This window comes from Enterococcus sp. AZ095a (genome assembly GCF_050546735.1).
In the GTDB taxonomy this organism is placed as follows: Bacteria; Bacillota; Bacilli; order Lactobacillales; family Enterococcaceae; genus Enterococcus_D; species Enterococcus_D entomosocium.
In genome coordinates this window covers 1,470,687-1,528,357 of the sequence record NZ_CP172953.1, presented here as the reverse complement: position 1 = coordinate 1,528,357, position 57,671 = coordinate 1,470,687, and the positions used below count along the sequence as shown (strand labels likewise).

At 43.3% G+C, this 57,671-nt stretch carries 53 protein-coding genes, 1 tRNA gene and 1 riboswitch (2 of these 55 cut by a window edge); of the genes, 15 read left to right on the top strand and 39 right to left on the bottom strand.

Annotated features, from left to right (window positions below):
- From purM to purC, 6 genes are all read right to left on the bottom strand, one after another.
- Window positions 1-161, bottom strand: the 5' end (the start) of a protein-coding gene (gene purM / locus IGJ26_RS07095) for a phosphoribosylformylglycinamidine cyclo-ligase (RefSeq protein WP_086372830.1). 886 nt of this gene lie to the left of the window's left edge; 161 of the gene's 1,047 nt are visible here — the first part of the coding sequence; the start codon lies at window positions 159-161; its stop codon lies off the left edge, out of view.
- Between the two features lie 124 nt (window positions 162-285).
- Window positions 286-1,710, bottom strand: a complete 1,425-nt coding sequence (gene purF, locus IGJ26_RS07090) for an amidophosphoribosyltransferase (RefSeq protein WP_086372829.1) — start codon at window positions 1,708-1,710, stop codon at window positions 286-288.
- Window positions 1,695-3,923 (bottom strand): phosphoribosylformylglycinamidine synthase subunit PurL, encoded by a 2,229-nt coding sequence (purL, locus tag IGJ26_RS07085; RefSeq protein ID WP_430599974.1) that lies wholly within the window; start codon window positions 3,921-3,923, stop codon window positions 1,695-1,697. Before purL ends, purF begins: the two co-directional genes overlap by 16 nt.
- On the bottom strand, window positions 3,916-4,593 hold the full coding sequence (purQ, locus tag IGJ26_RS07080; protein WP_086317288.1) for a phosphoribosylformylglycinamidine synthase subunit PurQ: 678 nt from the start codon (window positions 4,591-4,593) through the stop codon (window positions 3,916-3,918). Before purQ ends, purL begins: the two co-directional genes overlap by 8 nt.
- Complete coding sequence (gene purS, locus IGJ26_RS07075) at window positions 4,590-4,862, bottom strand: phosphoribosylformylglycinamidine synthase subunit PurS (RefSeq protein ID WP_005230018.1); 273 nt, start codon at window positions 4,860-4,862, stop codon at window positions 4,590-4,592. Before purS ends, purQ begins: the two co-directional genes overlap by 4 nt.
- Window positions 4,853-5,578 carry a phosphoribosylaminoimidazolesuccinocarboxamide synthase gene (gene purC, locus IGJ26_RS07070; protein ID WP_086317286.1) on the bottom strand — a complete coding sequence of 242 codons (726 nt, stop codon included), beginning with the start codon at window positions 5,576-5,578 and terminating at the stop codon, window positions 4,853-4,855. The genes purS and purC overlap by 10 nt, the downstream gene beginning before the upstream one ends.
- Window positions 5,579-5,792: 214 nt before the next feature.
- Between purC and IGJ26_RS07065 the strand changes: the two genes are divergently transcribed.
- The 3 genes from IGJ26_RS07065 to IGJ26_RS07055 all read left to right on the top strand — a co-directional run bounded on the left by IGJ26_RS07065 (window position 5,793) and on the right by IGJ26_RS07055 (window position 8,984).
- Window positions 5,793-6,227 carry a hypothetical protein gene (locus tag IGJ26_RS07065; protein WP_081118538.1) on the top strand — a complete coding sequence of 145 codons (435 nt, stop codon included), beginning with the start codon at window positions 5,793-5,795 and terminating at the stop codon, window positions 6,225-6,227.
- 101 nt (window positions 6,228-6,328) lie between these two features.
- Window positions 6,329-6,934, top strand: a complete 606-nt coding sequence (locus tag IGJ26_RS07060) for a DUF1054 domain-containing protein (RefSeq protein WP_086317284.1) — start codon at window positions 6,329-6,331, stop codon at window positions 6,932-6,934.
- A 1-nt stretch (window position 6,935) separates the two neighbouring features.
- Window positions 6,936-8,984, top strand: coding sequence for a penicillin-binding transpeptidase domain-containing protein (locus tag IGJ26_RS07055; RefSeq protein WP_016620874.1), 2,049 nt, complete (start codon window positions 6,936-6,938; stop codon window positions 8,982-8,984).
- A gap of 45 nt (window positions 8,985-9,029) precedes the next feature.
- On the opposite strand, the gene purB is transcribed toward IGJ26_RS07055, so the two are convergent.
- The 9 genes from purB to IGJ26_RS07010 form a co-directional block, all read right to left on the bottom strand.
- Window positions 9,030-10,328: an adenylosuccinate lyase gene (gene purB, locus IGJ26_RS07050; RefSeq protein WP_430599973.1), complete on the bottom strand. Its 1,299-nt coding sequence runs from the start codon at window positions 10,326-10,328 to the stop codon at window positions 9,030-9,032.
- A gap of 13 nt (window positions 10,329-10,341) precedes the next feature.
- Window positions 10,342-11,460, bottom strand: a complete 1,119-nt coding sequence (gene purK / locus IGJ26_RS07045; protein ID WP_172634721.1) for a 5-(carboxyamino)imidazole ribonucleotide synthase — start codon at window positions 11,458-11,460, stop codon at window positions 10,342-10,344.
- Window positions 11,453-11,941 (bottom strand): 5-(carboxyamino)imidazole ribonucleotide mutase, encoded by a 489-nt coding sequence (purE, locus tag IGJ26_RS07040; protein ID WP_016620876.1) that lies wholly within the window; start codon window positions 11,939-11,941, stop codon window positions 11,453-11,455. The genes purK and purE overlap by 8 nt, the downstream gene beginning before the upstream one ends.
- A gap of 331 nt (window positions 11,942-12,272) precedes the next feature.
- A complete protein-coding gene (locus IGJ26_RS07035; RefSeq protein WP_016613324.1) occupies window positions 12,273-13,577 on the bottom strand; it encodes a nucleobase:cation symporter-2 family protein in 1,305 nt (434 codons plus the stop codon).
- Window positions 13,577-14,158: a xanthine phosphoribosyltransferase gene (locus IGJ26_RS07030; protein ID WP_016613323.1), complete on the bottom strand. Its 582-nt coding sequence runs from the start codon at window positions 14,156-14,158 to the stop codon at window positions 13,577-13,579. Before IGJ26_RS07030 ends, IGJ26_RS07035 begins: the two co-directional genes overlap by 1 nt.
- Window positions 14,159-14,234: 76 nt before the next feature.
- Window positions 14,235-14,332, bottom strand: a riboswitch (purine riboswitch).
- Window positions 14,333-14,414: 82 nt separating this feature from the next.
- The gene (locus IGJ26_RS07025; protein WP_008381475.1) at window positions 14,415-15,092 is read right to left on the bottom strand and encodes a hydrolase; all 678 of its coding nucleotides are present in this window, start codon (window positions 15,090-15,092) and stop codon (window positions 14,415-14,417) included.
- A gap of 20 nt (window positions 15,093-15,112) precedes the next feature.
- Window positions 15,113-15,718 carry a glycoside hydrolase family 73 protein gene (locus IGJ26_RS07020; protein WP_005236425.1) on the bottom strand — a complete coding sequence of 202 codons (606 nt, stop codon included), beginning with the start codon at window positions 15,716-15,718 and terminating at the stop codon, window positions 15,113-15,115.
- Window positions 15,715-16,725 carry a M15 family metallopeptidase gene (locus IGJ26_RS07015; RefSeq protein ID WP_194199498.1) on the bottom strand — a complete coding sequence of 337 codons (1,011 nt, stop codon included), beginning with the start codon at window positions 16,723-16,725 and terminating at the stop codon, window positions 15,715-15,717. Before IGJ26_RS07015 ends, IGJ26_RS07020 begins: the two co-directional genes overlap by 4 nt.
- Before the next feature lie 32 nt (window positions 16,726-16,757).
- Window positions 16,758-17,261 (bottom strand): hypothetical protein, encoded by a 504-nt coding sequence (locus IGJ26_RS07010; protein WP_061054010.1) that lies wholly within the window; start codon window positions 17,259-17,261, stop codon window positions 16,758-16,760.
- A gap of 123 nt (window positions 17,262-17,384) precedes the next feature.
- On the opposite strand from IGJ26_RS07010, the gene IGJ26_RS07005 reads away from it, so the two are divergent.
- A complete protein-coding gene (locus IGJ26_RS07005; RefSeq protein WP_016613320.1) occupies window positions 17,385-18,341 on the top strand; it encodes a Gfo/Idh/MocA family protein in 957 nt (318 codons plus the stop codon).
- A gap of 33 nt (window positions 18,342-18,374) precedes the next feature.
- Here the strand turns inward: IGJ26_RS07005 and IGJ26_RS07000 are convergent, their stop codons facing one another.
- Complete coding sequence (locus IGJ26_RS07000) at window positions 18,375-19,337, bottom strand: aromatic acid exporter family protein (RefSeq protein WP_086317276.1); 963 nt, start codon at window positions 19,335-19,337, stop codon at window positions 18,375-18,377.
- A 98-nt stretch (window positions 19,338-19,435) separates the two neighbouring features.
- Between IGJ26_RS07000 and IGJ26_RS06995 the strand changes: the two genes are divergently transcribed.
- The gene (locus tag IGJ26_RS06995) at window positions 19,436-20,035 is read left to right on the top strand and encodes an FUSC family protein (protein ID WP_005231932.1); all 600 of its coding nucleotides are present in this window, start codon (window positions 19,436-19,438) and stop codon (window positions 20,033-20,035) included.
- Between the two features lie 44 nt (window positions 20,036-20,079).
- On the opposite strand, the gene IGJ26_RS06990 is transcribed toward IGJ26_RS06995, so the two are convergent.
- The 5 genes from IGJ26_RS06990 to IGJ26_RS06970 all read right to left on the bottom strand — a co-directional run bounded on the left by IGJ26_RS06990 (window position 20,080) and on the right by IGJ26_RS06970 (window position 27,386).
- Window positions 20,080-23,502 (bottom strand): ABC transporter permease, encoded by a 3,423-nt coding sequence (locus IGJ26_RS06990; RefSeq protein ID WP_061054008.1) that lies wholly within the window; start codon window positions 23,500-23,502, stop codon window positions 20,080-20,082.
- Entirely contained in the window at window positions 23,503-24,204 is a 702-nt protein-coding gene (locus IGJ26_RS06985) for an ABC transporter ATP-binding protein (RefSeq protein WP_008381485.1), read from the bottom strand.
- Between the two features lie 160 nt (window positions 24,205-24,364).
- Complete coding sequence (locus IGJ26_RS06980) at window positions 24,365-25,204, bottom strand: SDR family oxidoreductase (RefSeq protein ID WP_008381487.1); 840 nt, start codon at window positions 25,202-25,204, stop codon at window positions 24,365-24,367.
- Between the two features lie 122 nt (window positions 25,205-25,326).
- A complete protein-coding gene (nagA, locus tag IGJ26_RS06975; RefSeq protein ID WP_005236444.1) occupies window positions 25,327-26,472 on the bottom strand; it encodes an N-acetylglucosamine-6-phosphate deacetylase in 1,146 nt (381 codons plus the stop codon).
- A 68-nt stretch (window positions 26,473-26,540) separates the two neighbouring features.
- A complete protein-coding gene (locus IGJ26_RS06970; RefSeq protein WP_008381491.1) occupies window positions 26,541-27,386 on the bottom strand; it encodes a helix-turn-helix domain-containing protein in 846 nt (281 codons plus the stop codon).
- Between the two features lie 160 nt (window positions 27,387-27,546).
- Here IGJ26_RS06970 and IGJ26_RS06965 point away from each other — a divergent pair, with 160 nt between their 5' ends.
- Window positions 27,547-27,726 carry a hypothetical protein gene (locus IGJ26_RS06965; RefSeq protein ID WP_005236448.1) on the top strand — a complete coding sequence of 60 codons (180 nt, stop codon included), beginning with the start codon at window positions 27,547-27,549 and terminating at the stop codon, window positions 27,724-27,726.
- A gap of 55 nt (window positions 27,727-27,781) precedes the next feature.
- Here IGJ26_RS06965 and IGJ26_RS06960 read toward each other — a convergent pair whose 3' ends face one another.
- The 4 genes from IGJ26_RS06960 to IGJ26_RS06945 all read right to left on the bottom strand — a co-directional run bounded on the left by IGJ26_RS06960 (window position 27,782) and on the right by IGJ26_RS06945 (window position 32,377).
- On the bottom strand, window positions 27,782-28,999 hold the full coding sequence (locus IGJ26_RS06960) for a pyridoxal phosphate-dependent aminotransferase (RefSeq protein ID WP_005236450.1): 1,218 nt from the start codon (window positions 28,997-28,999) through the stop codon (window positions 27,782-27,784).
- A 168-nt stretch (window positions 29,000-29,167) separates the two neighbouring features.
- Entirely contained in the window at window positions 29,168-30,043 is an 876-nt protein-coding gene (locus IGJ26_RS06955) for an ABC transporter ATP-binding protein (protein WP_194199477.1), read from the bottom strand.
- Between the two features lie 10 nt (window positions 30,044-30,053).
- Window positions 30,054-31,268 (bottom strand): ABC transporter permease subunit, encoded by a 1,215-nt coding sequence (locus IGJ26_RS06950; RefSeq protein WP_005236453.1) that lies wholly within the window; start codon window positions 31,266-31,268, stop codon window positions 30,054-30,056.
- Window positions 31,265-32,377, bottom strand: coding sequence for a hypothetical protein (locus tag IGJ26_RS06945; RefSeq protein WP_194199476.1), 1,113 nt, complete (start codon window positions 32,375-32,377; stop codon window positions 31,265-31,267). Before IGJ26_RS06945 ends, IGJ26_RS06950 begins: the two co-directional genes overlap by 4 nt.
- 196 nt (window positions 32,378-32,573) lie before the next feature.
- Between IGJ26_RS06945 and IGJ26_RS06940 the strand changes: the two genes are divergently transcribed.
- From IGJ26_RS06940 to IGJ26_RS06930, 3 genes are all read left to right on the top strand, one after another.
- A tRNA-Leu gene (locus tag IGJ26_RS06940) sits at window positions 32,574-32,656 on the top strand.
- A gap of 404 nt (window positions 32,657-33,060) precedes the next feature.
- On the top strand, window positions 33,061-34,287 hold the full coding sequence (locus IGJ26_RS06935; RefSeq protein ID WP_121261103.1) for an Ltp family lipoprotein: 1,227 nt from the start codon (window positions 33,061-33,063) through the stop codon (window positions 34,285-34,287).
- A 200-nt stretch (window positions 34,288-34,487) separates the two neighbouring features.
- On the top strand, window positions 34,488-35,759 hold the full coding sequence (locus IGJ26_RS06930; RefSeq protein ID WP_086317259.1) for a hypothetical protein: 1,272 nt from the start codon (window positions 34,488-34,490) through the stop codon (window positions 35,757-35,759).
- A 92-nt stretch (window positions 35,760-35,851) separates the two neighbouring features.
- Here IGJ26_RS06930 and IGJ26_RS06925 read toward each other — a convergent pair whose 3' ends face one another.
- The 12 genes from IGJ26_RS06925 to IGJ26_RS06870 all read right to left on the bottom strand — a co-directional run bounded on the left by IGJ26_RS06925 (window position 35,852) and on the right by IGJ26_RS06870 (window position 47,721).
- Complete coding sequence (locus IGJ26_RS06925) at window positions 35,852-36,079, bottom strand: hypothetical protein (RefSeq protein ID WP_005229963.1); 228 nt, start codon at window positions 36,077-36,079, stop codon at window positions 35,852-35,854.
- A 64-nt stretch (window positions 36,080-36,143) separates the two neighbouring features.
- The gene (locus IGJ26_RS06920; protein ID WP_005236471.1) at window positions 36,144-37,016 is read right to left on the bottom strand and encodes a VOC family protein; all 873 of its coding nucleotides are present in this window, start codon (window positions 37,014-37,016) and stop codon (window positions 36,144-36,146) included.
- A 165-nt stretch (window positions 37,017-37,181) separates the two neighbouring features.
- Window positions 37,182-38,015 (bottom strand): sugar phosphate isomerase/epimerase family protein, encoded by an 834-nt coding sequence (locus IGJ26_RS06915; protein WP_194199474.1) that lies wholly within the window; start codon window positions 38,013-38,015, stop codon window positions 37,182-37,184.
- A gap of 149 nt (window positions 38,016-38,164) precedes the next feature.
- Complete coding sequence (locus IGJ26_RS06910; RefSeq protein ID WP_016613309.1) at window positions 38,165-39,658, bottom strand: extracellular solute-binding protein; 1,494 nt, start codon at window positions 39,656-39,658, stop codon at window positions 38,165-38,167.
- A gap of 3 nt (window positions 39,659-39,661) precedes the next feature.
- Window positions 39,662-41,254 carry a glycoside hydrolase family 43 protein gene (locus tag IGJ26_RS06905; RefSeq protein WP_121261097.1) on the bottom strand — a complete coding sequence of 531 codons (1,593 nt, stop codon included), beginning with the start codon at window positions 41,252-41,254 and terminating at the stop codon, window positions 39,662-39,664.
- The gene (locus IGJ26_RS06900) at window positions 41,251-41,697 is read right to left on the bottom strand and encodes a DUF4064 domain-containing protein (RefSeq protein WP_121261095.1); all 447 of its coding nucleotides are present in this window, start codon (window positions 41,695-41,697) and stop codon (window positions 41,251-41,253) included. The genes IGJ26_RS06905 and IGJ26_RS06900 overlap by 4 nt, the downstream gene beginning before the upstream one ends.
- Complete coding sequence (locus IGJ26_RS06895) at window positions 41,694-42,611, bottom strand: pectinesterase family protein (protein ID WP_086299535.1); 918 nt, start codon at window positions 42,609-42,611, stop codon at window positions 41,694-41,696. The genes IGJ26_RS06900 and IGJ26_RS06895 overlap by 4 nt, the downstream gene beginning before the upstream one ends.
- Entirely contained in the window at window positions 42,572-43,462 is an 891-nt protein-coding gene (locus tag IGJ26_RS06890; RefSeq protein WP_194199473.1) for a prolyl oligopeptidase family serine peptidase, read from the bottom strand. Before IGJ26_RS06890 ends, IGJ26_RS06895 begins: the two co-directional genes overlap by 40 nt.
- Entirely contained in the window at window positions 43,459-44,775 is a 1,317-nt protein-coding gene (locus tag IGJ26_RS06885; protein WP_008381518.1) for a glycoside hydrolase family 28 protein, read from the bottom strand. The genes IGJ26_RS06890 and IGJ26_RS06885 overlap by 4 nt, the downstream gene beginning before the upstream one ends.
- Window positions 44,772-45,893: a glycoside hydrolase family 88/105 protein gene (locus tag IGJ26_RS06880; RefSeq protein ID WP_005236487.1), complete on the bottom strand. Its 1,122-nt coding sequence runs from the start codon at window positions 45,891-45,893 to the stop codon at window positions 44,772-44,774. The genes IGJ26_RS06885 and IGJ26_RS06880 overlap by 4 nt, the downstream gene beginning before the upstream one ends.
- A 166-nt stretch (window positions 45,894-46,059) precedes the next feature.
- A complete protein-coding gene (locus IGJ26_RS06875; protein ID WP_005236490.1) occupies window positions 46,060-46,737 on the bottom strand; it encodes a YesL family protein in 678 nt (225 codons plus the stop codon).
- Between the two features lie 15 nt (window positions 46,738-46,752).
- On the bottom strand, window positions 46,753-47,721 hold the full coding sequence (locus IGJ26_RS06870; RefSeq protein WP_008381525.1) for an ABC transporter permease: 969 nt from the start codon (window positions 47,719-47,721) through the stop codon (window positions 46,753-46,755).
- 259 nt (window positions 47,722-47,980) lie between these two features.
- Here IGJ26_RS06870 and IGJ26_RS06865 point away from each other — a divergent pair, with 259 nt between their 5' ends.
- Entirely contained in the window at window positions 47,981-48,868 is an 888-nt protein-coding gene (locus IGJ26_RS06865; RefSeq protein WP_008381527.1) for a carbohydrate ABC transporter permease, read from the top strand.
- A gap of 62 nt (window positions 48,869-48,930) precedes the next feature.
- On the opposite strand, the gene IGJ26_RS06860 is transcribed toward IGJ26_RS06865, so the two are convergent.
- Complete coding sequence (locus tag IGJ26_RS06860) at window positions 48,931-51,144, bottom strand: AraC family transcriptional regulator (RefSeq protein WP_429969926.1); 2,214 nt, start codon at window positions 51,142-51,144, stop codon at window positions 48,931-48,933.
- Window positions 51,145-51,306: 162 nt separating this feature from the next.
- Between IGJ26_RS06860 and IGJ26_RS06855 the strand changes: the two genes are divergently transcribed.
- From IGJ26_RS06855 to IGJ26_RS06835, 5 genes are all read left to right on the top strand, one after another.
- Entirely contained in the window at window positions 51,307-52,287 is a 981-nt protein-coding gene (locus IGJ26_RS06855) for a LacI family DNA-binding transcriptional regulator (protein WP_086338117.1), read from the top strand.
- Window positions 52,288-52,357: 70 nt separating this feature from the next.
- A complete protein-coding gene (locus IGJ26_RS06850) occupies window positions 52,358-53,761 on the top strand; it encodes a tagaturonate reductase (protein ID WP_430599972.1) in 1,404 nt (467 codons plus the stop codon).
- A 12-nt stretch (window positions 53,762-53,773) separates the two neighbouring features.
- On the top strand, window positions 53,774-55,285 hold the full coding sequence (locus IGJ26_RS06845; RefSeq protein ID WP_430599971.1) for a UxaA family hydrolase: 1,512 nt from the start codon (window positions 53,774-53,776) through the stop codon (window positions 55,283-55,285).
- A 20-nt stretch (window positions 55,286-55,305) separates the two neighbouring features.
- A complete protein-coding gene (gene uxaC, locus IGJ26_RS06840) occupies window positions 55,306-56,694 on the top strand; it encodes a glucuronate isomerase (RefSeq protein ID WP_429947537.1) in 1,389 nt (462 codons plus the stop codon).
- Window positions 56,695-56,704: 10 nt separating this feature from the next.
- Window positions 56,705-57,376: a rhamnogalacturonan acetylesterase gene (locus IGJ26_RS06835; RefSeq protein WP_429947536.1), complete on the top strand. Its 672-nt coding sequence runs from the start codon at window positions 56,705-56,707 to the stop codon at window positions 57,374-57,376.
- A 258-nt stretch (window positions 57,377-57,634) separates the two neighbouring features.
- Here the strand turns inward: IGJ26_RS06835 and IGJ26_RS06830 are convergent, their stop codons facing one another.
- Window positions 57,635-57,671, bottom strand: the final stretch of a protein-coding gene (locus IGJ26_RS06830) for a gluconate 5-dehydrogenase (RefSeq protein WP_005229917.1). The gene runs 770 nt beyond the window's last position; only the last 37 of its 807 coding nucleotides appear in the window; its start codon lies beyond the right edge, outside the window; the stop codon is at window positions 57,635-57,637.

Here is a 57,671-nt window from a genome sequence, read left to right as displayed (position 1 = left end):
TCTTTTAATTGGTACGATGATAAGTCAAAACAGCCACCAAAGCCCCCGATTGCCCCCATCACGCCTAGCCGTTCTGTTCGTTTCACATGCTTTTTGATCCGTTCGACTACTTCATAACCGGCTTCGACATCGACACCGGCTTTTGCATATGCATTTGCCACGTTCGTTCCTCCTCAATCATTCATCCGCTTTTCTTCATTCAGCTCATTCGTCGTTAACGCAAGTAAACCAGCTGCCCTTCACTGCTTCGTTTGAAAAGCCATTCTTGCCTACTATTTATTCAGCTTATTCAGCTAAAGACGCGAGATAGTTTTCTTCATAATCATACAAAGGGGTTGGATAATCGCCATTGAAATAGGCCATACACAATCCTGAGTAAGGTGCGTCGAAATCTAAACCGATCGCTTCGATCAACCCGTCTTCACTTAAAAAGGCCAAAGAATCTGCTTCGATTTTTTCACAAATCTCAGCTTCCGTATATTTGGCTGCGATCAATTCTTTTCTCGTTTGAATGTCGATCCCGTAAAAACATGGATAGCGCAAAGGCGGCGAACCGATACGCACATGAACTTCTTTGGCACCTGCCTCTTTTAGCAGTTGCACGATACGGCGGCTGGTGGTTCCTCGGACGATCGAATCGTCGACTAGAATCACTCGTTTGCCTTCGACTACACCACGAACAGCTGAGAGCTTCATTCGCACGCCTTGCTCTCTTAACTCCTGTGTCGGTTGAATAAACGTTCGTGCAATGTATTGATTTTTTACTAAGCCCAATTCATAAGGAATACCTGAAGCTTCTGCGTACCCGCTGGCAGCAGATAAGGATGAATTCGGTACACCAATGACCATATCCGCTTCGATCGGCGCCTCTTTTGCCAAGCGACGGCCCATATTTTTACGGGCACGATGAACATTGACGCCAGCGATGTTGGAATCAGGACGGGCAAAATAAATAAACTCCATCGAACAAATCGCCGGTTGTACTTCTTGGGTATACTGCTCGATTTGAATGCCTGCATCATCAATGATCACGACTTCGCCCGGTCGGACATCACGAATAAATTCCGCACCGATGACTTCCAACGCACAGGTTTCTGAAGCCACCACATAAGCACCATTGACCATTTTCCCGATTGACAATGGACGAAAGCCATTGGGGTCTAGTGCTGCGATCATGGCATTTTCCGTCAGTAAAAGGTACGCAAATCCACCTTTAACTTGATTTAATGCCTCCTTGACCCGATCCATAAAAAGCGGTTCTTCGCTGCGACGGATCAAGTGCATGAGAATCTCTGTATCGGAATTCGAGTGGAAAATCGCACCAGCCTTTTCTAAGGATTTCCGTAGACTTTTCGCATTCGTCAAGTTGCCGTTATGAGCTAAGCCAATCTGCTGATCAAAAAATTTGAATAAAAATGGTTGAATATTATCAACGCTACCATTACCAGCAGTTGCGTAACGAACGTGACCAATGGCAGCATCTCCTGTCAGACGCTGGAGGACACGTTCATCCGAAAACACTTCCGCTAGCAACCCTAAATCACGGTGACCATTGAGTTTTCCCGCATCATTCGTGACGATCCCAGCACCTTCTTGGCCGCGATGTTGCAAACTGTGTAGTCCGAAGTAGGTGACACGAGCGGCATCTGGATGACCCCAAACACCAAAAACCCCACATTCCTCGTTGAGGCTCTTTACTTCATTAAACATGGAATGGCTTCCTCCCATTTCAATTTCGCCTCAGTAAGGGGCATCTCGATCGTATCATCTTGTGCTTGCATGCGAATCTGGCCATCAGCAGTCACTTCCCCGATCGCTATTGCAGCAGCACCTACCAGTGCTTCAAAAGCTGCTTGCTTATCAGGTGCGACTGAAAGCACAAAACGGGATTGGGTTTCTGAAAACAATTGTGCTGCTGGCAATGACACGGTCACATTTAGACCACAGCCCTTGTCAAAAGCGGATTCGGCTAAAGCGATCGCTAAACCACCTTCGGCACAGTCGTGGGCACTTTGAACAAGACCTGCTTGGATCGCTGCGGTAACCAAATGTTGGTTCGTTTTTTCTGTTTCAAGATCAAAGGACATTAAACGCCCAGCGATCTTTCCTGTCTGCAGTTTTTGCAATTCAGACCCATTGAAATCAGCATGGGTTTCCCCTAGGACATAGATCACATCCCCTGCTGCTTGGAAATGCTGCGTCGTGATATGCGCCAGCTCTTCGATCAATCCGACCATCCCAATTACAGGCGTTGGATAGACCGATTGTCCGTCCGTTTCGTTGTATAAGGAGACGTTCCCAGAGATTACTGGTGTCTCTAGTACACGACAAGCTTCTGAGATCCCGTCAGCAGCCGTAGATAACTCCCAGAATCCTTCTGGTTTATCTGGCGAGCCGAAGTTAAGGCAGTCAGTGATCGCCAATGGACGCCCACCGGAAGCGACGATATTTCGAGCAGCTTCTGCAACTGCGATCTGTCCGCCGACTTCAGGATCTAAGTAAAGGTAACGAGCATTACAGTCAGTCGTCATCGCCAAGGCTTTATTGGTTCCCTTGATTCGTAAAACGGCCGCATCACTGCCGGGTCCTACCACGGTATTGGTACGAACTTGCGAATCGTAGGTTTCAAAAATCGAGCGTTTCGAAGCGATCGTCGGCTGCTGCAGCAGATCCGCAAATACAGACGTTGCTGAATGAATCACTGGAACAAAGTCCGGTGTTTCCTTAAACACTTTGATCCGTGCTGGTTCTGCCATCTCTTTGTAGTAAGTCGGTGCATCTTCAGCTAAAGCATCCACTGGTAAATTAGCGACTTCCTGTCCATGATGGAACAAACGATAGTTGCCATCATCCGTCACTTCACCGATCACGACTGCTTCTAGATCGTATTTCTTAAAGAGGGCTTCCACTTCAGCTTCATGCCCTTTTTTGACACAGATCAGCATCCGCTCTTGGGATTCTGACAACATCATTTCATAAGGCGTCATATTGGTTTCTCGTTGTGGAACATCATCTAACGTTAAACGCAACCCTGATCCGGCTTTTGATGCCATCTCGGCACTAGAAGAAACCAATCCAGCAGCACCCATATCTTGAATTCCGACTAAAATGTCCGAATGATCCACGATCAATTCCAAACAAGCTTCCAACAAAAGTTTTTCCATAAAAGGATCACCGACTTGTACGGCGGAACGTTGTTGTTCTTCTCCTTCGACAAATTCTTCCGATGCAAAAGTCGCCCCGTGTATCCCGTCGCGTCCTGTTTTTGCGCCGACATACATGATGGTGTTTCCAACACCTTTGGCTTGCCCTTTTTGAATATCCTTGTGAGCAATGATCCCTACACACATGGCATTGACTAATGGATTGCCTTCATAACAAGGATCAAATGCCACTTCACCACCGACGGTCGGAATCCCAATACAGTTGCCATAGCCACTGATCCCAGCAACGACTTCTTCCAAAAGATATTTCGTTCTTGGATTATCTAACTCACCAAATCGTAAGGAGTCTAAAACAGCAATCGGTCTTGCTCCCATACTGAAGATGTCGCGGATGATTCCACCAACACCAGTTGCTGCTCCTTCATAAGGTTCCACCGCAGAAGGATGATTATGGCTTTCCGCTTTAAATACGACAGCTAGATCATCGCCGATATCCACGATACCCGCACCTTCTCCCGGACCTTGCAGTACTTGCGGCCCATCTGTCGGGAATTTCCGCAAAACAGGTTTGGAATTTTTGTAAGAACAATGTTCACTCCACATCACTGAAAAGAGTCCAGTTTCGGTATAGTTTGGTAAACGTCCCAAAATATCTTCTGAGATCATCCGATATTCTTCTTGGGTCAATCCCCATTGCTCGTATAATTTCGTGTCTTTGATTTCTTGTGGTGTAGGTTCTTTTACGATCATTTTATCCATTTACCGGCACCTTCCCAAAATTTTTCAATAATGAAGCAAAAAACTTCTTGCCATCTTCTGAGCCTAATAAACTTTCCATCGCTCGTTCTGGATGAGGCATCATGCCTAGGACATTGCCTGCTTTGTTGCAGATACCAGCGATATTGTGTAGACTGCCGTTGACGTTATCTTCATAACGGAAAACGATTTGATTGTTGGCAACCAATTCCTGATAAGTCGTTTCATCACAATAATAATTGCCCTCACCATGAGCGACAGGAAGCGTAATGACTTGATCCGTTTCATATTCAGAAGTAAAAGCTGTTCGATTATTCACTTGCAGACGGACCGGCTTGCAAATAAAATGCAATGATTCATTTCTTTGTAAAACCCCTGGTAACAAGCCCGCTTCCGTTAAAATTTGAAACCCATTGCAGGTACCAAAGACAGGTTTGCCTTCATTTGCCAAACGAATGACCTCTGACATGATCGTAGAAAAACGGGCAATCGCTCCGCATCTTAAGTAATCACCATAAGAAAATCCTCCTGGAAGCAAAACACCGTCAAAACCGGCTAAGCTTTCTGCATCATGGCGCACATATTCTGCTTCTACCCCCATGATATCTTTGATTGCCCACATCAAATCAACATCACAATTTGATCCAGGAAAGACGATCACTGCAAATTTCATAGGGCTGCTTCCTCCATTTGAACTATTTCATAACGGTAGGTTTCCATATTGACGTTTGCTAAAAGTTTGTCACAGATCGCTTCAATCTCCTCTGCTACTGCTGCTTGTGTTTGATTGTTGGAAGGTGTCACTTTGATTTCAAAGTATTTCCCGATGCGAATATCACTGACATCTTGATATCCTAAGCGATGAACAGCTCCTTTGACGGCTTCTCCTTGAGGGTCCAAAACAGATTCCTTATAAGTGACGTAAACTTTGACTAAATACATGTTGAATTCTCCTTTTCTAAACGATTTAAAACTTCTTCATAAACAGGAACGATGTCCCCTAAATCACGACGATAGACATCTTTATCAAGATGTTCATTTGTACCCATATCCCATAAGCGGCAAGTATCTGGTGAGATCTCATCAGCCAGGAGCAACTCGCCCTTCTTGGTTTTGCCGATCTCGATTTTAAAATCGATCAGTTGAATCTGGATACTTGCAAAGATTTCCAGTAACGCAGCGTTGACTTGTAGTGCCAGTTTTTTGATCAGGTCCAGTTCCTCTTTTGTGGCAAGACCCAAATAGAACACATGATCGTCATTGATAAACGGATCATCTAAGCGATCCTCTTTGTAGTAAAACTCCACGATCGGCTTTGGCAGTTTGGTTCCTTCTTCGATGCCCAAGCGCTTTGAAAAACTACCAGCAGCCGTATTGCGAACAACGACTTCTAAAGGAATCATGGTGACAGCTCGAATTAATTGTTCGTGTTTAGACACTAATTGAAGAAAGTGACTTGGGACATTTTTATCAGCTAAACGCTGAAAAAGATGCGCAGTGATCTGATTGTTTAGGGCACCCTTCCCTGCGACTGCATCTTTCTTTAAACCGTTCAGCGCAGTTGCTTGGTCCAGATAAAGGACTCTCAACACATCTTCTTCGTTGGTTTTAAACAATTTCTTGGCTTTTCCTTCATAAAGAAGCACTTCTAATTCCATAATCCACCTCAGTTAAGTATTATTTTTCACATAGCGATGACACACATCTTTATTTGTTTATTATTCTAACAACGCTGAAAAAGCGGGTCAACGATTATCTGTACATTTACACATTAATAAACACGAATGTTCGCCTTTTATCCCGTCAAGCAAGTTTACCTCTCCCGTTTGACTGGCGAAGGGTTTTATAAAGCGTTTACAACATTCTATTTTCATGCTATATTTAGGTCGTATTGTAGCTACATTCAAGGAGGAGTACTATATGTGGTCGCTAAAGAATCGTGCTGAACTTTTTTTAGCTCATTTATCAGACAAAGAAAAACAACAGCTCCATAACGAATTATTGGCCGTGCAGCAAATCCTTTCCATCAACCAACAAACAAGTTTCTATGTATTCAGTCCCTTCAAAAAAGGGGCACGTCCTCACTATGCGGAAGAACAAAAAAGAGTCTTACAATTTCAAAATGGCCGCAATGACGAATTGATCATTCACCAGATTCATCGTCAAAGCTTATTTAAACATACGTATTCTTTCCGTATTTATTTTAACTTAGAAGAAATGGATTTTTCTTTCTTGGATGATCTTCTGCATCTTTTGAAGGAACAAAGCCTTGCCCCTACCTTTAACTTAAGTCCCGCTGCGAATTAGCTAGTGATCACTAAATAAAAAAAAGATAAAAAAAACAAAAGCCCGAAATTTTACGGGCTTTTTTTGTTATACTGTTTTCAGACAAAAGAAAGGACACGATTATGCTATTTACAAAACAGTCATTTGATGTTTTTGCTTTAGAAACATTAGAAGAAAGAATGGAAAAAATCCGTTCAGAGATCCAGCCAATTTTCCAAACCATCGGCGAGGCAGCGATCCCATTATTTGAAGAAAGCTGTCACGAACCTTTTTATTTGCATATTGCTCAGCATCGGCGTAGAACCGTCTACCCTCCTGCCGAAACGTGGGCGGGGATCGGCCCTAACAAGCGTGGTTATAAAATGGATGCCCACTTTCAAATTGGGATCAATCAAGCGTATGTCTTTGTTTGGCTCAGTGTGATCGATCAACCGAAAAATCAAGCAACGATCGCGGAATCTTGGCTGGCTCAAAAAGAATTATTTGATCAATTGCCAGCAGACTTTACGCTATCTCCTGATCATACCAAGTATGACCACTCTCCAATCGCTAAATGGCCAACCTACTTAGAACGATTACAGAAAGTCAAAAAAAGTGAACTTCAGATTGGCAAGATTTTTCCGAAAAAAATGATCGAAGACGTTGAGATGGCGGATATTTTAGCAGTTTATCAAACGCTGTTGCCGCTTTATCACGCCCGTTTGTCGGCACTAAAGGAGGAACAATAATATGTCAGAAAACCGGCGCTCTCGCAAAGAAAAACCAGCGAAAAAACCTAAGCGTTTCGTCTGGCTGGCACTCCCTGCCGCCTTATTAGTACTTGGTGGCGGTTATTATGGCTATACAGTCTATCAAAATCGACAAGAAGAAGCAGCAGCAAAAAAAGTCCTCAATTCCTTTATCGGTGCTATATCTGATCAGAAGTACAGCAATCTATCTGCTTTACTGACCGAAGAAAGTTTGGAATCAAACGGCTTTACCGCAGACGAAGTCTCAGCAAAATACGAAGCGATTTTCACTGGTATCGGTGCCGAATCATTTAAAGCTTCAGGAATTGAGGTAACGCCCGATGATAAGGATTCCGATCAATTCAATTTCCAATACAACGGTTCCTTAACCACCTCGTTAGGTGAATTAACCGAGCTGTCTTATAGTGGCACGATTACTCTGGCTGATGACCAAGCCAAGATCGATTGGTCGCCTCAATTGATTTTTCCGGGAATGGAAGGACAAGACAAAGTTAGTATCTCTGTAGATAATGCCACACGTGGAGAAATCTTAGACCGAAACAACGAACCGCTAGCAGAAAATGGCACGCTCTATCAACTAGGCGTCATTCCAGGACAGCTGGGTACGGGAGACGAAAAAACCGCCAATATCAAAGCAATCGCGGAGCGTTTTGACCTAACAGAAGATGCGATCGATCAAGCATTGGCTCAATCGTGGGTCCAAGATGAGTTGTTCGTTCCCTTGAAGATTATCGAACCAACCGATGAAATGCCAACTGGAACAAGTTTAAAAGAAACGACGGGACGGACTTATCCTCTTGGAGAAGCCGCTGCCCAGTTGATTGGTTATCTAGGGAACGTGACTGCAGAAGATATCGAAAAGGATGAAACGCTAGCAAGCAACGGACAAATTGGTCGTAGTGGTCTGGAAGCTGCCTTTGACAAAGAGTTGCGGGGCGAAAATGGCGGAAAAATCGCCATCACAGATGAAGACGGTGCTGAAAAATCGGTTCTTTTAGAAAAAGAACGGGCAGATGGTAAAGATATCCAACTGACCATTGACGCACAAGCCCAAAAGACAGCTTTTGACGCCTTACAAAATCAGGCGGGGTCCACGGTCGTCACAGAACCAAAAACCGGTGATCTGCTGGTATTAGCCAGCTCACCGAGTTATGATCCCAATAAAATGACCCAAGGGATCTCCCAAGAAGACTACGATGCGTATGAACAAAACGAAGACTTGCCTTTCATCAGCCGCTTTGCTACGGCCTATGCACCAGGTTCGACCTTTAAGACCATCACGGCAGCGATTGGCTTAGAAAATGGTACGATCGACCCTACCCAAAGTATTGCGATCGATGGATTGAAGTGGCAAAAAGACAGCTCGTGGGGGGACTACTTTGTCACCAGAGTCAGCGACGTAGCTTCTGTCAATCTAAAAGATGCACTGGTTTACTCTGATAACATCTATATGGCACAACAAACCTTAGCTATGGGTGAAGATGCTTTTCGTAACGGTTTGTCGAAATTGATTTTTGGTGAAACGTTGGATTTACCGATTGCGATGAATCCTGCTCAAATTTCCAATGAAGACTCCTTCAACTCAGAGATTTTACTGGCAGATACCGGCTATGGACAAGGAGAACTGTTACTGAATCCCATTCAGCAAGCTGCTGCTTATTCGGTCTTTGCCAATCAAGGAAAACTGGTTTATCCTCGTTTATTGAAAGAGGCAGAGCAAAAAGACAAAGAAGTCTTTAAACCAGAGACGATTGAGCAAATCAATCAAGATTTGACAGCTGTTGTCTCAGATGCCAACGGAACGGCACACTCTTTGGCAGCGCTGAACATTCCGCTAGCTGCCAAAACAGGAACTGCTGAAATCAAAGAAAAGCAAGATGAAAAAGGCCAAGAAAACAGCTTCTTATTCGCCTTCGATTCGCAAGATCAAGGATTTCTGATGGTTTCCATGTTAGAAGATCGCCAGGAAAACCAATCAGCAACTGGTTTAGCACCTGATCTATTGACCTACTTAGCTGAAAATTATTAAAAAAGCCGCAACCTTAAGACGGAGGTCTCAAGGTTGCAGCTTTTTTTATTCGGCTAAACCGACACGTTCAAAGATCGTGTCAACTTGTTTTAAATGATGGTTGTAATCAAACGCATCATCCAAATCAGCTTTGGTCAAAACATCCGTGATTGCTGGATCAGCTTCTAACAATGGGCGGAAATCCGTTTGTTCATCCCAAGCTTGCGCTGTTTTCGGCTGAACCAAGTCATAGGCTTGCTCTCTGGTCATCCCGTGATCGATCAATTTCAACATCACCCGTTGGCTGTAGATCAATCCAAAGGTCGCATTCATATTGCGCTTCATATTCTCTGGGAAAACGGTCAGATTTTTGACGATATTGCCAAAGCGATTCAGCATGTAATCGATCAAAATCGTCGTATCCGGAATAATGATCCGTTCTGCCGATGAATGTGAGATATCCCGTTCATGCCAAAGGGAGACATTTTCATAAGCCGTCAACATATGACCGCGAACGACTCTTGCAAGTCCGGCCATATTTTCAGAACCGATTGGGTTACGCTTATGGGGCATGGCAGAAGAACCTTTTTGTCCTTTGGCGAAGAATTCTTCAACTTCCCGCGTTTCTGATTTTTGTAGTCCACGGATCTCGGTGGCGAATTTCTCAATGCTGGTTGCGATCAATGCCATTGCTGAAAAATATTCTGCATGTAGGTCACGAGGCAATACTTGCGTGGAAATATCTTGCGCACGAATCCCTAGTTTTTCACAGACATACTCTTCGACAAATGGAGGGATATTTGCAAAGGTTCCAACAGCACCACTGATCTTTCCAGCTTCGACCCCTTTTGCTGCCCGCTCAAAACGTTCAACATTGCGTTTCATTTCTGAATACCACAAGGCTAATTTCAAGCCAAAGGTCGTTGGTTCCGCATGAACACCATGGGTACGTCCCATCATCACGGTATGCTTGTATTCTTTGGCTTTTTCACCAATGATCGTCACGAAACGGTTCAAATCTTCCCGAATCAAATCGTTGGCCTGTTTCATCAAGTAACCATACGCCGTATCAACAACATCCGTCGACGTCAAGCCGTAGTGGACCCATTTACTTTCATCACCCAAAGATTCAGAGACTGCTCGGGTAAAAGCAACCACATCATGTCGCGTTTGCGCTTCGATCTCTAAGATACGGTCGATATCAAAGGATGCTTTTTCACGAATCAATGCAACATCCTCTTTCGGTATCTCTCCTAATTCCGCCCAAGCTTCGTCAGCTAAAATCTCGACTTCTAGCCACGCTTGGTAGCGATTTTGATCGGTCCAAATAGCACCCATTTCTGGTCTTGTATAACGCTCTAACATGTTTTTATCTCCTTTAATCCCAAATATTGGTTTGATAGATTTCTTCAGTGGTTTCTGCAATGTCTTCCGTCAAAATAGTGATATGTCCCATTTTGCGACCGGTTTTTGCTTCTTCTTTGCCATAGTAATGAAATTGCCAAGCAGGTTTTGTGGCAATCAGATCATAGGTTTCTGTCAATTCATCTCCTAAGACATTGACCATGACTGCTGGTGAAAGCAAAGAAACTTCCGGCAACGGCCAGCCACAGATGCCGCGGATATGAGCGTCAAACTGACTCATGGAGCAAGCTTCGATCGAATAGTGACCCGAATTATGCGGACGTGGCGCCAATTCATTGACATACAAGCCGCCGCTTTTGGTCAGGAACATTTCGATGGCTAAAACGCCTTGCAGATCCAAAGCTTTTGCAATAATGTGAGCGATCCGTTTGGCTTCTTCGGCAACTTCTGGATCAATGTGCGCAGGAGCGATCGTTTGATGCAAAATATTGTTACGGTGGATGTTTTCTACCACTGGGAAAGTGGTAAAGGTTTCTCCATTACCGGCAACTAAAATCGATAATTCTTTTTCAAAAGGAATCCATGCTTCTAATTCGCAAGTTCCTTCGCGAAGTAAATTCATGGAAGGCGCCAAATCAGCCGTACTGTAAAGCACGTGCTGTCCTTTTCCGTCATAGCCGCCTCTGGTGGTTTTTAATACACAAGGGTAACCAATGCTATCGATGGCATCTTGGATGTCTGTCGGGCTGATGATCGTGGCATAAGGTGCAATCACGATATTGTTTGCCTCTAAAAATGACTTCTCTAACAAACGATCTTGAGTGATTGCTAACAGATCGGTGCCTTGAGGGATATGTGAGTAAGGCAAAATAGAGTTCAATGCTTCAACACTGACATTTTCAAATTCATAGGTGATTACATCGGCACGTCGAGCCATTTCTTCTAAAGCAAACACATCATCATAGGCAGCAACAATATGCCAATCAGCGACTTGGGCTGTTGGACAATTGGCAGTAGGGTCTAAAACGCCAACCCGAAAGCCCATTTCTTTGGCACTCATTGCCATCATACGACCTAGCTGTCCTCCGCCAACGATTCCGATCGTTGCGTTGGGCATTAAAGGTTTAATCAAGTTGATCACTACTTTCCAATACGATTTCTTTTAATGTATTTCTTCGTGCGTCTAATTTCTCCGCTATCTCTAAATCATACATGGAAAGCATCTGGGCTGCAAGTAGTCCTGCGTTAGTTGCGCCAGCTTTTCCGATCGCCGTTGTTGCTACTGGTACACCACCCGGCATTTGCACGATCGATAAAAGGGAATCCAAACCGTTTAATGCGCGTGATTGGACGGGAACACCAATGACCGGCAATGTTGTTTTAGCTGCCACCATTCCCGGCAAATGGGCAGCGCCACCCGCTCCTGCAACAATGACTTTAATCCCTTTTTCTCGGGCTGTTTCTGCAAATTCGAACATCAAATCTGGTGTACGATGTGCCGAAATGACTTTTTTCTGATAAGGTATCGCTAACTCATCTAAAATCAAGCAGCACTCCTTCATTGTTTCCCAATCTGATTGACTTCCCATAATCACTGCAACTGCTGGTTTCATTCAATTTTCCCTCCAACGATTTTTTACGATTCTCTTCTGAATAAACCTCAGAAGTATTTTTCTTACGAAAATCATTTTGTTAGCAACCTTTTGTCGCTACGTCTGAGATATCCCGAAGTCACATGGCTCTGCTAACAATCACTTTCACCTCTAAATAGTAACGAGTAGCCCGTGCAATGTCAAAATATTTTCGAACTATTAACAAATTTTACTTTTCATTGTTCGCTTTTATCTCAAAGATATGTATTCAACACGTCAGATAACCGATAATAAGACAAATAAAGGAACAATACAAAAAATCCAGACGAATCCTCGTCTGGATCAAATAAACTTACTGTTGCAAGCGCAATTCCGTCACTTCGTCTGTTTCTTTCGGCAGCCCATTAAAGAACAGATTCAAAACAATGGCAGTCAAACTACTCATGACGATCCCATTGCCTGTAAACATTTGAACGGTTTCAGGCATTTGACTGAATAAAGTGGGCATCATATTGAACCCTAAACCAAAACCGATTGATACTGCAATCACTAACAAGTTCTTGTCATTCATAAAATCAACTTTGCTCAGCATTCTCATCCCTTGAACAGCCACCATGCCAAACATCACTAACATGCCGCCGCCAAGCACTGCCTCTGGAATGATCTGTGCGATGGCACCGACTTTTGGAAACAACCCTAATACGATCAAAAAGATTGCTGAAAAGAAAATCGGACGGCGCGTCTTAATGCCTGAAAGTTGAACCAAACCTACGTTTTGTGAAAATCCAGTATAAGGAAACGTATTGAAGATCCCACCAAGGATCACCGCCAAGCCCTCCGCACGATAGCCGCGCTTTAAGTCATTGCCTGTAATCGGTTTTTCAGTAATGTCTCCCAGTGCAAAATAAACGCCTGTGGATTCTACCAAACTAACGATGGAAATAATGATCATCAAGACGATCGACCACAGATCAAAGGTTGGTAAACCGAAATAAAAAGGCTGTGGCAAATGAAACACAGGTGCATGAGTGATGGCAGAAAGATCAACCAAGCCTAATAATGCTGCTAAAATAGTCCCACCGATCAAACCGATCAGTACGGCAATCGAGCGAATAAAGCCTTTGCCAAACACTTGCACGCCAATGATCAGCGCAATCGTCACAAAGCCTAACAATAAATTCGTTGGATCACCAAAGTTAGCAGCTGCGGCATCCCCTCCACCGATTTTGGTGATGGCGACTGGAATCAAGGTCAAGCCGATGACGGTAATCACCGTTCCTGTCACCAATGGAGGGAACAAAACTTTGATTTTCGAAAAAATGCCGGCGATCAAGACAATGAAAATCCCAGCAGCAATGATCGCTCCGTAAATCGCACTGATTCCTGATTTGGTGCCAATCAAAATCAATGGGGAGACAGCTTGGATGGCACAACCTAAAACGACTGGTAGGCCGATCCCAAAAAAGCGGGTGACGACTAATTGCAAAAGCGTAGCGATTCCGCACATGAAAATATCGATCGAGATCAAATACGTCATCTGCGCTTCATTAAAGCCGAGGCCTGTTCCAATCAACAAAGGGACGGCAACAGCTCCTGCATACATCGCTAGCAAATGCTGCAAGCCTAAAACTGCTGAACGGCTATTCGTCTCTTTCATTAGGCATCTCCTTCTAAAAAGCTAACTTGGCCTTCCGACAATGAGGCGATTCGTGCTAAGGAAACAACGGGGATTCCCATTTCTTCAAGCAATTGTCGACCAGTTTGGAATGATTTTTCAATGACGATCCCAATGCCAACGACTTTTGCTCCTGCTTGCTGACACAATTCGATCAATCCTTTTGCAGCTTGTCCGTTTGCTAAGAAATCATCAATTATTAATACCGTATCATCTGAAGATAAGAATTTCTTAGAAATCGATACTTGGCTGGTCACTTGCTTAGTAAAGGAATAGACCGATGCGGTCAACAACTCTTCATCCATCGTCAGACTCTTTGCTTTTCGAGCAAAGATCATTGGTACCTGCAACTTTTCTGCAGTATAAAGTGCTGGTGCGATCCCTGAAGCTTCGATGGTCACTACTTTGGTGATCCCACTTTCTTGAAATCGTTCTGCAAAAACTGTACCGATTTCTCTCATCAACTCATAATCCACTTGGTGGGTCAAAAACTGGTCCACTTTGAGAACCCCTTCACCCAAGACGTTCCCGTGTGTTTTGATACGCTCAACTAATTTATCCATCCTAGCTCTCCTCGTTCCTTTCTATTCCATCCTGAAAAAAAAGACACTCTTTTTGCCAAAGCAAAAAAAGTGTCTAACAGGCACGATTTTTACTTATAGTCCGATATTTACGGTATCGGGTAGAGACTGTCGACCATATTTCGACGATATACAAGTAATTTTTAAATGATAGATTCGATTATGCCTGTCTTTGATTAAAAACACAAGCATGGAATGCCCTTTATAAATAAAAATATTCTCATTTGTGGATCATTTCCTACTCTGGTTTCTCCATATCACGATAGTGCTCCATCTTTTTACTGAAAAGCTCCCCATTGGAAGGCGGCGTGTAAGTGATCGCATTCGCACCTGCTTCAATCGTTTCTAAGATGCTCTCCTCAGTTGGACCACCCGTTGCAATGATCGGCAGCTTCGGATATTTTTTACGGAAGAAAGCCACGGTATCCGCTGTGTCCTTGCCGGCACTGATATTGATGACCTTCACACCAGCTTCAAGTTTGGCATCAATTTCAGTATACTTACTCGTTACGGTACTGATAACGGGAATATCCACGACTTTACAGACTTGCTCCACAGTTTTCAATGGCGTGGGTCCGTTTAAGACGACCCCGATCGATCCCTGAGCTTCAGCAAACATGCTCATATAAGAAGAGCGGAATCCTTGGGTCAAGCCGCCGCCGACACCAGAAAACACTGGAATATCCGCTGCTTCGATAATTGCTTTCGTAATTGCTGGGTGCGGTGTAAAAGGATAGACCGCTATCACAGCGTCCGCATTTGTATTACGGATGATCGCAATATCCGTAGTAAAAATAATGGAGCGGATTTGTTTCCCAAATATTTGAATGCCGCTAGCCTCTCGAATAACTTTAGGCACTTTGACGATATCTTTGCGTAAATCAGTGGTGATTTTTGGCATATATTTTTCTTCCATAAGCAGCCAACTCTCTTTTCTTATTGATCAAATCGATTCAATTGGTAGGTTTCAATGACTTGAATGATTTTGCTGGCATAATCTGGATCCGTTGCATATCCTGCATCTTGTAAGGCTTGTGCGGCACTGCGGTAGTCGTTTGCTGTCAAGACATCTACATAAAGCGCAGGATTCCAATCAACACCATTTACAAACAACATCGTATGATCATCCATTGATTCTTCCCAAGTATCATAGACACGAAAATCTCCTTGAATCGTGACCCATTCTCCATTATAAAACTCTTGGGTATCTAATGTCACCTTTTTTGAATGACCAAATGACTTGATGCCAAATAAATTATTGTATTTGCTGGCTAGAGAACTCTGGCCCCAATCTGATTCAAGAATCGCCTGACCTATAATGATACTTGGTAAAATCCCATAGCCTTTTTGCAGTTCTTGCGCGTAAGGAGCAATGCGATCGATAAATTCTTCATGAGAGATCGCTTCAGTATTTGTTTCTTCCTCTTTCGGAAGAGGATCCGCCAAACTATTTAAGGAAAAAATAAAAGCAATCCCAATTAAGAATAACCCTAGAAAGACTAATGGGAAACGAGTCTTCTGTTTTTTTCGTCTTGCGCTCATTTTTTCACTTCCTTTGTCTGACTAAACACGTTCTTAGCGAACAAGTCGCCTCCACTCATCAACAACTCTTCTTGTGCTCGTTGACTATTTTCTTGATTTCTAGTAAGAGAATTAGTAAAGATCCAGTCCTCCTGCAAAGGATCTGCCAATTCGTGATACGACAGTTCTGCTTCTTTACGAGTGATGTGTTCTTTTGCCTCATCAAGAAACTCTTCGAATGTTACCTCATGTTCTTCAATATATGTCGCCACTTCGACGCCTACATAGCGTAAATGCCATGGTTCATAATCGATTTGGGTAATGTCATGTTTCCCTTTCGGATAACGGATGATGAACCCATACTCTCTCGCATGGGCTTGTAGCCATTTTCCACCGTCTGTAACGCCGAACCCCTCATTGAGAAGTTCGCCTGTATGATTTTGATACCAGTCTTCATCGATTACGTCAATCGCAAGACCGGTATGGTGCTCACTATATCCCGGTTCAGTAAAGGTCAGTTTCGTGATACGAATTGCTTCTTCTTTTGTATTCCCTTGGCGGATCAAGCTATTGACATTGGCATCGAATATTTCCTGTTGATACTCTACCGAACGGTAAGCAGAGACCATGACTAAAGGATGTCCAGCCACCTTTGCTGCCTCAGCTAGTTCTTCGTATGCCGAAACGATTCGCTTGTCCACAAGGTAGCCATTTGATAATTTCCCCAAATCTTCTTGCGCGATTTCGCTGACGATTTTATTTTTTGGTCCTACCAGAGCCAACGACCAATCATTCAATGAGACAGTTGGGAAATCATCTTCGTTCACTTCATCACTAATAGCTGCTTGTTCTTGCGCATCCTCTGAGTATTCCGTCGAAGTTTGACTGCTGGATTCAGTTGTTGCGCTCGTCACTGTTTGATTAGTAGAACGAGCGATACTTAGATTCTTTATTGGGGTGACTGCGGTCACTCGATTCACTTGTATGGTTAGGAGAACCAAAAACAAGAATCCTGCTGCCGCAGCCATTCCATAATACTTTTTCAAAAAATACCCTACCTTTAATTATAAGTTTCTTCCAGATTTTCTTTAACCCACTCTAACAACTCGATTTTTTCATTGCGGATCTGCTGCTGAACAACAGCGGGCAATCGGAAGTTTAATATATCATCATAACCCCACTCATCATACGTAATACTGACTCTCAAATCAAGGTATTGGGCTGTTTCTTCAGATTCTGTTAACAATTCGACTTTTGCTAAATCGCTAGCTAGCCACGTTCTGGCGATTTGGGTTTTCATTTTTTTGAACTCGACGACCGCTTGATTGCGTTTTTCTGGATAAATGACGGTTTGCCGAATGATTTTTTGGATCAGCATCCATTCATAATCTGAAAACAGCAGCTTCACTTTCTGATTTTCAGCAGGTGACAGACTCATTGTGCCATTTTTCCATGCCTCCCATTGCTCCTCAGTGATTCCTAAATGTGTCTCATAAAACTGTTTTTCTGATGTGTATTGCTCGATAATCGTATTTAAAATAATGGCTATTGATACATTATGCATATGTTATCCCTCCTCTTCTATATTTTACTGAAAGTCAGCCGTAATGGAAACTTTTTGCGATTGTTTTTGATTATTTTAAAGAATTCATTTCTTTTGTTATACTAAATATGAAGGAGATGATCAATGATGAAAAAATACCGTTGGGGAATGATTGGACTTGGAGACATCGCGACGCAATTTGCCGCTGGTTTTTCCAATGAAGCAAGTGAACTGTATGGAGTCAGCGCCCGCAGTTTGCCAAAAGTCCAGGCCTTTGCCGAAAAATACGCTATCCCCCATGCTTATGAAAGCACAGATGCTATGCTGGAAGATCCGCAAATTGATATTGTGTACATTGCAGTACCTAATGATCTTCATCACGAATTTATTATGAAAGCTCTAATGGCCGGAAAACATGTCCTCTGTGAAAAAGCCATTACGACCAGTGCCGATGAATTAGCTGAAGAATTGACCTTAGCCAAAGAAAAAAATCTGATCTTAGAAGAAGCTATGACGATCTTCAATATGCCGGTTTATGCACGTTTGAAAGAAGAGATCGATGCTGGACGCTTAGGAAAATTAAAAATGATCCAAGCACCATTTGGCAGCTATAAAGATCCTGATCCCACCAATCGTTTCTTCAACCCAGATTTAGGTGGCGGTGCGTTACTGGATATTGGCACATATGCCGTTTCATTTGCTCGCTTTTTCATGACGGATACGCCAGAAGTGGCGTTTAGCAGCATGAAGCCCTTCTCTACAGGTGTGGATGAACAATCAGTCACGATCCTCCAAAATCCAGCTGATGAAATGGCTAGTGTCACGCTGACTTTCCAAGCGAAAATGCCTAAAACAGGTATCGTTGCTTTTGAAGAAGGGTACATTACGGTGGATGAGTATCCTCGTGCGGACAAAGCCATGATTCATTTCCGCGATGGGTCAAATGAGGTCATCGAAGCTGGTGACAGTAATCAAGCCCTTAATTATGAAATTGCCAATATGATCAAAGCCATCAATGGCGATATCGAAGGATCAATCCACTTGACCACCGATGTCATTGACGTTCTTGATCAAATGCAAGCTTTTTGGGAACAACAGTAAAAGTGAAAAGACTCCTTTGCAGGAGTCTTTTTTTTAGCGCTCCATCGTCTGAATCTGTTCAGAAAAGTCGGCTTTGATTTCAATAAAACTTTTAAAGGTTTGCAGAAACTGAAACAGCTGGGCCCGATTTTCAAATTCTGCTCTTGTTTGCGGCAATGGTTTTTGTCGATAATCTTCGTATAAAGCTGCAATTTTTGCCAAGATCTCTTTTCCATCGTTATTTTCATGAAAGGACTGGGCGGTAAAGGATAGCAGCTCTTGAAACGCATTTGTATAGGCTTCTTCTACCCAAAACAATTGTAATAGATCAACCATTTCCAAGAGTAAGCGCGCTTGACTTTGCCGCATGGTGAAATACTCTTCATAATAAGAGGCTTCTCCTCGCCACTGGTTTTCACTATGAACCATCGCTTGCTGTTTGCCTTGCTTGATTTCTCCTAACAATGCTTGGCAAACATGTGGGAGCGTCGCCTTTTCTTTTTCTGTTAACGCGATCGACATGTCTTTTAAAAGACTTTTAAACGTTTCTTCCACCAACTGCTGTTTTTCTTTCAATGCCCGTTCGCCGTCTGGCATATACAAGTTAAATAAAAGTGCAAAGCCGATGCCAATACTCATCAACAAAAAAGCATTTCCAATCAATGGCCAAGCAAAAGAACGTTCCATCATATAATGGGTCACCAAGACCGAATTGACCACGATCCCATCGGTTAATTTGAAATAAACTGCCGTCGGAATAAATAGGAAGAGAAAAAGAACAAAGCCCAGCGGACCAAAGCCTAAAAGATGAAAGCTGACAAAAGCTAAGAGCGTCGCGATCGCCAAGGAAACCAAGCGACCGATTCCTGTAAAGAGCGAGGTTTTCTTTGTATTCCCAACACTCAAAATTGCGATGATCCCTGCGGCTGGCGCATACAATAGACCGATCTGCTGAGCAAGAAACATGGACAAACCGGCAGCAACTGCTGTCTTCACTGTTCTCAATCCAATTTTCATTTTTGTCACCTCCTTTGAAAAGTATACTAAATTGTGAGGAATAAGACTAGAATTTCTCAACAGCATTGGGTATGATTAAGTAAAGGGGGCATTCTACCATGAAACTGGGGCGTTTTCGCTTAGGTATGCGAACGATAAAAACAGCCATCGCTGTCATGCTTTGTATTCTGCTCTTTCATTTCCTTGATCGCGGCCAGCCTTTGATTGCTGCCTTGTCTGCTGTCTTTTCATTGCGACAAGACCTGACAACAACAATCTCTTTTGGGAAATCACGGGTGTTAGGAAATACGATCGGCGGCGGTACAGCCATTTTTTATTTTTTGACGAAGCAATATTTTCAAAATGATTTTCTGATCGAATTGTTTGTCCTGCCCGCACTGGTCATCTTTGTCATCGTTTTTTCAGATGGCATCAATAACAATTCTGGCATCATCTCTGCCATTGCGACGATGCTGTTGATCACTTCCAGTGTCCCACAAGGGGAATCGATCATCTTTGCATTGGACCGTGTGCTTGATACCTTTATCGGTACCTTAGTTGCCCTGTCAATCAATTTTGTTATTCGACCACCTGAGGAAGAGAAAAAGGATGAGATTCAAGAAGATTTGGTCGTGCTAAGGCAAAAAGAGCTTGAACTAAAAGCCATGCTAGAAGAAGTCCAAGGGGAAATCTCTGAGCAAGAAAAACAAGAAAAATAAAAACAGCCTTTTTCCAGAATGCTTCTGAAAAAAGGCTGTTTTTGTTACTCATTGGCTTTCAAGGCATCGATCATATTGACATGTTTCAACTTGAAATACATCGCGATCCCTACCACGCCTGAAAACAAGCAGGTCAATCCCGCTGCATACACATAGCTCATTGGTTCGACTGTCGGTGAAAACATGGCGATATCAACTTCGATGGTCTGTAAGACAAATTGATGCTGAAGCACCCCTAATAACAAGCCAAAACCAATACCGAAAATCGTTAAAAAGATATTCTCACGAAAGACGTACATCGTCACTTCTCGATCATAAAAGCCTAATACTTTGATAGTCGACAACTCGCGGATCCGTTCCGCTATATTGATATTGTTCAAGTTGTACAACACGATAAAGGCTAATGCCCCTGCTGACGTGATCAAGATCCAAATGACGATGTTCAAGGTTGCTGTCGTGTCATCTAAGGCATCCGCTGAAGCTGAGAGGAAGGAAACATTGATGACATTATCTTGTGCCATCAGGTCAGCTGCGATCGCTTCTTCATCTGTTTTGCTTAAGCGCTGATTGAATTTCAATAACTCACTATTGTAAGCAGGCGTTTCCTGAAAGATCTTTTCGTACGTTTCAGGTGTCAAATAAGCAAAATGGCCCGTGTAGTTTTCTGCGATGGCAGCTACCTTCAGTTGAAATTCCTCGCCGCTTTCATTCGTCAACGTTATCGTATCACCCACCGATAATCCAAACAACTTAGCAAGCTTTTCATTGATGATGGCACCCTCTCCTTCTAGCTCGTAAGCTTCTCCTGAAACCCGATCATTCAAGTGGACAAATCTCGATAAAGCCGCAGGATCTTCTGGCACGGTGACGGTTACTTCTTGCTGCGTGACCCCCGATTGAGCCAACGTCAGACTTTCCGTATGCAAGAATAACCCTGCTTCAAAGCCTTCAATATCTTCTGCGGCGGCTTTTGTTTCACTCATTGCTTCCGAAATCTCATCATCAAAGGTGATCACCGCCTGATACTGCCAGATTTTCTCAAACTGTAAAGGAATGATATTGCTGATAGAATCTCTTAGACCAAATCCAGTCAAGATCATGGAGGTACATCCCGCGATCCCTAAGATGGTCATGAGCATTCTGGACTTGTAGCGAAACAGGTTTCGCATTGTAACTTTTTGAATAAAACTTAAGTGCCGCCATAAAAAAGTGATTCTTTCTAAGAGAATTCGTTTCCCTGTTTTTGGGGCCTTTGGTCTCAACAAGGAAGCCGATGACTGTCTTAAATCAAATCGTAAAACCAGCAGCGCAATTCCGATGGTGCAAAGCAAGCTAACACCCACAGCAATCAATGAAAGCCGCAAATACCATGGGGTGTCATACTCTGTGAGATTGTAAAGTGGTCCATAAGCTTGAATGATGATTGCTGGAAAAAAGGAAAAGCCTACTGCTAGGCCCAATACAGCACCTGTGATGCCTGCTGCAGAGGAATAAAGCAAAAATTTCTGTCCAATCTCCCAGTTGCGATAGCCTAGTGCTTTCAACGTTCCGATCTCACTGCGTTTTTCATCGATCATCCGCGTCATAGTGGTTAGACTCACTAAGGCTGCGATCAAAAAGAAAATGACTGGAAAAATCGTCGCTAACGAAGAAACGCGTTCCGCATTGTCTTGGTATTCTGAATAACCAGGATTCGCATCGCGGTTCGCGACACGATAAACTGCCGGTTTTAGCTCCAACAATTCCTGCTCTTTTTCCGCAACTTCTTTTTTGACATCTTCAAGCTTTTCGCGTTCTTTTGGTGCTCTTTCTTTAAATTCGGCTAGCTTTTCTTGAAGGGTTGCTTCGTTTTCTCGGTATTCCAGCCAGCCCTTGTCTAGCAAAGACTGACCATTAGCTTGCTCAGAAGCTAAAGTCTCACGAGCAACACTCAGCTGCGATTCTCCTTGAGTGATCTGGGTCTGAGCCTGTGCCAATTCTTGGCGTCCGGCACTGACCTGGCTCCAGCCAGCGTTGACTTGCTGTTGCGCCCGTTGAAGTTGCACTTCTTGTTCATTGATTGCAGCCAGTTGTCCGCTTAATTGGGCACGTTGTTGCTCACCTTCAGCAATGAGTGGATTCAATGTATCTTCAGCTGCCGTCAGCATAGTAGCAATCATCGTTTCATCGATTTCCTCCAGATCAGGAATCGGACCAAGGACATCTGTCGGTAGGTTCAACTGTGCCAGAGCGGCTGTTACTTGTGCATAGACGGTAGGCAGCTGGGCCATTTGCTCCTCTGCAGAAAGTTGACCCACACTTCTGATTTGATCCATGCCTTGGTATGCCAGCGCAAGTTGCTCCTCCACTTGTTGGATGCCACTTTGTAGTTCTGACTTTTGTGCCGAAATGGGCGCTAACTGGGCTTGGGCTGATTTTACTTGGGCTTCTTGCTGAAGCAACGCTTGTTCGCTTTGATCCAGCAGTCGTTGGTTTTCCGCCAACGCTTGCTTACCCTCAGCTATTTTTTGTGCTTCACTATTCAACTGCTCTTGGGCAGCTTGAATTTCTGTTTGGAATGCTGCTTCTTGTTCCGTCAGTTCCCGGTGCGCCTGCGCTAATTTTTCTTGTGCGTCGTCGAGTTCCCTTTGTGCTTCTTGCAGAGCCGTTTCTCCGTTGCGGATCTGTTCTTTGGCTTCGTCAATGGCTGGTTGTGCTTCATCGATCAGCTCTTGTCTGCGTCCTTGCGCCCGAGGAGCCAACTTTTTCTCAACTTCAGCACTTATTTGATCTCTTTTCGTCTGATACGCCACTGAATAGCTTTCCATTTGAGATAAGTCATCAAAGCGAACTAAAAATCGGGCGTACGCACTTTCTTTAAAATCCTCCTCAGGAATCACCGCAAAGTAATCCACAGTCCCATTACCAACGGTACTGTTCCCCCGATGAAAGTTCTCAATATATTCAGGACTATTGACAAAGCCCACGATCGTGAAGGTATGGGTTTTTAATTGATTTTCGCCACTTTCTGGCAACTCAAAGGATTCATCTAATTCGAAACCACCACTATTTTGTGCCGCTTGATCTAAGGCGATTTCCCCTGATTTTTGCGGCAATCGACCAGAAGTCACCTCATATTGATTGACAGGTCGATCAGTTGAAAGAGAGAAGACACGAATCACAGCACGATGATTTTCGGCATTGATATCAGCGATCTGCTCCGTCTCAACCGCTGTGACGCCAGGCATTTCCTCAATGATTTGCCGATCGGTATCCGACAACCCCAAAGTTGAAGCAATTGTAAGGTCGGCTAATTGTTGGCGAGAAAAGTAATCTTCAGCAGCTTGTTTCATATTAGGACCGGTGGCGCTGATCCCGACAAAAAAAGCGACTCCTAAAAAGATAATGCCTAAAATGGACAAAAACCGCCCGGGTGCTTGCCTAATTTCACGTAAACTGGAACGTAATAATGTTTTTTTCATAGGCATTTACCAAGAAATAGAGGCAATTGGAATCGGATGAGTATTTTTTTCCATCTTGCGAACCTTTGCATCATTGATATGGATCACACGATCAGCCATGGGAGCCAATGCGCTGTTATGTGTAATGATCAAAACGGTCGTCCCAGTCTCGCGAGCTGTTTTTTCTAAAATAGCCAAAATCTGTTTTCCCGTTTCATAGTCAAGTGCCCCAGTTGGTTCATCACAAAGCAGCAGTTTGGGCTTCTTGGCTATGGCACGAGCGATCGTGACCCTTTGCTGTTCACCGCCAGACAATTGTGCAGGAAAGTGATCCAAGCGATCACCTAATCCAACTTGGGTCAAAATCTCAGCTGCATCAAGTGCTTCGGGTACGATTTGTGCCGACAGTTCCACATTTTCTCTAGCCGTCAAGTTCGGCACCAAATTGTAAAATTGAAAGACAAATCCGACGTCTTTGCGACGATAGGTCGTTAGTTGTTTAGCATCAAAACCAGCAATATCCGTTCCATCGACAATCACTTGGCCGCTGTCACATTGATCCATCCCGCCTAGTATGTTCAAAACGGTGGACTTACCGGCGCCACTAGGACCAAGGATCAGCGCGATCTCGCCTTTCTCTACGGAAAAAGAGACGCCATCATTGGCAGCAATCACCGTATCGCCCATTGTGTATTTCTTCACTTCTTTCACTACTTCAATATAACTCATTTTATTCCTCCAAGAATTCCAGCGCCGCATGCGCTTTCTCGCTTAACAGTGTATCACACTTTTTCCCTTGAAAGAAACCGCAAAAAAGCAGCACAAGGTCGTGCTGCTAAAAAACAAGTCATTTATTCAAAGTGATCCAGATTGGCAAAAGCAAAACAAATCATTTTGTGTGGTCCGCAATTCTTTGTTGCGTTTCTTGCCATAGTTTCTGTGCTTGTTGCTGCTCCTTCGGGATCTCGGTTAGGACTGCTTGACGATCAACAAAGTAGCGGCCACTGATACCCGCAACGTCTGGACTTAGCGCTAAGTAAATCGCTGTATCTGCCCCTTCTTCGGCTGTTTTAAAAAAAGGCGTCAACATTTTATAAATAGATTGACCAAATCCTGTTTGTCGACTGACCCCTAAGCTGGTCGCCACAGCTCCCGGATGCAAGGAATTAGCAGTAACGGTCGTATTGCGTAGCTGGAACGCAAGCGCATCCGTAAATAAAATCAGGGCTTTTTTTGAGCGGCCATATTCCCGCCAAGGGAAAAAATCCGGTACATCGAAAAAGCGCTGATCCTTTTTCTTTACAAATTTGTAGGCGCCGGATGACACATTGACGATCCTGCCGGCATCGGCACGTTTTATTAGCGGCAATAACTGACGGGTCAGTTCAAAATGCCCCACGTAGTTTACGCCCAGCATTTGTTCAAATCCATCGGCTGTTCGCTCTTTTTTTAAATTGACGATGCCCGCATTATTGATCAGTACATCCAATTTCTCAAAGCGGGCGTTGATTTCAGCGGCTGACTTGCGTACGCTAGCCAACGACCCCAAATCACCGATCACTAGATCGATGCTTGGATTGCCTGTCTCTTCCTTCAAACGTTGCTGTGCTGCCTGCCCTCGTTCGGCAGAACGGCAATACAAAATCACATGCATCCCCAATTCTGCCAATTGTTTGGCTGTTGCAAAGCCCATACCGGCATTGGCGCCGGTAACTAAAATCGTCTTCAAATCCCCATTATCTCCTTCATAGGATGTCGTTTTCTTTCATCATAACTGAAAACAAAAAAATCTGCTCAAAAAACAGATCAAGAGAAGCTCTCTTCTTGTTTCTTTAAGCAGATTGTTTTATTTTACGCCTGGTAGCGGCAGACGCCATCTAAATAGGTGGCTGTTACATTCATTTCTTGATCCAAAACAATAAAGTCAGCTGGGCGACCTTGTTTGATCATGCCGCAAGCATGGTCAATTTTACAGCTGATTGCTGGAATCAAGCTGGCCATCATGACCGCTTCTTGAGGGGTAGCGATTCCCCAGTCTACTACATTTTTCACAGCTTCTTTTAGTTTCAAAATACTACCAGCAAGATTGCCAGTTTCCATTCGAGCCGTTCCGTCTTTCACCACTACTGGAAATTCACCTAAAATATAATCACCATCTGGCATGCCGCCAGCCATCATACAGTCAGTGATCAAGGCAACATGGTCGTGACCAGCTTTTTCCATCAAAATCTCAGCTGCTTGAGGATGCACATGGTGGCCATCACAAATCAACTCTGAAAAAACTTCTTTTAATGAAAGTAGGGCACCAACCATTCCAGGCTCGCGATGGTTTAATCCGCGCATACCGTTGAATGCATGAACAAAAACGCTAGCACCAGCTTCAACTGCTGTTTGCGCTTCTTGTAATGTACCGTTACTATGGCCTAGAGCAACCACTACGCCTTCTTCCGTCACTTGCGAAACAAACTCACTCACACCTTCTCGCTCAGGAGCCAAGGCGATTTTTTTGATAATTCCACCAGAAGCTTCTTGCCATTCATGGAAGGTATCGATATCAGGATCACCAAAATAAATTGGATTTTGTGCACCTTTATGTTCTTCAGTAAAGAATGGGCCTTCAAAATAGATCCCTTGGATTTTTGCTCCTGTAACTTCGTCTTTGACTTTCCCAACGGTTTCAGCAACATCCCGCAACCGTTCTTTGCTGGATGTTAAGGTTGTTGGCAAGAAGGAAGTCACACCACATGATAAAAGGCCTTCCGACATGGCTTTAATGCCTTCTGCATCGTTGTCCATCACATCATGGTTCATAAATCCGTGGATATGAGTATCCACAAGACCCGGTGCTACCCATTTGCCTGAATAATCTTCTACGTCTGCACCAGAAGGGACTTCATCGACGATCGCTCCGAATTTCCCCTCTTTGACCTCCAGGTAACCAGGGCCATGAACCGCTGATTTTAGAAAGAATTTGTCTGCGTAAATATATTTATTCATCTTGATCGCTCCTCTATTTCTTTTCTTCCTTAAAAGTACTCTTATTTAGGGAAGAAGTCAAGAAAGGTCTACACCACTTTGTCAGATTGGCGAATATCCATGACAGCACGATACAGCTGAAAACTTTTTTCGGCTGCATTTTCTTCTTTCAGTCTATAAAGTAAGTGTCCCTTCAGTTCAAACAATTCTTCTAGAAAATACAAACTGTTTTTTTCTCTGGCTAAGGAAATGCCTTCGTTCGTTACCTTTAGCGCGAGGCAATCTTCTTGTTGCTCCTTTAAAAAGACCGCATAATTGTAGTAAATTTTGGTCAATGATGTGGAGAGACGTTCCGGCGGCAGTGCGTGCATGGCATCGTAAGCTTTTTCTAAGTAAAAACGAGCCTCACCCAGTTGCAGCAAATCACTATAGACGCGACCCATGCAGCTCAGGATACGAATTTCCATCACCGACACATTGGTCTTATCCTGTTGATAGGAGTAGGCCAATCCTTTTTTCAGCGCCTCAAGGGCGGCATCATAGTTTTGATCGAGGAAATAATCACAGCTGCCTAGATAGTAGTAATACATTTGCATATCTGAATCCAGATACAAATAATCCTTGATCGCCTTATCTTCCATTTTTTCCCGCATTTCTTGAAACTGCTTATGGACAAAATGTGATTCGATTTCGGCAAAGATTTGATTGGTTTTGTTGATCTCTTCCGAATGAAGCATCATTACTTGATCTAAGGTGACTCCTAAGCGTTGGCAGATTTGGTACATCACCCAGACGTTCGGCAACTCTTCGTTGTTTTCAATACGGCTTAAAACACTTTGCGAACAAATATCTTCCGCTAACATCTTCTGTGTCATCTTTCGTTTCAACCGAATCGAACGGATATTTTGACCAAAAGATTCTTCTTTTTTCTTCATAATTGTCCTCCAGGGGGAATTCTTATAAAAACCGAACGTTTCTTGTCAAAAATGCGAATTCGCATTTTTAATTTTCTTTATTTTAGCACATAATGACAAAAAGGAAAGCAATTTCAAGAATGTCTTGTTATTTTTCCACAATTTCAAATGAGGTGTTAAGATGACGATCGACAGTACGATCTTTTTTACATGGGATGGCAAGAAGTATCAAGGGATCATCGAACGAGAATATGAGAACTCTGTTCTGGTTCAAGTCACCGATCCTAGTGCTGAAATGCTGGATAAATTTACCAATCGAATGATTGTGAGCAAAAAAATTTGTCAACCAGTTGCCGAATAAAAACATAAGCACCACTCCCTCACGGTTGTTGAAGGAGCGGTGCTTTTTTATATTCTTATTTCTGACGATAGGACGCCAAAAATTCTGTCATTTTTTCAGCAGTCGTTTTTAAGTCTTCCATATTAGGAAGATAAACGATTCGGAAATGATCTGGCTGTTGCCAGTTGAACCCACCGCCGTGAACCAGCAAGATGTGGTGCTCGTGTAAAAAGTCTAAAACAAATTGTTCATCATTGGTGATATTAAAGCGTTGAATATCAATTTTAGGGAAAATATAAAAGGCGGCTTTCGGTTTCACCGCTGACAATCCCGGAATGTCATTGATTGCCTTGTGGATAAACGCTCTTTGTTCATAAATACGACCACCTGGTAATAGTAACTCATCAGAACTTTGATAGCCTCCTAATGCGGTCTGAACGATTTGTTGCGATAAGACATTCGAACACAGTCGCATCGAAGATAGCATATTCAAGCCTTCGATATAGTCTTTCACATGGGACTTGTCGCCACTGAGGACCATCCAGCCCACACGGAAACCTGCCACTCGATGAGACTTAGACAAGCCACCTAGCGTCACAACGAATCGATCTGGCGCTAATGTAGCAATCGGCACATGGACATAATCATCCATGACTAATCGGTCATAGATCTCATCAGAGAAAATGATCAAGTCATGCTCACGAGCAACGTCGACGATTTGCTCCAAAATTTCTTTTGGATAAACGGCTCCTGTTGGATTGTTCGGATTAATAATGACGATCGCTTTGGTTTTGCTGGTGACCTTAGCTTTGATGTCCTCGATATCAGGATTCCAATCTGCTTGTTCATCACAAATATAATGGACGGGCTTTCCGCCAGCTAATGAGATCGAAGCAGTCCACAAAGGATAGTCAGGCATCGGCACGAGCACTTCGTCCCCATTGTTACATAGGCCCTGCATACACATCGTGATCAGCTCGGAAACACCATTACCTGTGTAAATATCATTGATGGTCACATCAGGAAATTTCTGTAATTGATAATATTGTTCGATCGCTTTACGGGCAGAAAAAATCCCTTTCGAATCAGAATATCCTTCCGATTCTCGCACGTTCATAATCAGGTCTCTAACGATCTCATTTGGGGCTTCGAACCCAAAAGGCGCGGGATTCCCCGTATTTAATTTCAAGATACTGATGCCTTCTTCTTGCATCCGATCGGCTTCTTCTAAAACTGGGCCGCGCACATCATAACTGACCCCTTCAAGTTTTGACGACTTCGAAAATTTCTTCATATTCCATTTCTCCTTTAACCATAGGTCAACGTCAGGTTATTGGTTCTCGTCGTTGATCTCTTTTCAGATTGAACCTATTATAGCAAAAAACTTTTACCTATGGCGAAATTTTTTTGCTTCTCCTTCATCTGTGCTTGTCCCGCTCTCATCTCGTAAATAGTGCGACAGTCAGTGATTTTCAGGAAAATACGTCAAATACAATTCATTTAGTGCCAAGTGCCCCACAGAAAAATCAGTGATCCCTGCAGCGATAAACCGTTGCGGTAGCTGAGGATCGCTGATTTCTATCAGATAGATCCGTCCTTGCAGATCGATGGTCACCGTCGTTAATTCTGGAAAAGCCACCAAAAAATCTGCCGAGTCCGTTTTTAAGTACAACGGTTGATTGACTAACGACTTGCGACCAAAGTATTCGTGAATGATCTTGCCGTCTTTTAAAAACAAGACCCGATCCGCGTAGGAATCCAAATTCGTCAAAATATGCGAAGCAATCACGATCGCTTTCTTTTGCGCTCGCAAGGCTTTTAATACGTTAGAGATCAATTCCACATTGGTCGGATCCAAGCCATTCATGACTTCATCCATCAGCATATATGGCGTATCCGTCACGATCTGCATCGCAAAACAAAGACGTTGCCGCATCCCAAGTGAATAGGTGCCCACAGGACGTTTGATATAGTCACTCATTCGCAAGCGCTCAATCGTTTCTTCCACTAAGTGTTCCTCTGAACGCCACATTCGCTGATACAGCTTGAGATGCTCGAAACCACTCAAATCATTGTACAAATCATTTTGGTCAGGAAAAAACGAAATTTGTTGATGCGCTGCCACTTCTGATTTTTTGGTCACATATACTTGACTGCCATTCAAAAATACTGCGCCTTCATTCGGCTGGATGAAATTCATCGCCACATTCAATAGCGTGGATTTCCCGGTGCCGTTAGGGGCGACTAACCCGACGATTTCCCCGGGAGAAAAGGCAATGGAAAGCTGATCCAATACTTTTCTCGTATACGTGACCGTCACATTTTTCAGTTCTAACATATCGTTCCTCCTATGCCAAATGAAATTTTTTGCGTTGGATCGTCACGAAGAAACACATTTCGATCAGAAGCCAAACGCCTCCTAATAAAAGCAACCCTTTTTCCATCGTAAACCCTGCAGAACCAAAATAAAAACGTGTCCAGCCTGAAAGGACTTGTCCCACATTTTGATACAGATAGACATACAGCGTTTTATCAAGGTAAGCACTGAACCAACGTCTTTGGAAAATATAGGGTGAAAGCAAGCAAAAACCAGCCAAAAGCAAATTAACCAGTTCTGAGCGAAACAGGGCACTGAACAACAAGATGCCACGACAATAAATAAACTGCAAAAAAAGCGTCGCAAGAAAACATTGGCCTATAAAAAGACCGATGGCTTGTGTTTCAAAAGCGTTGAAATCTGTGATCGGGTAGCGGGCATCAAATGTCGGTGATAAAATCGTGACCGGTAGTTCCAGGGAACCAAAGCCGAATTGAATACCAGAACCCAACCAGAGAAAGAACATGGTCCCAAGCGTTGCAATTGCAGAACCGACCATCAATACTGCCGTTTTGCTCCAAAGGATCTCTTCTGCCGATAATGGCAGTGAAAGAAATAGGGATTTATGTCTTCGTTCTTTTGGTAAGCAATCGATCGCCAAAAATAAAGAAACAGCAAGCAATAGAATCGGTAAATATCCAGTAAAACTTCGCTGCAATGCCTGTATCCCCGTTTTTTGCTCCATGACTGCTTGCGAGAGTTTCTTATTCGGCAACTGGCTGAAGGCTTCCATAAGCTTAGCGGTTGAAGCATAACCAAAGCGACCGTCATAGGCAGCGTAGTAATTTTGAAACGTATAATAATCCGGTGTATAAAAAACATTTCGTTCATCGGTAAACTGCAATGCCAACTGGTACCACGTAGTTGTTCCTCGTGCATAAGCTTGCCAGTTTTCATCAGCTAGTGCATCTAATCGTTGTTTTTCCGCTTCGTTCCATGGGGTAAACATTTCAACTGCTAAGCTTGCCGACCAATGGTCAGAAGGATTGGCTGCTTGTTGATCAAGAAAATCTTGTCGCACAGTATAGCGTTGTTGCATTTCTGTTTTATCTACTCGTTCAATCGGGCGAAAATCTTTTTGCCAAAAACTGTAAACGCCGCTATAGATAAGAAGCAAGCAAAAAAGACCAATAGTTTTCTTGCTCTTTAAGAGTTGTCGTAATTCAAATAAAAAATAGTCTTTCATCCTTTGCCTCCTCTCAACAAGTGATTCTGTTTATCCGCAACGAGCATCAAAGCTATACAAAGGAAGATCCACACCACCGTCAGCAGCCAACTAGCATAGACTCCCCAAGAAGTACCAGAACCCAATGCAAAGGCGCCCGAATAAAATTTATCCATAGCAGCTATATGAACTGGTAACAGTGGGATCTTTTGCAGCATCGGAATCAAGCCGAGCCCATAAAAAAGCAACAGCAAAAAGAAAGAGACGTATCGATTGGCTGCGATCATGTTCATGACAAAACCTAAGCATTCGATCAAACCAATCAGCAAGCCAAAAGAAACCAGGCTATATAAAACGCTCTGCCAAAAAGGTAAGGCTACCCAATCCCCATTGAGATAGACGGCTACTGGATACTGCCAATCCCCGAACTCCCCCAGAAGGCTCATTGAAAGAAAGACGCCTAAGAAGAACACAATCAAAACGCCTAAATTTGTAATCCCTTTAACCACAATTTTACTTAACATCCGAATCGGAAAAATCTGCGGGTACGAGCGAATCAAAGAGAAGTGTTCTCTTTCTTCTATCAAATTGTCACTGGCAAAAAAAGCCCAAAAGAAGAAGCCAAAATTCAGCAAAAACGTTATTGCCAAAGCGACAGCGGTCTGGGCATTGGCAGCAGTGAGGACCGGCTCTTTTTCTTGCTCGACTAAAGCTTGATAGACCTTCTGATCTTGTTCGATTGCCCATAAAGGTGGCAAAAATCCTTTGTCATCAACTTCTGACGCCCAAATCTGCTTTTTTAGTTCTGCAATTTGAATACTCGTTTGATTAAATCGTTCGTATTCTTCCATAATCAAGTTGGATAACTGTCGCGAAGTCAGTGTATTGTTTTCAAGCAAAAGTTGATACACCTCTTGTTCAGCAGGTGAACCCGACTGATTGGCTTGGTAGCGATCAACAAGCCGTGAGGCTTCCGCTTTTTCTGCAGTGATCGTGGCGGGTAAGTTGATGGGTTCCATCAGCTTCAAATAAATGGAAAAACAGCAACCTAAACTAAAGGCACCAATGAGCAGGAAGAGGAACGTTTTCTGTTTGACAGATTTAGCTAACTGGTTTTTAAAGTAGTTCATTTGCTCTCCTCTCAAAAAAATAATTATTCATTCTTTTAGCATACCTTTTATGGGAGAAAATGCAATCTAAAGTCTGAAAATTCTTTCAAATAGCATTAGGAAAAGTTATTGACAAACCTGTTGAAAATCAGGTAAGATATTTTCTAGACGCGGCGTGACAGAACTACCTCAGCCTGCGTTTCCTTCTATAGTATTTGCGGAAATGACGGAATGGCAGACGTGCAAGATTGAGGGTCTTGTGAGCAATCGCTCGTGTGGGTTCAAATCCCATTTTCCGCATCCTTACAGCTTCCCTATTATGGGAAGCTGTTTTTTTGTTTGCTCAAAAGATTCCCCATGGCGATCCTTCGATGAATTCTTTCGATCGCTTTGATCTTGAGCGTCTACTCCTAGAAAGTTGATACGAAGCTTCCTTTCCCAAATGTAAAAATCGATAAAAACTCTTTTATCATTGCATTTCACACTATTTTTCATATAAAATGAATAATATAACAATTATTCTCGAATGCTGGTTCGATGCTCCGCTTTTTCTTATTGGCGGATCAGAAACAGTTGCCTGAATTTACTGGTGATGAAAAATCTTTTCAGCATTTTTCCCATTCACCTTCTCTCCTCCTTCCCCCAGATAAACAAACCTCTTCCGACCGTTTTCTCAGTTACTTTCGATAGAAAGAAGGAGCCTAATGAAAAAAAGAGTACTGATCACCCTATTGTCATTCGTTATTTTGCTTATCGGTTGCGTAAAGGCAGATGAAGAACTGTCAGAGACCGTTGCACTTGGCATCGACGCACGACTGGAATATACAAACCAATCCGGAACGGGCTGGGCCTATTATCACCCAGCAACCTTAGAGTTGTTGATTGCCGGCAGTCAAGCCGAATTGGCTATTTTGGAAGAGCTTGATTCTTCCGACGAAGATCTTTATCAGTTAATCAGCCACACAATTGATTTGATGGCAACCGCTGAACGAGCGTTAGTGGAGCGTCGGATCGATGTCCCTGCTTGGTTTGCTGCCCGCATTGGTTATAGCCAGGCTCTGGCTGCGATTCATGAACGGAGCCCTATCATTCTCAGTAATCATGACAACCTCAACCGTCTACTGGAGGTAGCAAACGAAACGATTCCTGAAGCCGACCCGCGTCAAAAGCTGGGGCTTTTGGCAGACGATATTGCGCAGCTTCAGCAGCTCACCGAAGATGAGCTAACTCTTCATCGCAGGATCAAACTTGACGACGAACTCACCGCCACTGTTTACCACACAAGTGAAACGAATGTTGACGTCTTCGTTTTTTCGAAGCCCGAAGAGGAGTACGCATCTGGATTTACTGTTCTTAATCGGGAAACTGCCGACGAGCAAAAAGCTGCATTCTATGAAACGATTTTACGAGGGCTGGTCGTAAATATTCCTCGTGAATCGTTGATGTTTATGAATCGATTCGATCAATCTTCAGATGAATATCAGCTGGCGGTGATGACCTATGGCTTTGATCATGACATTGATCAAGACATGGTCACTACCGTGTATCAACAGCTTCAAGAAGCAAACGCAAAACAAGAAGCAGCTACGGCTTTGCAGCAAGAGCAAAACAATGACGAACAAACTCAGACCGAGAATGAAGGATCTTCAGAACAAAGACGAACGATCGCTCGTGCCGAATCCTATACGAACCTCATGGCTTTCTCACGTGCACGATTGATACAACAATTAGAATTTGAAGGGTTTACCCATAATGATGCACAATGGGCAGTTGATCAGCTCACGATTGATTGGAACGAGCAGGCGTTGAAGAAAGCAAATAGTTACCATTCCTTGATGAGTCTTCCTCCTGACAACATTCGCCGGTTATTAACTTTTGAAGACTTTTCAGAAGAACAAATCGACTACGCGATGACAAACATAGGTAACTAAAAGCTAGCGAAGAAAAGGGCATCGCGATGCCCATATGCTGTTGTAGTGACCCCAAAAAGTTAGGTTTTTTGGTCTAACTTTGGGGGTCAGTTGATGTCACTTATATTGTGACTATGTTTATACTCAAGAAAGTGCTCGATCTGATGCGTTCATTCGTACAAATTGGCGAGGTTTACTAGAGTCTCACGAGGAGGAGAAAAATGAAAAAACAAGTTTTGTTGCCTTTATTACTAATACTGTCCCTGCTTTCAGGATGTGGGACGATAAATTCAGCAAGTCCTGAGGAACTTTCTGAGCGCATCGGTGCAGCTTTAGATGCTGGTTGGGAACATACCTATCATGCAGAAAATCTGACTTATGAGTTAAGTATTGAAAATCTCGAACTGATGATTCGAGGCAAAGAAGCAGAATTGGCCTTTCTAGACCAGGTCAATAGCAACTCAAAACACAAGGCGGCATTCATTGAAAACACGGAAACAATGATCGCACTCGCTCAAGAAGCGATCGAAGCTCGCTATCTGGATATGCCCAGTTGGGTTGCCGCTCGCAATGGCCGTATCGAAGCCTTACTTGCCATCCATGAAGAGAGCCCGATCATCGTCAGTAGACGAGCAAAATTGCAAGAATTATTCAACGAATACGAAGAGGATTTGGCACTAGTGACCGCTGGAGCAAACAATCCTCTTGCCGATGAAGAAGGAATTAATGAAGATACACGAGAAAAGCTTGGTTTGACACCTGATACACTTGAACACTTACACCAACAAAGCGAAGACCAAGAAATCGAGTGGCAGAGTGCTATTGATTTGGCGAACGGTGTGACCATGAATGTCTTTTCAACAAAACATGAGCCAGTGGAGATTCTCACATTTACGAATGCTGGCGAAAAATACCCTGCCGCAATCACTTTGTTTAATGGGCAAATGACGGAAATCGTTCCCGAGATAATGACTCCTTACGAAGCCGTTTCCGCTTATTTTTACGAAATTGCCGATGCAGTTTATGAAACGATTCCAGTCGGTTATCGATTTCTGGTTGAATCCCTATGGCTTGAACTGGAAAACGACAATCGTTTTCAATTTAGAACCTACGTGTTTGATAACGAAGTGACCGAGGAAACGATTTTAGCAGGGTTTCATTTCGCCCCGACTGTAGCAGCACGCTATGAGCGCGAAAACAATGCGACAGAACGAGAACGTGAAGCCTTTTTCCTCGTTAGAGCGCAAGGAAATCGTCGCTTTTATTCAAAACAAGAGATGGCAGAACTGTTAGAAACAGAAGGTTTCACTGCGGAGGAAACACAATGGGCACTAGAGACCCTTGACGTAGATTGGTATCGCCATGCTTTAGGGCGCGCCAATCAATCCCGCCGGGTGTTAGGGATCCGTCAAAGAAATATGGCCGCTCATCTTGAAGGGAACGGCTTCTTACCTGATGAGATCGAATTTGCGATTGAAAACATGGAAAATTAGTATGTAGTGGACGAGACAGATCCCATTCCCCATTTTTTCTTAGCGTAAACAAAAAACCGACCAATCTTCCTGTTTAAGATTGGCCGGTTTCTTTATTTTTTGGTTTTGATTGGTACCATGGCTTTGCGCCGATGCTGTTTCATTATTGCTTGAAGACCATAGACACCAACTCCGATAATTCCTGCAAAAGCCGAAAAAGCAATAAAAATCACAGGAGACGCCCCACTTTCTATTAATTGTTTCCCTTGGACAAAGAAAAATAAGCCCATGCTGATCAATAATGCTAGAAATAGTGATTGTCCCGCCCCGTTTTTTTTCATGCTTGCTCTCCTTTTACTTGATTATAGGTTATTCTCTCATTTCATGAATGAAAAAACCTCCATCTTAAGGCTGATTCTTTCTTTCGATGATCAGATTGATCCCATTCGGATCAGTCAAATGCAAGCGGCTGTCTGTTTCTAACTCATAAGAAACGCCACTTGCCTTTAGATGACTTCGTAACGTAGAAAAAGCCAAAGCTGGCAAAACGATCGTAAAGTACGCTAAGCCTAGATCCTTTTCCTCCATAGCTGGAACATTTCTTCCCATCCAAATATTCGATCCGATATGGTGATGATACGAACCAGCAGCAAAAAACTTTGCTTGGCTACCAAAATCTGAAGTCAAACGCATGCCTAAAACTTCGGTGTAGAATTCTTCTGTTTTTGCCAGATCCGCCACTTTCAAATGGACATGCCCCACCGTGGTGCCAACTGGAAAAGTCGTTTGTGATCGGTCAGCGGCTCCCAGCACGCCTTGCGCGTCCATTTCGATAGTAACGCCCACGATCTCACCGTCTGCTCGAATATCCCATTCACTCTTCGGTTTGTCACGATACACTTCGATCCCGTTTCCTTCTGGATCGGTCAGGTATAACGCTTCACTATACCCATGATCGCTAGCACCATCCAGAGGGGCTTTGGCCTCCAAATAATGAATCAGCATATTTCCTAGGTCTTTACGGCTAGGCAAAAGAAACGCCGTATGGAAAAGGCCTGTTTTCCGTGTCAAAGGCAACGGATCACTTACCTTCTCTAGGACTAAAAGCTCTTGTGTCCCCACGCCCAATCGCGCGTGATCTACACTTTGCTCCAATAAAGTTAGGCCAATCACGTCCGAATAAAACCGGCTCATTTTTTCCATATTCGCTACTTTTAAAACGACTTTGCCAATTGCGGCTGTTGCATCGATTTGATAGGTTGATTGAATCATTGTCATCGCTATTTCCTCTTTTCTAAACAGTTAAGTTCACTTGTACCTTTAAGTATAACACTAACTTTTAGTAAGTAAATAAATCTGCTTGTTGAGGAAAGGATTCCTTGATCTCCCGTGACTCCTTGTAACAAAGCTTTTCCTCATCAGTCACAATCAAAGACAGCTCGCTCACTTTTGCAATGCTTCAATCAGTGAAATGGCCGGCTGCATCGCTTCTTCGGTCGTCCCTTCTAACACAACATAACAAAATGGCTTGTATTCAGCGGTGATGGCCAATAGTTGTTGATAATCAATCCTTCCTTCTCCCAATGGCACTACCTTGATTTTACCATCGATTACTTGATAGTCCTTCAAGTGCAAGCAAACGATGGCATCACCAAAGCGGGAAAAAGCTTCCCTTGTCAAAGCGACTTGCTCTTGATAGTTCTTCGACGTAATCAGATTGGTTGGATCAAAGATGATCCCTAAATAGTCAGACGGTACTCGTTCCAGCAATTCTTCGATTCGATCGATCGATGATAGTGGATGATTCAAGCCCGCTTCAATCCCTAGCATCACTTGATGTCTCTTAGCCACTTGGACCAAACGCTTGATCACCTGAACCAAATCATCGAAAACGACGTCACTGAAATTTTCCTCGGTGTACCCCATATTTGGCAAAACCGAACCAGTTTCACTTGCAACCATAGCTGCATCAAAGTATTTGGCATGTGCGAGATAGGTCTCGAATCTGGATAAAATCGCCTCCCGTTTTTCCAGATCAGGATGGATCAGATTACTATAACAACTCAATAAAGCGACCTGAACATGAGATTGACCAAAAACACGTTTGAAAAAGCGGCCTGAACCAGGGCTTAATTGCTCTGGCTCTGCCCATTGCGGGAAGGATTTATTTAATGCAAATTGAATGTTATGAATGTTTTTGGCGGCAATTTTTTGCGCTAATTCTTCTGGGGACCCATAATTCTTTAAATCATGTCCCCGAACAGTTAGTTGAAACATAGCTTCTCCTTTCTTCACTGCTTTTGAAGCAAAAAGAAGACCAAGCAGCGAATCACTTCAACTGGTCTTGGTCTTCCAATCATTCAGCAGTAGCGGCTCCTCACTTCATCCATTCCTTCTCAACAGATGATCAGAACCTTTTGTGACCTCTATTGTTGTGAACGATAATCTTCCGTGAACTCATCAATGATTTGCTGTCCACCATTTCTTAAGAAGGTTTCGATCGCTGTATCAAACCCATCGATCTCGATTTCCCCAGTCATATATTGGTAGTAAGCGTCTGAGATTCCTTCAATCAAGCTTGACCATGAACGATCATAGGTTTCAGAGGTCAGCGATTGTGCAGGATTGATCACCGCAAACTCTTCATTTTCCCGAATCTTTTCATTGGCTAAGTTGACATATGGGTTGCTTGAAGGGAAAACTGTTACTAATTCTGATGGACGAGACGAAGAAAATGGTTGTACTTCTTGTTGCCACTTCGTATCATCTAAACGGACATAGACACCCTCATCATCAATTTCATAATGGACCCCTTCGATCCCTTGCGTCATCAAGGTAAACGGCTCTTCGTCCATCAAATCGTTGATAAATTTCAAAACAACACGTAAGTCTTCTTCGGTTTCAACATTGTTTTTCGGAATGGCTAACCAACCGCCCATTCCACCATTGGTATCAGAAAGGATACGACGTTCCACATTTTCATGGACGATATCATTGATCAAGACCCATTCCATATGCTCTTCATCAGTACCAGCTGCATCATCAATGTAGTTACGTACTTCTTGCAAACCACTCAATACAATCCCACCACGACCTTGAACGATATAGTTCTTCTGATCATTTTTCGCCATTACCGCAAAATCAGAATTCATCCAGCCGTTATCATAGATATTACGGAACCATTCCATTGCTTCTTTGTATTCTGGTTGCATAAAGGATGGCATCACTTCATCATCATCCGTGATCGTAAACCAATTGTCTGCACCAAAGTAACCTGAAAGTGAACGGAACCCAACATTAAAGGACTCATCACGTTCAACGAATCCGACCGTGTCATCTACCCCATTGCCATCTGGGTCTCCTTCTGTAAAGGCTTGTGCCACAGCTGATAATTCTTCTAAAGTCGATGGCACGTCCAACCCTAAATTGTCTAACCAATCTTTTCTTACGAGGACACCATAACGAGCGATCGGTTTTAGAAACGGTACACCATAGATATGACCATCGATCCGAGAAGATTCTAAGCGATCCTCAGAAATTTCTGCCAGATTCGGAAACTCTTCTAAATAGGGTTCCACATCCCAGAACATTCCAGATGCTAGCGAACTACGGACGGTTGTGTTATTGATTTCTGTCAAACTTACGATATCTGCTAAAGAATTTGACGCTAATGCTGCATTCAAGCGTTCTGTTTTTGATGCGTCCGGCACCCATGTAAAGTCGATCTCGACCCCTGTATATTCTTCTAACTTTTGTGTTACATCCCCAGACGGAGGTGAAGCGGTATGCAGCATCGCCATCCAAGAAATACTTGTTTTTTCATCACTTTCTGGTCCATCAGATGAACCTCCGCCATCGCCGCAGCCTGCTAAAAACAGTCCTGCACATAATAATAAACTTGCTACTTTCAACTTTTTCATTCGTTACCCTTCTTTCTCTATTTTTAGGGAATCATCATCGAGCGGATCTTTCCCTTGATACTTAAAGTACGTAAAATCGGCATAGCTTCCAGCAAAGTGATCTAGATCATGGGCACTGATTCCAATGAAATTCCCTGTAAAACCACCAGACAAGAACTGGATGTTTTGCTTTTTAAAGGGATGCCACGTTTGTGATTGCCGATAGAACCATTCTGCTTCTAGATAAGAACCGACTACTTTCAATCCGATCGGCTCACTTGAAGCAGCGAGGGGCAATTTATCTGGGAACAAGTGAAATTCTCCTTCACAACACCGAATCAGACGAAGGATCTTGCCGTCTTTTTCATCATAAGTCACATAGAAAAACAAATAGTTTTCTTCGTTTAAGAACAGCGACAATCCAGCCATCTGATTAAACGATTGGGGGTGGTATTCCATCGCTGTTTCAGCTTCAAAACAAAAGTCTTGTTGACGAATCGCCAATATGTGCTTATGAAAGTTCGATTGCATCGATTCTCCGCCGATCAATCGCAAATACCCTGGTCGCTCACTCAGATTGCACCACTCTTCATTGGGCAGCAATCGCCTACCGTTCCATGCTTTTTGCAACGATCCTTTAAAGTCATCAATAAAAACAGCAGGTGATGCCCTTTGCTTCTGAGCGTCGCTAGCGAGTCTGATGGTTTGATCTGGGATCGTATCATCATTGCTAAGACGCAGCCATCCTTCGTGATCCCAATAGACGGTTTGGAGTGCCGTCTCTCGTCCAAGGATCGCTGCCTCTTCTACTGGCCGAGTCATCAAATAGCTCATGACCCATTCTCCTGATGGTGCAATCGTCAAACTGCCATGACCTGTACATTGAAAAGGGGAATCTTCGCGCTGATAGGCACGCATCATGGGAAAATGCGGATCTACTTCATAAGGCCCAGTGATGGTTTTACTACGACAAACCGTTACCGCATGACCTGCACCCGTTCCTCCTTCTGCCGTCAGTAAGTAATAACACTCATTGTGGTAATAAAGATGCGGTGCTTCAGTCTTCGCCAGCTGGGTTCCAGAAAAAATTGGCACTCTGTCACCGATCAATCGGCCTTGTACTTCAGAGTATTCTTGGAGCACGATCCCCACCGATTTATTTGGTGTATCCTTACGATAATCCCAAAGCGCATTCAATAACCAGATACGCCCCTCTTGATCATGAAACAAGGACGGATCAAAGCCACTACCATTTAAGTAAATGGGCTCACTCCATGGCCCATGAATCGTAGGAGCCGTGATGAGATAGTTTCGACAGTCTTTGAAGGGACGTGTCGTGTTGCGGACATTTGTATAGACACAATAGTATTGTCCGTTTGCGTAACTGATTTGCGGTGCCCAAATGCTGCAATTTGCTGTGTTACCTAATAAAACCACCTGATTGGTCAGAATATCTGTTTCATGGGACCAATTGACTAGATCTCGAGAACAGTAGACCCGAATTCCTGGCAACCACTCAAAGGAAGAAACCGCTAAATAATAAGTATCCTCGACTTTTAAAATACTCGGATCAGGATGAAACCCTCTTAAAATCGGATTATTGATCATTGCCTTCATGCAACCCCTCCTTGTTTGCTGACTGTGTCCGTTGTTTTTTTGTTGTGTCGGTCATCGCGATGGAGAAAACAAAAACCCGCCGCTAAAAAGAAACAAAAGGCAATCGGAAAAGCGATCATTTGACTACCAATCAATGTCACGACACCAGTCAAAAAATAAATAGCACAAGATTGCATTCGATAATTACGATAGCGAACCAGCATCGTCGCCACTGAAACCAATATCAGGAGTGCCAACAGCGTGAAGCCAAACCAAGCACCGAGTGTTTGAAATTGCGCCAATGCTGCTTCTGCCGTCATTTGATTCAGTACAGTGGGAAACACACGTTGAAAGATCTCTTCGAACTGCTGGACAGTCATTTGATTGATCGCCAAGGAAAAGCCGCCCATCAACACCAGAGCGAGAACCATCCCGATCCAGCCAGACCATTTTGCCTTGCTCATTTTTCTATCACTCCTTCGATAGTCACCCATTCAGGACGTTTGGGGCTTGTTTGGTAACAACACATTCGCTCCGTGAACGCGACCGTTTGGTGGCTTGCTGTTTTTCCCCAATCAGACCATCCGCAAGGGGCGAGCTGTTGATCAAAGCAGCAGGATAAAAAAGTTACTTTGGCTTCATTGCGCCAAGGGCGGCCTAGATAATAGGCTTTGTCCCCTGTCACCCGACACCGATCGAAGGTTAACCCGCTTGCTTGTTTGCTAGTTGAGGCAGCAGTAACGTAGTTCGTTTGTGGTGTATTTTTACAATGCAGGCGACACTCTTCAAAGGTGACGGAACCACCGCCAAAAATAAAATCGACTGTTCCACTGATCCTGCAATGCAAAAACAAACTCTGTTGTTGGTCAAAGATTGTTTTTCGCCAAGGACTGATCATTGGTTCGCCTTCTTTGGTATATTTTGGCAATGGACCCAGACACAAGGTATCTTGAAAAGCATCGAGATGACAGCGTTCGAAGCGAATGTCATCCCCTTCGATATAGACGGCAACTGCTTGCCCGACTGCTTGCCCATACCCTGCGTCATTGATGATGGTCAGGTTTTTTACAAAGACTTCTCGGCTATTGATAAAGAGCGTCGCTGTTTGAAAGGTTCCTCTTTTTTGCCCATTTTCATCGGTTTGCTCGGCAGCCAAGTGGTAGCATAAGAACGTGTGGGGTTCCGCGATCAACGTAAGCTGGTTTTTATAGATTTTCACCTGTTCTTGATACACGCCAGAGGCGATCGTGATCTCACAAGGTGCGTTTAAGGCTTCAGCAGCCAACACGGCTGCTTGGATACTCGTAAAATCACCCTTTTGCGGCTCTTTACTAACCTTTAGCTTGATAGGAGGTGTTGTTTTAGAAATTCGATCCACTGCGCTCTCATCTCCTTGGTTTCTTCATGACCACCTGGCAAGCAACACGCCTGCCAATGCTCCTTGTAGCCTATTGCTTCATAATGCTGCCCGACCTGCTGATCCAAACGAGCGACGCCGCTTGAGGGGCAGCCACGATCCTCTTTGCCAACCAAACTCAAACGCGGGCGTGGTGCGATCTGTTTTTGGATCGCCGCAGTCGTAAAGTCTTTCAACACATTAGGAACATAATAGTAAAACCCATGTTTGCTTAGACGGTCCTCTTTGATCAATGCTTGATAGTCCACTTGTGCTGCCATGTCCACCACCACTGATATCCGTTCATCTAGCGCTGCCAACCACCAGCTCATCAAGCCCCCCATAGAAAGTCCCAATGTGGCGATAGCGGAATGTTTCACTTCTTTACGGGAAGCAAGATAGGTTAAAAACTGTTGATTGTCATAGATTCGTTGTCCCCATAATGTTTTGCCTTGCAACAGAAACCGCTTGTAGCTATCATTCTCACCGTTTTTTCGTTCGCCAAAACCCCACATGTCGATCACTCCAACGGCGACGTCCAGCTTCATAAATGCAGCGAATAGGCTTTCTTTTTGCATATACGGCGGACTTTGTCGCAGTTCTTCTTTCCCCATCGTGAAGTCGCCGCCATGAGAATGATTGAACAAAACGAGTGGAACCGGTTGCTGAGAGCTAGGATAAGCAAAGTATGCAGGGACATCCTCTTCTTGATTTAATCGTAGAAGTAAATGTTCCAAGGTATAATTTTGCACCTGCTCTTTTGTTTGCTGAACCACTTGTGGTGCAACTTTCATATCAGGACCTAGCAGCTGAAGTAACTGAGGATCCCTCACAAAAAATCTCCTTGAAATCCCAGAGGTTGACGATTCTCAAATGACTGTGTGACGGTGATTTCCCGGCTATTCTCGATATGGAACGCTTCAGTTACACCTTCCAAATTGATACGATCAAACTGAATATTCCGTCCACAGCCAATATAAAAACCTTGTTTTGTCATCTCTTCGATACCTGTCATCATCGCAGGCTTTCCTGGAATTGGGTGCTCAGCCATAGAGACGGCAATATCTTGGAAAGTGATATCTGAAATAAATTGTTCAGCCAAGCCATAAACAAACCCAGCGGCCGCATGGACATTCCGAGCCGAGATATTTGCAAAATGAATTCTCCGGAAATGAGGGGTTTCCTCGGTGATCGGGTACGGATTTTTATCCCAAACATACTTTTCTTTGCCTTTCGGTCCACAGAAATAGTAAAGATTTAAAGTGAATGGACAGATGACATTATCCATCACAATGTTATTCACTCGAATATCTTCGATCGTTCCGCCACGTCCACGACGTGATTTCAAACGAATCCCACGATCGGTATCTTGAAAAATACAATTACTAATAGTGACATTACGAATATCGCCGCTCATCTCACTCCCTAGAACGACGGCCCCATGCCCATGAAGCATATGGCAATTTACGATCGTGATATTCTCACAAGCGACCCGTTCTTTAGTGTCCTCCGTTCCTGATTTGATGGCGATACAATCATCGCCAACATCGATATGACAGTTACTGATGCGGACATTTTTACAAGATTCAGGATCGATCCCATCTGTATTTGGCGAATCCGCTGGATTTTTGATGCGAAGATTATCGATCGTTAGATTTTGACAAAGAATCGGATTGACGGTCCAACTGGGTGAATCGACAAGACGGATATCTTTCAACGTAATTTGCTGGCAAGAGTCAAAACTGATTAATTTTGGTCGTGGATAAGCAAGCTGTTCACGATTTTCCCGAAAGGTCTTCCACCATCTTTGCCCTTGTCCATCAAGCATTCCTAGTCCTGTGACAGCGATATTTTCCGCATTCTCGGCATATAAACAAGAGGCATAAACTTCCCGTTTGACCCCTTCCCAGCGAGACACGACGACGGGATAGTCTTTGGGATCATCAGAAAATACTAAGGTCGCCCCCAATAGTAGGTGCAGTTCAATGTTACTTTTTAAAAAGAGCGCACCCGTCGGATAGCGTCCTGCTGAAAAAGTGATTCTGCCTCCTCCTTGTTGATGCAATTCATCAATTTTTTCTTGAATCGCTTCTGTCAACAGACCTTCTTTTCCTTGTAAATCAGCTGTAGTCAATTGGATATTCATTTCTTGCTTCCTTCCTCCGTTAATGGTTGCAGCAGTAAACTCGCTTGTAAAAAGGCACCGTATCCTTTGAAATCATTCGTGATAACGGGTTCACTGATATAGTAAACAAACGTACCATCCCGATTATCTGGTCCACCAAGACCAGCAACTTCACAGTTTCTGATCAGATTCAACCAACCTTCTTTTGTTAAAAAGACAAACTCATCCAGCAATCCTTGATAGGTCTCTTGGGCAAACACTTGCCATTTTTGATCGATGATCCCTGCTTTGACCGCTTTCGCTGTTGCGTAACAAATCATTGAAGAAGCGGATGCTTCTAAATAATTCCCACGCTCCCTGCCTTTATCTAAGACTTGATACCACACTTTTTTCTGGGGATCTCTTACTTTAGCAAGAGCTTCTAGACAGGAGACAAACATGTTTTCTAATGGATTCTTCAGCTCTGATTCCCCTAATAGCACCATCGTATCTGTGAGAGCCATCATGAACCATCCCATTGATCGTCCCCAGAAATTTTTTGAACAACCGGTCTCAGGATCTGCCCACGGCTGGACTTTTTGTTCATCCCACGCGTGATACAAAAGACCCGTTTTTGGATCTAGGGTATGCGTAAAGCATAAGGTGAATTGCTTGATTACATCTGCCAATGCTTCTTCTTTCTCAAATGTCAGTGCGTATTCTGTCAAAAATGGGGCCCCCATATATAAGCCATCTAACCACATTTGATATGGATAGATTTTTTTATGCCAGAACCCACCTTCGCTTGTTCTTGGCATCTGCTGTAATTGTTGATACAGCGTGTCCAAGGCGATCTTGTATTTTGAAGCACCTGTTTCTTTGTATAGTAAGAATAAACATTTGCCATTATTGATGTAATCGATATTCATCGCATCCATCTGATAGTTTTTGATACAACCGTCTTCGTCAATATAAACATCCATCGTGTTTTGGATATAGTCGAAATAGCGTTTATCACCAGTTTGCTCATAGGCTTCTTTCACGCCTTGTAAAACGACCCCGATGTCATAGGACCATTTTCCGTGATAAATTTTTTCTTTGCATAAGTAGTCATAGCGCTCAAATAATGTGTTCAAAGCAATTTCCGAATAGTTCTTCATGTACGATACTTCCTTTTATTGTAGTCTCCTCAATTCATAGAGCTGTTTCAATGAATCCGTTTTACTGGCTGTAATTCATGAGGGTTCAGCTTGTTCTGCTATTTTTCAGGTGTTTTCTAGTGACCGTTTTGTTCACGGACCAGTAAAAGTCTTTGAGCCGTTTTCTTTAGATAATGACCTCATCTCCTTTACTGGCAACGGTTTGCTCCGTAGTCGATGCCGTTTTTGAAACCACCTGATCTGTTTCAATTGGGTGGATATCTTGAAGAATTTTTTTACCAGCAAGGGCAAAAACACCACCAACTAAGCTGCTCCCCATCAAAATGAGGCCGATCAAGAAATAGCTGCCAAGAACTAAATAGCCAACGATCAAAATCGACCAACTAATGATCGAATAATGCAGATAGCCTAAACCTAACAACGCACTCCCTCGCAGGATCTCAAACACGGTCACAAAGTTAGTGGCTGCCATGACGGTATACACGTGCATGAATAAAAAGAGAAACGCAATCAAAAAGAGGACATTCGCTACTTGGATAAACCATGGAAATGGCGCAAATATGTTGGTGATCACGATCGCTGCAATGATGAGAAACAACCAACTGATCAGCACCGATTGTCGGAACCGTTCTTTACTATAGTAGAAAAAACTTTTGATCAAAGGCGGTCGTTCGTGAAGACGAAGCCAGCGATCATAATATTTCATCATGGCATACGAGGCTGGTCCGATTCCCAAAAAGATTCCCCCCAGAAGTGTCACACTTAGCCAAAGAAAATGAAGGGCGATCAGGGTCAAAAACGCGGTTAGCCCATCGTTGATTTTCGTGATTTTCTCAATCGTCATATGATCCCCTCTTTCTTAATAGATACCATCTTCCCCAATTTTTTTCGCCAAACGATTCGCAAAGACAACGAGGATCAAACCTACAAGACCTTTAAACAGCCCAACAGCTGTCGAGTAACTCAATTGACCATTTTGAATCCCGGCGGTATAGACAAAGGTATCAAAGATTTGGGCAACCTCACGGTTCATTGAGTTCATTAATAGGAACATATGCTCAAAGCCCATATCTAAGATCGAACCGATTTTTAAAATCATTAAGGTCACAATCGTCGGACGAATACACGGCAACGTGATGTGCCACATTTTACGTAGTTTGCCAGCCCCATCCATATCCGCAGCTTCATAAAGCTGTTCATCAACATTGGTAATAGCGGCTAGATAGACGATCGTCCCCCAACCGGCACCTTTCCAAAGATCTTGGAAAATGTACATTGGACGTAGCCAAGTACGGCTAGTTAAGAATGGGATACGTTCCCCACCAAGACTTTCGATCATGTTATTGATCACACCGCCTTCAGTCGTCAACAGGACGTAGAAGATTGAAACTACGATCACCCACGACATAAAATGAGGCAAATAAATAATCGTCTGGATACTTTTTTTCAAGCGACGGTTATTTACTTCATTTAACATAAGCGCCAATAAAATAGGAAAAGGGAAGGAAATCGTGATATTTAAGAAAAACATGATCAGCGTGTTGCGCATCAACATCACAAAAGTATCTTCAGTAAAGAGCCGAATAAAATGAGTAAACCCAACAAAGGGACTGCCTAAGATCCCTAAGAATGGCTGGTAGTCTTGAAAAGCGATGACTAAACCGCCCATTGGAATGTAACGAAAGATAATAAAATATAAAATACCTGGCAATACCATAATATAGAGCGCACGATTTTTTCTGATTTGCGCCCATTTTTTCTTTTTCAACCGCAGTCGCTGTTCTTCTTCAGTAAGTGGTGAGAAGTAATTATCAACTTTTGTTTCCATACTTGTTCCTCCGAGTTTTTTTGATTTGATAGTCCCATGGTAGCGTGTAAGAAAGATAACGTATATAATCATTTTCTCAGCATTGGAAAGGCATACATTTTTTAGGATTATTTCTCGGTCGAATTGGAAAACCATTGATTTATCAACGTTTGTCATGATTGTGATTTTTTTAACATGTAAAAGTGATTATATACGTTGTCCCCGCCTCATGATACGTTGGAAATACCTATTTAAGTAAAAAAAGATGGAGGTTTTTCCTATGCAACAAACCCTAAAAAAAACGAACCGCCCGAAGAGTGAACGGGTTGTTCAAGGATTTATTATCGGTTTTCTACTACTCTTTACCTTAATGTGTCTCTTGCCTTTTCTGAACATTCTCGGAAGCTCCTTTGCTTCTTCTTCTGAGATTGCGACACGAACATTTATCATTATCCCACGTGAATTTAGCTTAAATGCTTACCGGTATATTCTCTCGACTCCCACGATTTTTACGAGTATTGGTGTTTCCCTTTTTGTGACCATCGTCGGAACGGTTCTTTCAATGATCTTGACCTCTTTTATGGCCTATGCTCTTTCAAGAAAATATTTGCATGGACGTGGCATCTTCAATTTTATTGTCGTATTTACGATGTTGTTTAGCGGAGGGATGATCCCAAGTTTTATTTTGGTACAAAGCCTCGGCTTGATCGATTCTCTCTGGGCACTGATCTTACCGAGCGCCATCAGTGCATATAATATGATCATTATGAGAAACTTTTTCCAAGGGATTCCTGATAGTTTAGAGGAATCAGCAAAAATGGATGGTTGCTCTGATTGGGGCGTCTTTTTCCGTATCATCTTACCTCTTTCCTTACCATCGATTGCGACGATCTCTTTGTTCTACGCTGTTAGTTATTGGAATACTTATCAATCAGCGATTTTGTACATCAATGATTCAGCGAAATGGCCGATCCAAGTGCTCCTTCGACAAATCGTGATTGTCTCCAGCGGGATGAACGCCGATGCCGCTAGTGTCGATGTTGTCCCCCCAGCACAATCCGTGAAAATGGCCGTGATCGTCGTTGCGACTTTGCCAATGTTGATCGCCTATCCATTTGTCCAGAAGTATTTCGTGAAAGGTGCCATGGTTGGTTCCGTCAAAGGGTAGCCAACAGGCAGCAAAGAAAAAAAGCGTTTTTTGATCGTTGATCAAAAAACGCTTTTTTTCTTTTAATCTTTGGATCGTTTGCGATACTCTCCGGGTGTCATCTGTTCTTTCTTTTTGAAAAAGCGGATAAAGTTTTGAGAGTTGGTATATTGTAGGTTGGCGGCGATTTCTTTGATGGTCAAATCGGTTTCTCTTAACCACTTTTTCGCGACTTGCAATCGATAGTTTTGTAAGTAATCGGCAAAATTGATGGATAATTCCTTTTTAAACACATTACTTAAGTAATTGGCATTATAATGCAACTGTTCAGCAATGCTATCTAAGGAGAGATCTTGGTCGTATTGTTGGTGTACGATCAAGACCATCTTTTCAGACAAGGAGCGAATTTCTCGATCTGTTTTGGCTTGTGTCGTTTCAACGATAGGTAAAACTAACTCTTGATAGATGATTTGCTCAACTTTGAACAAACTGGTTTGGTTGAGCACGGATTGATAGACTTTACGACTATTCTGCAAGCTAGTATGATCTGCTCCTAGGAGTTGCCCTAGCTGAACGATACTGTTGATCAACTTAAACAAGGCACTTTCAATCGTCAACGGATTTTTGTTTTCATGAATGATTTCGCGCACGACTTCTGTGTAACTCGTTTTGATGGTCGCTAGATCCCCACTACGCATTGCATCCAAAAAGGTGCTTTCTGCTTCTCTAGGGTACTGAACGATCGCATTATTGTCTAATTGTGCCGCAATGTCGTCAAAAAAGATAATGACTTCTTCCCCTAAATTCATTCGATAGTGCAAGGCTTCTTTAGCGTTATCAACCGCTAATTTGGTTTCTACGAGGCGGTCGTAGGATTGTGAGACCCCACAACTTATTTTGATTTTCAAGTAATCTTTTGCCGCTTGATGGATCTTTTGACAATAGGTCAATACTTGTTTTTGGTCAACTGATTCAGGAAGCTTTAAAATTGTTCCTTGGGTTTCTTGACTGGAGATGATTGGCTGAAAACGCAAATTCGCCGGAATGATTTCAGAAACGAGATTCTCGATGGCAAGCAAGAATATATCAATAGTCGCTGTTTCTCGTCCACACAAATCATCGATTTGAATCAGTAATACGGCATAGTGTTCCGTTTCGGATACTTCATACCCAAATTGTGACAGTTTTAAGTGACTATCTGCTTCTGAGATACAGCCGCGAAACAAGTTTAATAAAAACAAGGATTCTAACTCGGGCTTTTGGTGTTCAACTTTGACGGCGAGATCGTGGTTTTGATGTAAGACCTGGTCGATATCGGAAATCAACTGATTGACTTCTAATTTCTGACCTTGTTTTTTGGGCTTTAAAAGCTCACCGATCCGATTGATGGGTGAGGTAGCCACGATCGCAATGCGATAGGATACTAATAAAAAGAGGATGATCAAAAGACTGCCAATCACGATCAAACCGCTTCTTAATTCACGGATTGCTTGCGAAACACTGGCAGGTGCCAAACGGATCACATGATACCACTGATTGTAATCCGATTGTGTGACCACATACTTATTGTTTTCTTTGTCAGTGAAGATACCATCGTCGTGGGCAGCTGCGATCATTGTTTCGTGTAAGTCAGAATCGATCACTTCACCATTATCGAAAAGCAGTTGTCCGTCCGCATGAAAAATATTCAAAAAGGAATCGTCATGATCTGCCACCAACTGTGCAATGGTATGGTCTTGGATTTCAGCGATCCCCAAAGCAGTGGTTTCCTGTCGAAAAACAGGCAGCGTCATCACCATTTTTAAATAGCCATCTTCTGGCAACCAATACAAGTAGCGTTGGTTGTCAATCAACGCTTGAAAAGCAGCGAATTCAGTATCATCGATCTGTTTTAAGGAGCCTTCTTCGATTTTCCAATGCTGATTCAAATTCACCAATTGGTAGCTGGCGTTTTCGATCCCCATCACACCAATGTAAGCAAGTTGCGAATTGATCTCGCGCACTTGTCGATAATTCGTCACGGAAAATGGCTGTTCCATCGTATCGGAAAAGCTTTGAGTACTGCTATATGTAGAAAAGGCATACTCCACCATCTGAATTTTTTGATCCAGATTTTCTTTGACTTGGTTGACCAAATTATGTTGACTTTGCAAAAACGTTTCTTGAATGTTTTGATACGTTCGATGATAAATGACCCCGCTAAATCCAACGATTAAAGCGCTACCAATTAGAAAAATCAAAATAAATATTTTATAAAACAAGTTGGATGTTTGATGATAGCTTAAAAAGAATTTCATAGACTCCCTCCCATTACCTAACTATCTTCTTTTATACTAGCACATCCCAGAAAAAGTTCCTATGTTATTTTGAAAAATGTTTCACGTGTGCATCCTTGGTGTATTGACATTCTCGTGGGAACAAGCTATGCTTGAATCAAGCAAAAAGGAAGAAGGTTTTCTATGGTCACGATCAAAGATATCGCCAAAGTCGCTGGTGTTTCACATACAACTGTTTCTCGTGCGTTAAACGATAGCCCATTAATCAAGCCAGAAACAAAAAAGAAGATCGCAGCCATCGCTGAATCTTTACACTATGTGCCCAATGTCAATGCCAAAAGTCTGGTGAATCAAAAATCCTATATCATTGGTCTTTATTTTTCTCATCTATCCATTGGTACTTCCGATAGCTTTTTAGTCGAAGTGATCAAAGGAATCAGTGATACCCTACCATCCGAATATACTTTGGCGGTTCATGAATTATTGCAATCCGATACATTTGATGAAGAGCCGAATCGCCTAGATGGAGCGATCGTGATGAGTCAAAGCGATCGTGATGACGGCTTTATCGCTGCTCTTTCAAAGAAAAACATTCCCATCGTCGTTTTGAATCGTCAATTACAGGATGCAACCTTGATGAATGTCACTAGTAATGATGCCCAAGGGGTCTATCAAATGATGACCTATGTGCTTGAACAAGGCTTTCGAAAGATCGCCATGATCGAAGGGATCGCTTCCTTTGGCTCCGCTAGAGAGCGCCGCAAAGGATTTATGAAAGCGATTCAAGAAAAGCAGCTTGTCTGCCCGAAAGAATACTTCGTAGCTGGCGACTACTCGTTGGAAAGTGGTCAGCTGGGTGCCCAGCAGCTACTCGCTTTACCTGAACCACCTGAAGTGATTTTTTGCGCCAATGATGATATGGCGATCGGTGCGATCAATGCCTGTCATCAAGCAGGACGAAAGATCCCAGAGGAGATCGGTATCATCGGTTTTGATGATAGTTCTTTTTCTCCCTATACGTATCCCCCTTTAACAACGATCCGCAAACCAGTCTATGAAATGAGTCAATTGGCAGCAACTCTGCTGTTGCAAGCATTTGCCAATCAAGTAGTTGAGAAACAACATTTCTTTGATACCTCGTTAATCATTCGTCAATCGCTGTAAGCCTCTTGTTTTCAAGAGCGCTTACGCAAAAATGTTAACGTGTGCATAACTATTTTTTAAGGAGGATTCTATGAAAAAAATTACCGAACAACCCCATCAAACCTATCCAGCCCGAGTGATTCAATTCGGGGAAGGCAATTTTATGCGGGGCTTTTTTAACTGGCAGCTGCAGCAAATGAACAAACAAGGGCTTTTTAATGGCAGTGCCGTTGTGGTACAGCCGATTGATCACGGCTTGAAAGAGCTGTTGGCACAACAAGAAAATCTCTACACCATTATCTTAGAAGGACTTGTCGATGGCGCTTTATCTCAAACATTTGAAGTCGTCTCCACCATTGATCAAGTGCTGAATCCTTATCAGCAATGGGAAGACTATCTTGCTTTAGCCGAAGATGAGCAACTCGAGATCATCGTTTCTAATACGACGGAAGCAGGTATTGCGTTTCACCCAGAGGATACCTTACACGATACCCCTCCCCACAGTTTCCCTGCAAAACTGACCGCTCTTTTGTATCGTCGTTTTCAACGACAAAAACCGGGATTTTTGATCATTCCTTGTGAATTAATCGATCGGAATGGGGAAAAACTAAAAGAGATCGTCTTACAATATGCCGCATTATGGTCTTTGGAGTCAGACTTCGTCAACTGGTTAGAAAAAGAAAACACCTTCTGCTGCAGCTTAGTCGATCGGATCGTTCCAGGATATCCTCGCGATAAAGTGGCACAATACCAAGAGATTCTTGGCTATGAGGATGCCGTAATGGTCACTGCGGAACCCTTTATGCTCTGGGTGATCGAAGGAAGCGGCGTAGCCGAAAAGCTTCCCTTGCAAGAAGCTGGGTTGAATGTGATCGTGACAGAAGATATGACCCCCTATCGTGAACAAAAAGTACATTTATTAAATGGTCCTCATACGGCGATGGTTCCACTCGGTCTTTTAGCTGGTTTAGAAACCGTTGAAGAAGTAATGAACGACCGTGATTTTGCAGCCTTTTTGGATGGTCTTTTTCTGGAAGAGTTGATTCCAATGCTTGATTTGCCTAAAGCGCAGCTTGCAGCTTATGCGGAACAAATCAAAGAGCGCTTCAGAAATCCTTATGTGAAGCATCAGCTGCAATCGATCGCTTTAAACAGCGTCTCAAAATTCCGTGCGCGTCTTCAACCAGTCTTAACTCGTTATGTCCAACAAAACCAGCAGTTACCAAAACGAATCACTGCCGCACTGGCAGGGTTGCTGACTTTCTATCTCACACGACCCTTTCAAGATGATGAGCTAGTGACAACCATATTTCAGCAAGTGAAACAATTACCAGCAGAAGAACAGATCGCCACTCTATTAAAAAATGAGCAACTCTGGCATGCAGACCTGAGCTTTATGACAGCGACAATCAATGAAATGTGCGCATGTCTAAAACAAGACGGACCCCGCCAGTTACTTGCGTCGATTGACACCCCTGAGCCAAGTTTGAAATAAAGGAGAATCTTTATGTCCAGCACATTAACAGAAACACCCGCGCAACTATTGAAATTGCACCCTAATGATAATGTCGCAGTCGCATTAAAACCACTAGCTGCTAAAACGACCCTTTCATTTGAAGACCAAACGATCACCCTTTTTGAGGATATTCCACAAGGACACAAAATCGCCCTCAAAGAACTAGCTCAATCACAAGACGTGATCAAATATGGCTACCCCATTGGACATCTCTTAACTGATGTTAAAACTGGCCAATGGTTGCATACCCACAATGTCAAAACCAACCTTTCTGGTACCTTAGCATACACCTATGCCCCCGATTTGCATCCCGTCCGTTATCCAAAAAGGGCTGCGACGTTCCAAGGGTACCGGCGGGCAAATGGCAAAGTTGGGATTCGTAATGATTTACTGATCGTGCCAACAGTTGGTTGTATCAATGGTATCGCTGAGATCATTGTTGAAAACTTCAAGAAGAATCATCCAGATCTTGGCACCTTTGATCATATTACGATCCTTAAACATCCCTACGGCTGCTCCCAGTTAGGCCAAGATCATCAAAACACCCGTCAAATTTTAATTGATGCGGTGCATCATCCAAATGCCGGTGGCGTCTTGGTCTTTGGCTTAGGTTGTGAGAACAACACCGTTCCCGAGTTTAAGAAAAACCTGGGTGACTACGATCCAAAGCGCGTCAAATTTATGGTGGCACAGGAAAGCGACGATGAAATTGCGGTCGGCGAAAGCTTATTAGAAGAATTACTGGAAGCAGCAAAAGAGGATCAACGAGAAGCCGTTCCCTTGAGTGAGCTAAAGATCGGGTTAAAATGTGGGGGTTCTGACGGGTTTTCTGGGATCACCGCCAACCCTTTGTTAGGGGCATTTTCTGACTTTTTAGTTTCTCAAGGTGGCAGCACAGTCTTGACGGAAGTACCCGAAATGTTTGGCGCTGAACAAGTCTTGATGGCGCGTGCACAAGATGAAGCAACCTTTGAAAAAATCCTCCATCTAATCAACGACTTTAAAGATTATTTTCTTGCTTACGGTGAACCAGTCTATGAAAATCCTTCTCCTGGCAATAAGGCAGGCGGTATCACTACGCTAGAAGATAAGTCATTAGGCTGTACCCAAAAATCTGGGACTTCCGCTGTCGTCGATGTCTTAAAATATGGGGAAAAACTCCGTAAACCAGGCTTGAGCCTGCTAGAAGGTCCAGGAAACGACCTTGTTGCCGCTTCTGCACTGGCTTCTGCCGATTGCCAACTCGTCTTATTTACCACTGGTCGCGGCACGCCATTTGGTGCCTATGTGCCGACCATGAAAGTTGCCACGAATCAAGAGATTTATCATAAGAAACCCCACTGGATGGATTTCAACGCTGGCCGCTTGTTGGAAGAGCCGATGGAGGTCGTGCTGGAAGACTTTATTCAAGCGATCATCGATACTGCCAGTGGAAAACCGACTCGTAATGAAGCCAACAACGTTCGTGAGATCGCCATCTTTAAAAATGGTGTGACACTATAACCAAAGAAAAGAGGTTCGACATGTTTTTAAATGAAAACTATTTACTGCCAAATGAAATTGCTCAAACCCTTTACCATGAATATGCCAAAGATCTGCCGATCATTGATTACCACTGCCACTTAGACCCGAAAGAAATCTATGAGGATCGGCCCTTTAAAACTATCACCGAGGCATGGCTAAGTGGCGATCATTACAAGTGGCGGTTGATGCGCGCTTGTGGCGTACCAGAAGAAGCGATTACGGGCAATGCCAGTGATTACGAAAAATTTTTGGCATGGTGTCAAACAGTGCCAAAATTGGTGGGAAACCCCCTTTACAGTTGGACCCATTTAGAGTTAAAGCGATTTTTTGCGATCGATCTTCCCGTTACTGAAGAAAATGCCGAAACTTTGTGGAGGCTATGCAACGAAAAATTGCAGCAAAAAGACTTTACCCGAAGAGCTTTGATTGCTCGCAGTAACGTCGAGATCGTTTGCACCACAGATGATCCAGTCGATGATCTTCACTATCATCACCAATTAAGCCAAACAGAGCAACGTTTTCGGGTCTTGCCGACCTTTCGACCTGACAAAGCGTTACAAATCGACCATCCGAATTTTCTTACCTATGTTACCAAACTCGAAAAGAGTGTCGAAAACGCGATCACTACCTACGATGCTTTCTTGACAGCCTTGCGGGACCGTGTAACCTACTTTCACCAGCATCACTGCCGCTTGTCTGACCATGCGCTGGATACTTTAGTGTATGCTGCAGACGAACAGTTATCCCTTGAAACAATTTTTGCTAAAGCATTAGCTGGGGAATCTTTGGAGGAAAACGAAGTCTCGTTCTTCAAAACCAATGTTCTAGTTGAACTGATGAAGCTGTATCACGAACATGGTTGGACGATGCAACTGCATGTCCATGCGTACCGTAACTGCAATCAACGAATGTTTGAGCGCTTGGGACCAGATACGGGCTACGATGGCATCAATGATCAACCACTGACTCAAAACTTGCAGAAATTATTGAACGCTGCTGATGCGCAGGACCATTTGCCTCAAACGATTCTCTACTCCTTAAATCCCAATGACTATGATGCACTCGTCGCTTTGATGGGGTGCTTCCAGCAAGAAGGCAATAATAAATTGCAGTTAGGATCTGGCTGGTGGTATAACGACACCCGCGCAGGCATGCGTCACCAATTGACGAAATTCGCAGACGGCAGTGTGATCTTTAACTTTGTCGGCATGCTGACGGATTCAAGAAGCTTTCTGTCTTACACCCGTCATGAATATTTCCGACGCATCTTTTGTGAATGGCTTGCTGAGATCGTTGTACGTGGTGAAGCCCCTGCTGATCTTCGTCAGTTAAAACCATTAGTAGAAAATGTCTGTTATCAAAACGCCAGCAACTACTTCAACTTTTAGGAGAAAGCAAATGGTAAAAATCGTCATCGTCGGTGATTCCACCGCATCGATCAAAGAGCCTAGCGCTCGTCCAGAAACGGGCTGGGGAGAAAAAATCTCACGCTATCTACCCCAGCATCAAATCGTCAACTTGGCAAAAAATGGGCGTTCCTCCAAGAGCTTCATTGAAGAAGGACGCTTGTTGCAGGCAGAAAAAGAACTACATGCTGGTGATTATCTCTTGATTCAATTTGGACACAATGATCAAAAAACAGATAGTCGCGGTACGACACCTGTTGAATATCAGCATAATTTAACAACCTACGTGCAAACGGCACGCCAGCAGCAAGCGACACCGATCCTATTGACCTCGATCACTCGTTTGCATTACGTGGACCAACAACAACTTGATCCTTTGGCAGTCGGTCCTTACCCAGAAGCAATGCGTGCTTTGGCTACCTCCTTGGATGTGGTCTGTCTGGATCTTTTTGCCGCAACACAACGGTTCTTTTCAGCGCTGGAACCACAACAGGCGAAAACCTATTTTCTTCATTTAGAAAAAAATCAGCACCCCAATTATCCAGCCGGCATTACGGATAACACGCATTTGAATGACCAAGGTGCTACAGCCGTCGCCAAATTAGTTGCAGAATGTTTGAAAGATGCTCCATTACCGCTTGCACAACAAGTTCTTTTAGATTGAAACTCATTGTTTGTGTTGAATCTTCCCCTAACATAAATACGCTACCTGATTTGAAAAAGAGCTACTCAAGCAAAACGCTGCGAAGAACATTTTCCTTCACAGCGTTTTGCTTTTGATTCTTATTAAAGGATTTGTTTGCCATTCCTTTGCTTCAACCCATTTATCGCCAAGCTACCTTTTAAAAACTTGCATTTCTTAGGTGTTGCACCATAAAAATGGGAACGATTGCAATCGTCCCCATCCTTACTACTGATTGTTTTATTCAGGTTGTTTCCCGATATACGCCAAGATACCG

Coding starts and splice junctions, on each gene's coding strand:
- IGJ26_RS06925 (WP_005229963.1), bottom strand. CDS start 36,079: ATGAAAAAAAACGGGGCGGGACAATCACTATTTCTAGCATTATTGATC.
- IGJ26_RS06905 (WP_121261097.1), bottom strand. CDS start 41,254: ATGAAGGCAATGATCAATAATCCGATTTTAAGAGGGTTTCATCCTGAT.
- IGJ26_RS07000 (WP_086317276.1), bottom strand. CDS start 19,337: ATGAAAATTGGATTGAGAACAGTGAAGACAGCAGTTGCTGCCGGTTTG.
- IGJ26_RS07025 (WP_008381475.1), bottom strand. CDS start 15,092: ATGGAAGAAAAATATATGCCAAAAATCACCACTGATTTACGCAAAGAT.
- IGJ26_RS06945 (WP_194199476.1), bottom strand. CDS start 32,377: ATGAACTACTTTAAAAACCAGTTAGCTAAATCTGTCAAACAGAAAACG.
- IGJ26_RS07060 (WP_086317284.1), top strand. CDS start 6,329: ATGCTATTTACAAAACAGTCATTTGATGTTTTTGCTTTAGAAACATTA.
- purC (WP_086317286.1), bottom strand. CDS start 5,578: ATGGAATTAGAAGTGCTTCTTTATGAAGGAAAAGCCAAGAAATTGTTT.
- purS (WP_005230018.1), bottom strand. CDS start 4,862: ATGTATTTAGTCAAAGTTTACGTCACTTATAAGGAATCTGTTTTGGAC.
- IGJ26_RS06995 (WP_005231932.1), top strand. CDS start 19,436: ATGAAACTGGGGCGTTTTCGCTTAGGTATGCGAACGATAAAAACAGCC.
- IGJ26_RS06965 (WP_005236448.1), top strand. CDS start 27,547: ATGACGATCGACAGTACGATCTTTTTTACATGGGATGGCAAGAAGTAT.
- IGJ26_RS07035 (WP_016613324.1), bottom strand. CDS start 13,577: ATGAAAGAGACGAATAGCCGTTCAGCAGTTTTAGGCTTGCAGCATTTG.
- purL (WP_430599974.1), bottom strand. CDS start 3,923: ATGGATAAAATGATCGTAAAAGAACCTACACCACAAGAAATCAAAGAC.
- IGJ26_RS06910 (WP_016613309.1), bottom strand. CDS start 39,658: ATGAAAAAGTTGAAAGTAGCAAGTTTATTATTATGTGCAGGACTGTTT.
- IGJ26_RS06845 (WP_430599971.1), top strand. CDS start 53,774: ATGTCCAGCACATTAACAGAAACACCCGCGCAACTATTGAAATTGCAC.
- IGJ26_RS06960 (WP_005236450.1), bottom strand. CDS start 28,999: ATGAAGAAATTTTCGAAGTCGTCAAAACTTGAAGGGGTCAGTTATGAT.
- purE (WP_016620876.1), bottom strand. CDS start 11,941: ATGAAACCAGCAGTTGCAGTGATTATGGGAAGTCAATCAGATTGGGAA.
- IGJ26_RS06855 (WP_086338117.1), top strand. CDS start 51,307: ATGGTCACGATCAAAGATATCGCCAAAGTCGCTGGTGTTTCACATACA.
- IGJ26_RS07030 (WP_016613323.1), bottom strand. CDS start 14,158: ATGGATAAATTAGTTGAGCGTATCAAAACACACGGGAACGTCTTGGGT.
- IGJ26_RS06990 (WP_061054008.1), bottom strand. CDS start 23,502: ATGCCTATGAAAAAAACATTATTACGTTCCAGTTTACGTGAAATTAGG.
- IGJ26_RS06955 (WP_194199477.1), bottom strand. CDS start 30,043: ATGTTAGAACTGAAAAATGTGACGGTCACGTATACGAGAAAAGTATTG.
- IGJ26_RS06930 (WP_086317259.1), top strand. CDS start 34,488: ATGAAAAAACAAGTTTTGTTGCCTTTATTACTAATACTGTCCCTGCTT.
- IGJ26_RS06920 (WP_005236471.1), bottom strand. CDS start 37,016: ATGACAATGATTCAATCAACCTATCAAATCGATGCAACAGCCGCAATT.
- IGJ26_RS07020 (WP_005236425.1), bottom strand. CDS start 15,718: ATGAGCGCAAGACGAAAAAAACAGAAGACTCGTTTCCCATTAGTCTTT.
- IGJ26_RS06835 (WP_429947536.1), top strand. CDS start 56,705: ATGGTAAAAATCGTCATCGTCGGTGATTCCACCGCATCGATCAAAGAG.
- IGJ26_RS06915 (WP_194199474.1), bottom strand. CDS start 38,015: ATGTTTCAACTAACTGTTCGGGGACATGATTTAAAGAATTATGGGTCC.
- IGJ26_RS06970 (WP_008381491.1), bottom strand. CDS start 27,386: ATGAAGAAAAAAGAAGAATCTTTTGGTCAAAATATCCGTTCGATTCGG.
- nagA (WP_005236444.1), bottom strand. CDS start 26,472: ATGAATAAATATATTTACGCAGACAAATTCTTTCTAAAATCAGCGGTT.
- IGJ26_RS06875 (WP_005236490.1), bottom strand. CDS start 46,737: ATGACGATTGAGAAAATCACGAAAATCAACGATGGGCTAACCGCGTTT.
- IGJ26_RS06950 (WP_005236453.1), bottom strand. CDS start 31,268: ATGAAAGACTATTTTTTATTTGAATTACGACAACTCTTAAAGAGCAAG.
- IGJ26_RS06865 (WP_008381527.1), top strand. CDS start 47,981: ATGCAACAAACCCTAAAAAAAACGAACCGCCCGAAGAGTGAACGGGTT.
- IGJ26_RS06935 (WP_121261103.1), top strand. CDS start 33,061: ATGAAAAAAAGAGTACTGATCACCCTATTGTCATTCGTTATTTTGCTT.
- IGJ26_RS06900 (WP_121261095.1), bottom strand. CDS start 41,697: ATGAGCAAGGCAAAATGGTCTGGCTGGATCGGGATGGTTCTCGCTCTG.
- IGJ26_RS06860 (WP_429969926.1), bottom strand. CDS start 51,144: ATGAAATTCTTTTTAAGCTATCATCAAACATCCAACTTGTTTTATAAA.
- IGJ26_RS06985 (WP_008381485.1), bottom strand. CDS start 24,204: ATGAGTTATATTGAAGTAGTGAAAGAAGTGAAGAAATACACAATGGGC.
- IGJ26_RS07010 (WP_061054010.1), bottom strand. CDS start 17,261: ATGCATAATGTATCAATAGCCATTATTTTAAATACGATTATCGAGCAA.
- IGJ26_RS07005 (WP_016613320.1), top strand. CDS start 17,385: ATGATGAAAAAATACCGTTGGGGAATGATTGGACTTGGAGACATCGCG.
- uxaC (WP_429947537.1), top strand. CDS start 55,306: ATGTTTTTAAATGAAAACTATTTACTGCCAAATGAAATTGCTCAAACC.
- IGJ26_RS07065 (WP_081118538.1), top strand. CDS start 5,793: ATGCTATATTTAGGTCGTATTGTAGCTACATTCAAGGAGGAGTACTAT.
- IGJ26_RS07015 (WP_194199498.1), bottom strand. CDS start 16,725: ATGGCTGCGGCAGCAGGATTCTTGTTTTTGGTTCTCCTAACCATACAA.
- IGJ26_RS06880 (WP_005236487.1), bottom strand. CDS start 45,893: ATGAAGAACTATTCGGAAATTGCTTTGAACACATTATTTGAGCGCTAT.
- IGJ26_RS06850 (WP_430599972.1), top strand. CDS start 52,358: ATGAAAAAAATTACCGAACAACCCCATCAAACCTATCCAGCCCGAGTG.
- IGJ26_RS06885 (WP_008381518.1), bottom strand. CDS start 44,775: ATGAATATCCAATTGACTACAGCTGATTTACAAGGAAAAGAAGGTCTG.
- purF (WP_086372829.1), bottom strand. CDS start 1,710: ATGTTTAATGAAGTAAAGAGCCTCAACGAGGAATGTGGGGTTTTTGGT.
- IGJ26_RS06870 (WP_008381525.1), bottom strand. CDS start 47,721: ATGGAAACAAAAGTTGATAATTACTTCTCACCACTTACTGAAGAAGAA.
- purB (WP_430599973.1), bottom strand. CDS start 10,328: ATGTTAGAGCGTTATACAAGACCAGAAATGGGTGCTATTTGGACCGAT.
- IGJ26_RS07055 (WP_016620874.1), top strand. CDS start 6,936: ATGTCAGAAAACCGGCGCTCTCGCAAAGAAAAACCAGCGAAAAAACCT.
- purQ (WP_086317288.1), bottom strand. CDS start 4,593: ATGAAATTTGCAGTGATCGTCTTTCCTGGATCAAATTGTGATGTTGAT.